Raw genomic sequence first — 57,671 nt, forward strand, 5'->3', positions numbered from 1 at the left:
AGGCGATTTCTTAATTAAAGAACCCACATGGCTGGGAGTAACATTATCTGTAGTCAGGGCCTTAGGTGATATATCACCTGCAATGGATTTCCCAATCAGTTGAGCGGCTTTTAGAACTTCAGGATTCAATGTTTTTAAGTTACCTAAAGATCTGTCTACCTGCTTCTCTCTTCCAAGCTGCGAAGTTCTACCTAACATTCCATCAATAGGAGCTTTAAAATAATCAGCAATAGCTATAACCGCTTCGGTACTTAGCATTTTTTGGTTATTATCATCTTCTCTTAAAAAAGGACGAACGCTGTCTTCACTACGACCAATTTTTGATCCTAATTCGTATTGCGTCATTTGGTTTTTGTTCATCTTCTCGGTGATAAAGCTCTTCAAATTAGCACTTAATGCTTCTGGAGATAGTTGCATATATTCTTGTTTTTCTTGAGGCTCAAACTCCTTTCTACCTAGCACTTCATCAATAGAGCAGTCAAAATAATTTGCAAGTTTGATTATGTTTTTTATTTCAGGACGTCGATTACCCAACATCCCCCTCATAGTAGTCGTAGGAATGCCTGCAAGTTCAGCAAGATCACTTGCCTTTAGTTGTTTTTCTTCCATTTTATTCCCAAGGAATTCTTGTATATTTTCAATCCAGCCCATTGTAAATATTTTTTTATAAAATTGATCCGTGAAAAACGGTTTTTTCTTGACAACAAAAAATTGTCACAGTAAAGTTGTTTATCTTACTAAATGAACCAAGGAATTATTTAGTAAGATAAACTTTAAAAACTAAAACTATTCAGTACATAAATTCAACTACTACAAATATAGGTAAGTTGAACAAAAACGAAATAATACTAAATAGTTAGTTAAGCACAAAACCTCAATCATAAAAGGAAATGCCTTATGAATATATACAATATTTGCTCAGTAATCAAATTTATTCTTGCTTATTTAGCAACTTTCTTTTTAAAAATGCAACCTCAACTACCCTATCTAATAATGAATAGGAATATTTTACCTACAATCATAGTAAGAGGGTTTTATGCAAAATGATTTTAATGATAAAGATATAAAACAACTATATAGCAAGATTATGACTATATCAGGTTACATAGTTGCCATGAGATCAGAGTGTATAAGAGAAGCTAAAAAAACTGAAGATGCTCTAAAAATCCTAATCAAGCGTACATATGACATTAGAGGTGGGCTTTGGATATGTTTGATTACTATATGGTTTTTAGCCATACTTTTTTTGCAAAAAAACTTTTAGCCAGTACTTATTAAATTTATAAACTTAAAATTGGAAGAAGGAAAGCTAGACTTTATGTTACATTCACCGTTTGACACGTCTTATCTTCGAGATAAATATGAGAAAAAATTATGCTATAGAACTGGATTATCATACGGCGTGTTGGATGAAAATTTACATTTTCGTTACTGGCTACATGTTATTATTTGCAGATTTTGTCATTTGGGGCATAGTTATTCTTCTTCCATCTATTATGAAACCAAAACCATTGACCTGGATTTTCTTTAACCCAATTACCTAAAATTTGATTAATGGTAAACATTATATTATAACAATCTGTTTTACTATTATTAGTTTTTTGTAATTGTATTGGTGGATGGATAATAGCTTTAAAATAACTATTATTACTAGTGCGAACCACTTGTAATGGTATAATCGGGTAGCCGAATTGTAAGGCAATTTTAGCAATTGCATGAGCAGTCATGGCCGGTTGGTCTAAAAATGGTACTTCAATGCCATTATTCATTTTTTGATCTACAAGCATGCCAATTGCATATCCTGATTTGATTGCAGATATGAGATCTCTTGCACCCTTTTCTCCTTTTGGAATTAGCTTTATATCACTAGTTTTACGCGTATCATTAATTAGCTTATCAATATAAGGATTATTTAATTTACGATAGATAATAGCAAATTTAGGATAAAATTTATTTATAATTTTAAGTGCAAAATCCCAATTAGCAAAATGCCCCGTAAATAATAAGAAAGGTTGGTGTGATTTCTGAAATTCTATTATATTATCAAGTCCGATTATTTCTACCCTTCTAGATAATTCTTCCTCTGACATATTATTAACATATGGAAATTCTCCTATAAAACTACCAAAATTATCCCATACTTGATTAATGGTTGCTTGAGTCTCCATGCTTAGACCATTTGTCTGATTCTTGCCAAAAATATTTTGAATATTTTCTTTTGCAATTTTATTGACTGGCAATAGATGACCTATTTTCCTTGCTATATACCGACAAATTTGTACAGATTTGTCGATACCAAATGTTCCTAATATCTTTAGTACTATTAAAACGAAAAAATACTCAAGCAAATACTTAATATTTTTAAAGAATTTTTTCATATATTAAATCTGCTAATAATTTTTGATTATTTAGTAATAAATGTACATCACAACATATTACTGACAAGTCGGTATCACATATTTTTACGTAATCTTTTCTAGTTGTTATTAGAAGAGAATTAGATTTTTCTGATTGTTCTTTTAAATAGTCTAAATCTTCTTTACGATATTGATGATGGTCCGGAAAAATTTTATTACCTACTAACTGCAATCCATAATTTTCTAATGTAGAAAAAAACCGTTCAGGATTACCTATACCACTAAAGGCAAAATAGCTCTTTGTTTTATCTATGTCTATAGTTGGAACTATTTGGGCTTGAAAAAAGGGAAGCTCCTTATGTAAGAAAAAAGGAGCAACATTACTCGAACCAACGAGAATAACTATATCAGCTTTTTCAATAGCTTGTTTAGGATACTCACGCAAAGGACCGGCTGGAATTAACAATTCGTTGCCAAATAACCTGTCAGCATCAACTGACAAAATAACAATATCCTTATAAAAATTAGGATTCTGCATTGCATCATCTACTATAATCACCTTTGGTTTAATCCTTTTTATAAAAGGTAGTATATATTGAATTTTCTTGCTAGCTATGACTTTACCATATTTTAATAGCATTACTGCTTCATCCCCGACATCTAGTACTGTATGATGTGGTTCAACTAACAACGCCGTTTGCAGTTTACTGCCATAACCTTTAGTAATAATTATAAAATCAATATTAATAGCCTTCAACACTTTCGCAAGGAAGATCACTATTTGAGTTTTACCAGTACCTCCAATGCTTATATTACCAACACAAATTACTTTACAAGGAAATATTATAGGGCGTGCAATTATTTTTCTTAAATAACTAAAAAAAAGATATAACCAACTTAGTGGTAACAATAAATATGATATAATAGTTTTGGTGTGCCAAAATTTAGGATAAATAAGCCTGATCATAAATTTAAGACAACTTAAGCCCTATCATAGAAATTATCATAGTCGTAATAAAGAAAACTCGCATGGCAGAGTATGGCTCGTTAAAACACACCATCCCTACTATTACTGTTCCTACAGCTCCGATACCAGTCCATATAAGATAAGCAGTACCAAGAGGAAGTTTATCTAGAGTTTTACTTAGACAAACAAAACTCAATATAGAAAAAATAATAAAAGCTATAATGGGTTTTACTTTGGTAAAACCCTCTGACAATTTCAGCGATATAGAGAAACCTACCTCAAATAATCCTGCAAATATAAGGAGAACCCAAGTTACTAGCATATTGTTACCTTTGTTTAATTTGTCCCGAAGATTTGCTATTTTTATTATTTTGTAAAGACTTTTTACTAGGTAAGTTAACCGATAGCTGATCTTTTATTATATCTAATTTGTTAGATTTTAGATTGACTACCGACTTTATTTGACTATCTAATTTTTGCATGGATACATTATGCTCTACTGCTCGCTGTTGAGACAAGAATTCCTTATTATTTTTCCATAAATTACTTTTTAGAGCGGTAATTTTTTCTTCTTGCATACTCATGGATTTATCCTGACTCAGAATTACCCCGCCAATTTTCTCGCCGATTTTGGGAGCATATTCTATTGCTAGAATAGAAGCTGGTACTACCATAAAAGCAAATGTAGCACCAGCTGTTGCAACACTGATAGCCCCAACTGCTAGAACAGAAATAGCAGTTATAATTTTACTAGTTGCTTGTTTAAATATTTCAATTTTCTTATTATGTTTTACTGCAACATTTACTATTCTATTAATTTCTAATCTAGCATTAGTGCTGACTTCCTTTGGGTTTTGATATTTTTTTACCGCATGCATTACCGTTGTACAAAATACTTCTGGTTCAAGCTGTATAAAATTTGTTAATTCATAACTATTCCTTGCTGCCAATAAATCTTTTAACACTTGTTTTATTACTTTTCTCTCTTCAGAATTTGCCTTACCAAAATTTGTACTTATTAGTGTATCAATTATTATATCTTCTGATTTGTTTAGAATATTATCTCTATCTTGATATTCTACTGCATCAGGAGAGATTGCTACCGAAAATAACATTAAAACTGTTGAAAAACTATCATCCGTAATAACTTTCTGACCGAGAAAAACTCTTAATTTACCAATACAATTACTTATATGGACATCAATCTCAGGTGTTGATTTAAGTCTAATTTCGTAATCAATAGCTATTATATTAGCAAGTGTTAAACACGCATGTTTTGTTATATTATTAAATAACTCTTCACTTATTCTTTTTTTACATATAGAAATGTTTATACTGCTAAAGATGTTCATTAGTCTTTGGCTCTTTATTTTTTAACATGAGAGTGTTTTTTTACAAATGAAGCTATCGTATCCTCAAAAGAAATAAATTTTTTATTTAGTAAGTCAATTTGCTTAGTTTTTTCATCTTCTGTTAAGAAAGAATATTTAATACTATTAGACACTATTTCTTTTAGCTTATCATAAGATGGTTTATAGCGAGTGACAAATTTTAAATATTCATCAGTTAAATTATTACGTGACACCCCTGGATCATCAGTAGAAATTGCAATTGGTACTCCATACTGCATATAAAGTCTCACTGGATGATCGTTACCTTGTACTCCTAGTAACGCTTCATTACTAGTCAAATTAATTTCTACAAGTATATTTTTGTTTAATAATGTATTTATTAATTGGTAGGGGTTAGATTCGTGCATAATATCAACACCATGTCCTATACGGTTTGCCTCTGCCACATTAACCGCATCATTAATATGATAACTCAATTCTTCAGGAGTAACTTGACCTAAAGTAAGCTCTCCCGCGTGCAGCGACAATTTTACATTAGGAAATCTTTGTTTTAAGAAACGAAACATTTTCATATGCAACTTATAATCACGTAAAGCAATAGGATGAGCCTCATTACCAACAATGTTAACTCCAACAAATTTGGTATTATTTTTTACCATTAAAAACGCTGAATATAATCCAGAAAATATCAGCGATGGTTTGTTAAAACGTACTACATATGGTTGAAATCTCATACTAAAATCATCATCATCAATATCTTTGGAGTTAGATACGATTTCACGTAAATTTTGAGCGATTTCATTTTGTATAATGCTATCTTTATCTAAAACATCAACAGCCTGACTTAAAACACTATTGATAGTGGCATCATCTGTATTACTTGTTAGTTGATTAACCTTATCCAGTGCAGGATTGTCACTAATTGGGGCTAGGAACAATATAGTTTCAATATATTGGATATTTTCTGATTTAGCTCTTACCTTTAATAAGGTCAAACTACTTTTGACATCAACTGCTTCTATTGGACCTACATATCCAAAAACATTAAAAAAATGTTTTAACCCATCTTCTTGAACACAGTTATGATCGTAAAAGAATTTACCATATGACCAGCGACTTAAAAGAGTGGTATATAGATCATAATTATCTTGGAGAGCAGTAACACTAAGGCATGTTTTATTTAGTTTATTTGGTTTATTTTTTTGCGCGTGATAGCTATTTTTATCTATACAAAAACCAGCCTTATTAATAAGATCTAAATAATTTTCAGCATATATAGCTCCACTAAAATGATGATGAAGCTCCCCTCCTTTGGGTAACAAACTTAAAAACATATTAAGCTCTGCCATATCGTTACTGGATATTAAATTATGGTAATATTTACTGGTAGCGATATAATCTTTTGTTTCTTTTGATGAGGAGTTACTAGCCATCGTCACTTCTGCAATAAAAATAATATTTAAAATAATGATAACTCTTACTAACTTTTTTACAACAATATTCATATATTCCTCTAAGACTTATTAATAATTTTGTTATAAAAATATACTAACTACTTAAGATTACAATTACTTATTTGCCGTTATTTCTCTTATACGCATGTTAAGTTTTGTAAATATCATATCAGGTATTCTTTCTGTTGATAGTTTATAAACAACCTTAGGTTCTAATACATCTTCTTTCTTTACGTCTATAGATAGTACAATAGTATTCTCCGGCATACAAGAGTAGATTTCTTTTATAATTGTCAAGAAAGTTGCAAAATCTTTAGTGGCAAATCTTATGTAAACATCATAATTCTTTATCCTTATAGTATCCTGCTTTGTTCCCACCATTGGGTTAATTCCACTTAAGAATTCTTGTTTAATTGATATAGTAATAGGCTCATTTAAGTTGTATTTTTTTGAAAAACTATCAATTGTTGTTATTAACCTTGCTCGTTCTAAACAACTTTGTCTAGCAGAAATAGATAATAATTTCGAATATCTTGCATAAGTTTCTAGTATTTTATATTTGGAATTTATTATAGAATACAACTTTAACGTTTCTTGAGCTAGAGATTCTTCTATATTTTGATTCTTGGCAATTGATTCCATATAATCTTTATTAATACTTTGCAGCAACCATAAAATAGTAGAAATACACAAACAACACATAATAAACTTAAAGAATATAACATTTTTTAGATGAACAATAAAATTTTTAAGCATCTCTTATCCTTTTTTCTTAGTAATAATGACCTCAGTAGGTATTACTACTCTATTAGGTAACTCTAATATTTGATCAGTAAATATTGTAAAATTAATATCCATATTGCTAAATATTTTACTAAAATTTGCAATTTTTTGTTTTAAGAGATGAGTAGCATCTTCAACTAGCATATCACTAACGATAAATTTTAATAATATCTCGATTTTTATATACTGATTAGATGATAATAACGTATTATCTATATCCGACCTTTGCCATTTAATCTCCTCTAGGTGCAGATTAGGTGGTAAATTTGTTAAAAACTTTTCTAACGAGTCAAATGGCGTTGGTACGGGGATTTGCAATAATGCTTCAAATACGTATAAATCAGCTAAATTAGTGGTATTTTGAATATATGGATAGGTTTGCTTAACATTATAATAATCTTGTTCAGCACTAAAATAGTGTGAATTTAAAAGATCTAATTTTCTGTAATTTGCTACGGTTTTAATTTTGATAGCACATGCAGCAAATATCAATACTATTATTATAGTGATAAATGGTTTGAAAATTAAAGCACTGATAATATTGAGTTTAGCTATGGATTCTAAATATTTGTTAGAGGCTAGAAAGCTTTTTTGTTCATTAAATAACTCGACAACCATTGCATCTGAAAATTTGCTATTATCACCTAATACACTGCTAGACTTACATATTACTGGATGTTCACCAAAACTGGATTGTTCTAATAACAACTTTAGACTTTGGTCTACTATAAAAATTATACAAACTTTAAGGGTTAAACTATCAATATAGCTTTTACAAGATATCAAACAATCTTCCACTTCTTGTTCAATTATACCTTGAATATATAAGTCTGACTTATCAGCTGGATAATCAAATGTTTGAATTGAGATTATATTACCTTGATGTTTAACAACAAGTTTAATACCGTTTGTACTTAAAATACATACAAAAATTTGTAAATATTCACTATACTTATTATTTTCAACATTTTTTACAATTTTATCTATAATTGTTTTCCATTCCAAAGCTAAAAAATAAATCCCACCAAACTTTTGTCTCTTACTTGCCAAAAGATTCTCAAGTAACTTACTTAAAGGTGGGGTATAAGGAGTAGATACCAGCAAGGTATTCCACACCTCACTATATTTGGTATTGATGTTATAGACATTGTAAGCAACTATATCATCTATAGAAAAATACTCCTCTATAAACTTTTCTACAGGATTGGTTTTTACTATTGAATGTAGTACAGGTACTATATCATGGCGTACTTCACATGCAGAACCGTTTAATAAGAAGAAAACGTAATAGTTTTTGAATTTACCAAAAAATTCTTTATAGGAGTCTAAATTATCTTGGTTTTCAGCAGGAACAAATAAAGTATCCACAACTTTATCGTGTATTAAAGCACAAAGAAATGTACCTTTATCGCCTATTAAAATAATAATATTTCTTTTATATAAAAAATATACCACCAATTTATGTAGTTTTTTTAGTAAAACTTGTAGTTTGGGTAGTTTGGATATGTTAATCATGTAACTAATACTTAGACTTAAATATTTAAACATAGACTATTATAACAGCAATTATCTTTCCACTAAGTGATTTAGTATTTTTTTATGATTTATCTATAAAAAAATACTAAACATTATTGAATAATTATAATATTATCCGTTCCAAACGGATAATATCTATGTGAATGATATTAGGTGCAAAATCTTAAATTACTATTATTTTAAAATAAATTTTTATTTTTGTAATATTTTGTTGAACATCCTTAAATAATAAATATACTCTCCATTAGTTAGGTTATTACAACAAATTATAAAGGACGATAACCTAATAAAATTTTAATGGTTTTAATAATTGAAAAGTGAGCATACAAAATATAGATACACCTTAATTAGGTAAGAATAGTATATTTTGTAGTATTACAAAATCAATTATTAGTAATATGTTGAACTAATTGAGGATTATATTATTATGTCTAAACAACAAAATTATTTGTTTAAAAAACAGGATGTAGTGAAAGCTCAGGAAATACTTACAGCTGTGCAAGAAAAAAATATTAAAGCTATATACACAATAATAGGTTTACCTAGGGCAATACAAGAGAAACTTACTGATAAAACTAGTATAGACGCTGAAAAGATATTGACTAAACAACTCTCAGACTTAAAAAATAGTCATGATAAAGACGAAAAAAAATTCGCTAGTATTAACAAAAACAAGCTCAAAGAACTAGATGCATTATGCAAAAAATTAGCTACGGAAAAACAAGAGTTAGAACAAGTACAAAAATGTCTAAATTTGACTCATGCCATTAATGATACAAGTGTACCTATTAAACAAATACTTACTATGAGTGACATATCTTATCGTATAATAGAGAAACTGAATTTAGACAGAAAGTATACAACTATACCTGAAGTTGTACAACAATTGGAAAACTTATTGCCTACATTTTCATCATCAGGAAGTGATTCTGATTATGGATCTGATCTTAGTAGATCAACTAGCGAAACACAACACACAGTGAAGTTACTAAGTAATATATCAAATAATTCACAACAGCATGAACTATTGTCAAAGCTCAAGAAAATATCAAATGAATTCGCTCTAAAGAGAGGACTCGACAACACTGCCCCTACAAATAATCATATTGATGACGACGTTAGCGTAGCAGGAGAATATCCTGATATGCATTAAACTATAGCTAGCACGGACAGGTTAGTTGCAGTAATGGGATAGAATCAATGTCATTCTTAATTAAAAGCGGTAATCCAAAAAATAACCTGCAAAGGCTTTAGATATTATGGATTCCCGCTTACGTGAGAATGACATACTAGTGATCCACGCGGGTAATGCTGTAGCTAGGATGACATCTTTTCGAATTATCTTCATAATTTTTAAACTACCATGGCGGTTATATACTAAAGTAAGTTGTTATTTGCAGTAGACACCACACCCCCAATTCTCTATAATACTGCTATCTTCAAGAATGTTACGCTATCAGGATTTACTAATGACTAAACTTACCACTGAAGAAATTAGAAGTAAATTTATAAGTTATTTTGTTGCAAATAATCATATGCACGTTCCAGCTAGCTCCCTAATTCCTCATAATGATCCTAGTTTAATGTTTGTTAATTCCGGGATGGTACAATTTAAAAATGTTTTTACCGGTCAGGAAACTAGAAACTATCAAAGAGCCACTACTAGTCAGAAATCACTACGTGCTGGTGGTAAGCATAATGATCTTGAGAATGTTGGTTATACTGCAAGACATCATACCTTCTTTGAAATGTTAGGGAATTTTTCTTTTGGTGATTATTTTAAAGAACAAGCAATATATTATGCTTGGAATCTTTTAACCAAGGAATTTGCTATCGCCAAAGAAAAATTATATGTAACTGTTTATCATACTGATGAAGAAGCAGCAAGCTATTGGAAAAAGATTGCTAATTTAAGTGATGACCGAATTATTAAAATAGCAACCAATGATAATTTTTGGTCAATGGGAGATACCGGACCTTGTGGACCATGTTCAGAAATTTTCTATGATCATGGAGATAAGATACTAGGAGGCTTACCTGGTACAAAAGATCAAGATGGCGATCGCTATATTGAGATTTGGAATATGGTCTTTATGCAATTTGAACAATTGGATAGCAATACTAGGATTGCCTTACCTAAACAATCCGTTGATACCGGCATGGGACTAGAACGTATTAGTGCTGTATTGCAAAATGTATATGATAATTATGACATAGATTTATTTAAGGAAATAATTGCTTATACGGAAAGTATAGTAAAAGTTAAAGTAAAAGGGGAAGCAAAATTTTCTTACCGGGTTATTGCTGATCATTTACGAGCTTGTGCCTTTCTAATTAGTGATGGTGTCATGCCGTCAAATGAAGGCAGAGGATATGTACTTAGGCGTATTATGCGTCGAAGTATGAGGCATGCACATATACTTGGTAGCAGTGAACCTTTAATGCACCGATTGCTACCAAAACTAGTAGATCTTATGGGTGCAACTTATCCTGAACTGAAGAGGGCTGAGGCTTTTACCCGTAGTATCTTGGAACAAGAAGAATTAAGATTTAAAGCAACTCTTGAACGAGGTCTTAAGCTGCTTGACGATGAAACACAGCATCTTAATAAAAATTCAGAACTTTCAGGAGAGATAGCCTTTAAATTATATGATACATATGGTTTTCCTCTCGATTTAACTGAAGACATATTAAAAAGTAAACAGATATCAGTTGATCTTGATAGCTTTAATAATAAGATGCAAGAGCAAAAAGAAAGGGCAAGAAAAGCTTGGTTAGGTTCAAATGAGTCACAAATTGATCAAATATGGTTTGATATTAAAGGCGAATTTGGTAGTACTGAATTTTTGGGTTACTCTTTGGATAAGGCAGAAGGTAAGATATTAGCTCTAATTCAAGATAATAAATTAGTCAACAATATAAAAACTAGCGAAGAGCAATTTATTCTAATTAGTAATCAAACTCCTTTTTATGGAGAATCTGGTGGACAGATGGGAGATATAGGCTTTATCAAATCAGCAGGTAATAAAATTAAGGTAGTAAATACTTTAAAATATCTTGGTTCAATAATTGCTCATATATGTGTTTTACAGGAAGGAACAGCTATCCAAGTAGGAGATAATGCTGATTTTGCTATTGATGTCAAGTACCGTAAAAATTTAAGAATTCATCATTCTGCAACTCATATACTACATACAGTATTACATCAAGTGCTGGGGAAACATGTAACACAGAAAGGATCGCTGGTAGCACATGATCGTCTGCGTTTTGATATTAGCCATATGACACCACTAACAAAACAAGAAGTTATATTGATAGAAGATAAGGTAAATCAAATTATCACTGATAATTTTAAGGTTACTACAACATTAATGTCAACAGATGAAGCTATTAAGGCAGGTGCTATGGCTTTATTTGGAGAGAAATACGATTCTGAAGTAAGAGTGGTAGCAATGGGCAACTCGCTTGAGTTATGTGGTGGCACGCATGTTAATAGAACTGGGGATATTGGAATATTTAAAATTATTAGCGAAAGTAGCGTTGCAGCTGGCGTTCGAAGGATAGAAGCTGTTTGTGGTGAATTTGCCATAAAATTAATTAGACAAAACGATACTATAATTGATGACTTGTCTTCAACCTTAAAAATAGGTAAGAATGAAATTACTGATAAAGTAAATAACCTGATTGCCAGTAAAAAACAATTAGAAGATAAGTTAGTAGCTACTCAGGTCTCTATGCTTGATTTGAATATTGAACAAATTGCCAAAGAATCAATCCGTGTATCAGGTATAAATTTTGTCTATAAACTAGTACAAAACTTGGATACTAAAATATTACGCTTATCTGCCCAGCAAATAGCTGATAAGTCGGATAATCTAGTGATTATATATATAGGTATGCCTGATTTGCAGGGTAAATTATCTATTACTATTGCGGTTAGTAAAGAAATTAGCAATAAGGTACATGCAGGTAACTTAGCTAAAGAAGTGTCTGTATTCCTTGGCGGTAGCGGCGGTGGTGGTCAGGCGAATATAGCCCAAGCTGGTGGCACGGATGTAAGTAAAGTAGGAAAGTTACAAGATATGATAAGGGAGTTGTTATCTAAGTTCTGAATTATTAAACGTCGGCTATATACACTTCAGTTATGGATTAAAATTTTTAATTTTAATCCATAACTGGCTAGAATATCAGAAAAATGCATTCTTGAAACGGTTCTACGAATGCATTTTAATCTATTATCGCTAATAATCTTATTTTTATTGGTATAAAAATAAGATTATTAGCAAATGAAATATTTAACAATCAGGCATCAAACCGCTTTAAGCCTGATTGTTTACACTCTCATTCCAATTTCGGATTAATTTCATTAATCCGAAATTGAGGTTATACGATATTTTTACCACATCCATCCAAGAGTTTAATGCTAAAACTATTTTAGGCTTTTAAGTGACAGTATGATAATATATAATACACAGATAAGATGTTTAACAATTCTTTCTGTTAAGCAAATATAATCAATAGCTTTATTTAAATTAAGGAGTTTGTTATGCTAATACAAAAAACTGCAATAGCTTTTTTAGCACTATTTGTGCTTTCTGGATGTGGTAGTAAAAAGAAACCTAAAGAAGCGGAGGTAACTCCTGCTGTTGAAGAATGTTCTTTAGCTGCTGATTTCGAAAGAAATGTTGGTGATAGGGTGTTTTTTGCTTTCAATAAATCAGATATTTCAAGTAAATCAAAAGAACAGCTAAATAAACAAGCCGTTTGGTTAAAAAAACATTGTCATACTAAAGCTACTATTGAAGGACATTGTGATGAAAGAGGCACAAGAGAGTATAACTTAGCACTTGGTGAAAGAAGAGCAGAAGCTGTACGAAAATGCCTAGTTGGTCTAGGAATCGATAATAACAGACTTGATACTATCTCTTACGGTAAAGAGAAACCAGCTGTTATGGGTTGTGACGAAGCAGCTTGGGCACAGAACCGTAGAGCTGTAACTGTTATAAAATAAAGTAGTTAGCGTAAATTGTCGTAAGTAACCTGAATTCGACATAAAAATAATTATTATTCCCCTTCGATGTCACCCCTGCGTAGGCAGGGGTGACATCGTCACGACTGTCGAAAGTTCAACAAACGTCATTGCGAGAAGCCGCTGCAAGCGGCGACGCGGCAATCTAAGATACGCGAAGCGTTACTCTAAAAAACAGCTTCGCTGTTTATTTGGATCGCCACGGCATCTAACGATGCCTCGCGATGACGGCTGTGTTTAATTTGTTTATACATATTCAATCATTACGCTCTTAAGTTGACGCCTATGTACTTTCGCAGGGGTGACATCGTCACAACTGTCGAAAGTTCAACAAACGTCTATTAGCGAGGAGACCGTAGGTCGACGAAGCAATCCATATGACAAGCTTCATGGATTGCGCGCTCACGTACGTTCGCTCGCAATGACGGTTTAGGGCTGACAACGCTCATCGCAATGACGTTTGTTGAACTTTCGACAGTTGTGGTGACATCGTAGGATCGTATCTACCCTCAATTAGCCTTTTTTAGGGTGTTTTTTGGATTCCCGCCATTGCTAAGAATGACATCGTTTTTGTCATATAACTACCTCCCACATCTTATCTAAAAGCAGAATTTTAAACCACCTGACAAACAGCAGTCATTTCTTCTATATCACTACTACAATGTAGCACTAAGTCGCAACCAGCTACAATAGTTTGCCTAGCAACTTCAGCTATACTTGCAACAAATTCTGCCTTCAGTTTTGGGAATTCTTCTACTAAATATTTTTTTAGTCCGGTCTGGTCGGATTTGTCTTTAATAATTCCGTATTCAATAAGTTTTTCTAAATCTTGATCACTTATCGTAGTCGTAGAATCCTGCTTTTCAAAAATCGTCAGAGGTTTTTTAACTATTGAGTATTTAGCTCCAATTTCACCATGCAGGGCAAGCATACAAATATCATCTGAAACTAACATACCTTTAAAACCAACGTCATTTCTAATGAACTTTATAGCAGTGGGCGATAAAGTTACTGGTAGTTTGGTATCTAAAGCCTCAAATACAATGTGAGCTGTCATAGCCCATCCTGCCTTAGCATTTTTAGATAGTTGTCTAAACACTTCAAAATCTGTATTATTTAATTCAGCAAGTGAACTGGTAACACGCGGCAACTTATAATGACTATCACACGTAGCTCTGCCATGCCCTGGTATATGCTTAATAATGGCAATGCCTCCCTGCCCTTCTATCGCCTCTATTGTTTTTGTACATAAATCAACTACTTTTACTACAGAATCTCCAAAGCTACGATCTCCAATAGCATTATCAGTATAAGGGTAACGCAAATCAGCAACTGGACAACATGGTGAGTCTATTCCATATTCTTTTAAACTCTTCATCAGGCTTGAATAATTTTCAAAAACTTTTAAGTACGCATTCTCTGCACCTTCTTGATCATATATTTTACCGAAATCACCAACAGGGGGATATTCTATATCTATGATAGGTGGCTTCAACCTTGCAACCCTGCCACCCTCCTGATCGACAAAAATCAATATATTATAGTCATATAAGCCTCTTAAATCTTGTACTAACTTTAGTAACTGTTCTCGATCCACAATATTTCTCTTAAAGAGAATAAAGCCATATATTGGATTTTTTAAAAATAATTCCCTTTCTTGTGCAGTCAAACTAGTACCAGCAATACCAAATATTAAAGGTTTCTTGAGCATTTATTATCCCTATAGTGTTTTCTGTAAATTACTAAATTTTGAATATTGACCATCATAATGAAGTTTTATGCTACCAACACGACCATTACGATGTTTTGCTATTATAATATCGGCAATATTATATACTTGATTTAAATTACTCAACCATTCTGCGTGTTTTTCTGCGTATTTTGCATCACTCGAAGGAGGCTCTTTACGAGTTAGATAATATTCTTCTCGATAAATAAACATCACTATATCCGCATCTTGTTCAATAGCCCCAGATTCTCGCAAGTCAGATAACATTGGTCTCCTATCTTCTCTAAGTTCTACAGCTCTAGATAATTGTGATAAAGCAATTACTGGGATATTTAATTCTTTTGCTATAGCTTTTAATCCTTGAGTAATTTCTGAAATTTCATTTACTCTATTATCAGATTTATTTATTCCTCTAATCAACTGCAGATAATCTATAAATAATATACCAAGATTATGTTTACGCTTCATTTTTCTTGCCCTAGTACGAATAGCCGCAATGGATAAAGATGGCGTATCATCAATAAAAAATGGTATGTCAAGAGCTATAATTTCTCTACGTAATCGATTATAATTCTCTTCTGTCACATGACCAGACCGTAAGGCTGAAGAGTCAATGTTAGTATGCATGGAAAGAATACGAGTAGCAAGCTGCTCAGATGACATTTCAAGAGAGAAAAAACCTACTGACTGATCTTTTTCTTGTTCCTTATTTTTTAACTTCATAGAATTACAAGCATTTATCGCAAGATTTATGGCAAAAGCTGTTTTCCCCATTGATGGGCGTGCAGCAATGACAACTAAATCTGAATTATGAAAACCTGATAACTCCCTATCTAAATCAATTAATCCTGTAGAAATACCTATTACGTGATTAGAATTCTTCATAGCTCTGTCAATATTGGCAAGGGACTCTGAGAGAGACACAGCAATTTTAACAAAACTCTTGTCATTAATTCCTTCACTAGCAAGGTTATAGAGTTTACCCTCTGCATGCTCTATTTGTTGACTTGCATCATATTCTAAAGAGGAGTCATAAGCATTATTAACTACCTCCTCCCCTATCTGAATTAAATTACGCCTTATTGCCAAATCATAGATTATTCTTCCATAATCAAGGGGATTAATTACCATCATCGATAAAGTAACCAGCTTATTTAGGTATTCGCTGCCACCTAATTGCTGAAATAATTCATCTCGTTCTAACATACTTCTAAGCGTTACCGGAGTAGCAATTAAGCCTTTTTCGGTAATAACCTCAATAGCATTATAGATCTTTTGATGTATCGGCTCAAAAAAATGATCTGATCTTAGGAATTCTGAGACAGTATTTAAGTAATCATGGTTGACTAAAATTGCTCCTATCAACATTTGCTCGGCCTGAACATTTGCTGGTAAAGTTCGAGCAACAGGTAAAACTATACTTGTCTCATTTGATCCACTTAACTTATCTGCTTTATCACTCACTTTTTTACTACGAGGCATAATTTTTTATTTAATGGTTTAAAAACTTTTCTACTTCTAAAGCTGCCATGCATCCTGTACCAGCAGCGGTAACTGCTTGTCTAAAAATTTTATCCTGTACATCTCCAGCAGCGAAAACACCTTTAACACTGGTTTCCGTTGAATTTGGTTTAGTAATAATATAATTATCACTATCTATATCTAGTTGTCCTTTGAACAAAGCAGTATTCGGCATATGACCAATTGCTACGAATATACCAGTACAATTAATTAAACTAAGCTCGCCTGTTTGAGTGTTTTCAAGCTTGGCTGAATTAACCGATTTAGGATTATCAGTACCAATGACCTCAATCAGTCTATGATTCCACATGACCGATATTTTGGGATTTCTAAATAATCTCTCTTGTAAAATCTTTTCGGCTCTAAAACTATCCCGGCGATGAACAATAGTCACCTGACGTGCATGATTAGTTAAATATAATGCCTCTTCAACAGCACTATTCCCCCCACCAATAACTAATACATCCTGATTCTTGAAAAAAAAACCATCACAAGTAGCACAAGCTGAAACACCATACCCTTTGAATTGTGCTTCGGAAGGAATATTAAGCCACCTTGCTTCTGCACCGGTACATATTATAACGCCGTCCGCCCTAATTATACCAGACGAGGTGGTCACCACTAAGGGTTTTTTTGAAAAATCAACTTTTTCTACATAATCACAGATAATTTCTGCACCAACATTTTTTGCCTGTTGCATCATTTGTTCCATTAACCATGGACCTTGAACAGGTTCTGCAAAACCTGGATAATTTTCAACATCTGTAGTAATAGTTAGCTGCCCACCTGGCTGCATACCATGCAATAATATCGGTTTTAGTGCTGCCCTAGCTGTATAGATTGCTGCACTCAGTCCAGCAGGACCTGAACCTATAATAAGTACTTTAGTAGAACGATTCATAGCAACCTAAATTTTTATATTTTCAAAGCATTTACCCAAGATTTTATATAACTAATCTGATCATCAGTCATTAATGAAGGTACATGACCAGCATAATCGACAACGAAAAGATCAAAATCTTTGGTTTCTTTCATTTTCTCAATAGTAGATTGTTGTAAAATTTCTGATTTAGCCCCGTGAATAACCAACAATTTACAAACAATCTTATTCCATATAGTCCATATATCAACATTTTTGGGCTTATTTGCATTAGCATTCATACCTTGTACTATGGCAGGATCATAATTCATTTTATATTTTCCGTCTTGGGTTTTTATAAAACTATATTTGGTAAGATGATCCCAATCTTCCTCACTACTAATACCGAATTGGCTATATATTAGCTTTAAATGTTGCTTGGCACTAACTAAATCAACAAATGAGGGAGTTTGACCTGCATATTGACCGATTTTAACTAGAGAAGATGCTGGAATAAAAGGTCCTACATCATTTATAATCATTGCTGTGATAAGTTCCTTATATTTGCTAGCTAGCACATAACCAATTATTCCACCCATGGAAGTACCAAGCCAAATACAGTTGTTAATACCTAATTTTTTTAAAAAAAGCACCGTATCTTTTACATATACTTGATAATTATAATGCTTTTTCGTTTTAAAAACATCACTATTCCCACGTCCTGGATAATCTATAGCAATTACTCGAAAATTATCACTTAATGCCATAGCGATTTTATCAAAATCATGAGCATTCCTAGTTAAACCATGGGTACAAATTATTACATTTTCATTATTAGGGTCACCAAACTCAAGATAAGCTATTTTATGAGCTGGAATATATTGTGAGCCTAACCAATTAATATAAGATCCAACTTGGATAAATTTTTGTATCATTTTTTTCTACTAATTAATTTTAAGTCGGGGATGCCCTCCACAACTGTTGAAAGTTAAAAAACCGTCTATTAGCGAGGAGGCACAAAGTGCCGACGTGGCAATCTTGTGAAGTAGTACTCAAATCACCTCGAGGTCGCCTAACAAAAGCAGATATTACTTCATGAGATTGCCACGTCGGCGATTTCATCGCCTCCTCGCTAATAGACGGTTTTTTGGCTAAAACCTTTCCTGTTTAGCTATATGTCTTACATCAATAGCTGAGGTTAGTTAATTCAAATCGCTTAAAAATATAGTTACCATAACTGGTATATATACTACACCAAAAAGCAGGGAAAGAAATACTGTGGTAGCAACTTTTTCTGGATAAAATTTTTGTAAACTGGCTATGACAATTACGTTTGCTGCCATAGGAGCAGTTGAAAGAAGCCTTAAAGCATTGTAATAATTCTCATCATACCATCCTAAAACAAACTTATCCAAAAGAATAAATATGTTAACCCCTAGTGGATAGAATAAAAATTTTGCCATGAAAGTAGCTAAAGTAAACTTTATGTCTATTTCAAACTTTTGCAAAGCTGAAAGAGCTAAACCAACCATAACCATACCAAGTATAGAAAATGCCCCCCGCATGTTATATATAAAATCATCTAGGAAATCAGGTAAAGTAAAACCAGCAAAACTAAATAAACAACCAAGTAAAAAACCGTTTAAAATTGGTAACTTCACAACCTTTAATATACTTTCACTACTATTAGCAAAGCTCCTAGCACAAATATAAAAGCCTACTGATGATTCGAAAATATTTATTCCTATAACTGCCATCATATAGATGCTTAAAACATAATCATCAAAGAGAGTAGCGGCTATTGGCAGCATAAAATAACCACCATTAGCGGTACCTGCAGATAATGCTATAATGTTTCGTGTATGATCAAGCCAATATCGCCCAAAAAAATAGTAGGAAAATATTGATAACGAAGTGGCAATGAAAAAAACAACTACAGTAACGCTTAATGCCGATAAAGTCAAAGTAGTACTGGCAGGAATAGCAAAAAAAACAATAGGAGATATAAAATAGAATAACAAAGAAGCTATACTATCTCTCTCAACTTTAGAATATCTTCCTGCTAAAAAACCAATTACTACACTCAGTAATACAGAAATGGTTTTAAAAAAAACTATAGTAAAAATTGCCATGTAATAAAAGCCAAAAGATATCAGATGCTGTTTTACTTAACCTTTTAGACAATAGCAAATTTATTCCACAATTAACATAAATAAAGTACCTTTATTCACCTAATTCTTGTATAGCAAGACACAAATCTGCTAATTGAGTTCTATATTTTTGTTTACTAAGATAGCGACTATTTAATTTAAGATTTTCAAAATCTTTATTACTGGTAGGTAAATATTGACAAATCTGTACTAATTCCTCATCAGAAATAAAATGTCTCCTTGGTAAATCTATTGTACTGGCTTGTTCCTCCCGATAAGCTGCCATAATTTTCATTTTATGAATAAAAGACTCTGAATGATTATTGAATCTAACTTTTTGCCAAGCTTTTTGTACATTAATAATATAATTTTCAACATTAAGCAAAGATTTTATTTGCTCGTCATATTCGTTTTGTAAGTTATTATCTTGAATTATTTGTCGCAATACCTTGTAAATCGGTTCTAAATATTCAACATCTTTAATAGCATAATTTAACATATTAGCATTAATTGGACGCTTTAACCAATTAGACCTTTGGTAAGTTTTATCAATGTGAACTAAGCAAATTTTGCTACATATATCCGAATAACTCAAATATTTACCAAAATCACAAATACCAGCTGCAATTTGTATGTCAAAAACATTTTTAGGCAGTTTCTTAAATAAACGATAAAATATCTCAAAATCCTCTCTAGGGGCGTGAACTATTTTAAGAATTTTATCGTTCAGAAATATTTCGTTAATAGGAGAAAGATCCAAATTGCTCAAAGTGTCAATTATCACTTTATAACTACTGGCCATAATTTGAATCATGCTAAGCTGAGCAAAATAGGTATTTTTACGCAAGAACTCAGTATCAACACTTATAGTCTTACAATCTAATAACTGTCGACAGAATTCATTTAATGCTTTCTGATTATCAATAATAAGTATTTTTGAAGTATTAGTAATTAAATTGCTCCTATATAATAAATTTGGTATTTTTCTATACGCGAATTTGGGATTCTATGCTTTTTTGTGGTTAAAAGTAGCGTAACACTTTTACGCTACTTTGTCAAAGATGGAATCCTTAATTTATAACACTTATCTTAAAATAAGTGTTTCATAAGTGCTACAATTAAAAAAACAATTAAGACATTTCAAGAAACAGATAATCGGAACTATTAAACTGATGTCTCCCATCGAACTAAGGTAAAATAGTCAAATAAGATTCTAATAATACTATTAGAATTTCATAAGTGTGAATTTTAACTATATCAACTCTTTCAATTCTTTTATATTACTAATTGGACAAATTAGGTTATTACTTAACTTTTCAAGTTTGGAGCAAATTAATTTATTGAATCCTAATTTCGTTGCTTCTTTTATTCTCATTTCTGCTGCATTGACTTTTCTTATTTCACCAGATAAACCAATTTCTCCAAAAAAAACACTATGTTCTGGCACAGCTTTATTATTTGCTGCAGAAATTAAAGCAGCTGCAACAGCTAAGTCTGAAGCTGGTTCTGAAATTTTAAGCCCACCAGCAACAGTTAAATATACTTCCTTAGAAGTTAAGTTAAGACCAAACCGTACATTAAGTACAGCTATTATCATTGATAATCTATTTAAATCCCATCCTACAACCGAACGTCTTGGCATTGGCATATTGGAAGGAGCAATTAATGCCTGAATCTCAATTAGTAATGGTCTAGATCATTCAATTCCAGCAAATACCGTTGTCCCGCTAACATTTTTATCCCTTTTCATCAAAAATAGCTCGGAAGGGCTAGAGACTTCCATAAGACCACTAGCAGTCATCTCAAAAACACCGATTTCTCCTATTCCACCAAATCTATTTTTAATAGAACGCAAAATACGAAAATGACTATTAGGATCACCTTCAAAATATAGTACGGTATCAACAAGATGTTCGAGTAACTTAGGACCAGCTAATTGCCCATCTTTTGTCACATGACAGCTAAGTAAAATAATAATATTATTTTGCTTAGCATAGCTAACCAATTCATTAGCACAGGCTCGAATCTGCGAAATAGTGCCAGGTGGTGATGATAGTGTGCGAGTTACCATTGTTTGAATTGAATCGATTACTACCAAATCAATATTATTTTTATCAGCATCAATAGTTGAGATAATATCTTCGATATTAGTGGCAGCTAAGATAGATGTTGTTCATTATTAAGACCTAATCTTAAGGCTCTTAGCTTTATTTGGTCAATGGATTCCTCACCAGTTATATATAAGCAATTCATTCTAATTTTATCACAAAAAGAACTTGCCACTAAGTGTAATAATAAAGTTGATTTACCAATGCCAGGATCACCACCAATTAAAATTGCCGAAGAGGAAACCAACCCGCCACCCAACACCCTATTTAATTCATTTATAGGTGTAGGAGTACGTAATGATTCCACAACAACACCATCAAGCTTTTGTATTTGTTGTTTATTGCCTAACCTAACTTGTACTTGACTAATTACCTCTTCCTCAATTGCTCCCCATAAGCCACAATCAAAACATTGTCCTGCCCATTTTGATGTACTATTACCACAATTTGTACATATATATTGCTTTTTAATTTTACTCACTTTCCTAATTTTAATTCCTAGTTAACCTAGATTTAGCCTGACATCCAAACGCCTTAGGATGTCATCCCACAACTGTTGAAAGTTTACAAATACCTATACCACAGCGTCATTGCGAGCGTAAGCGAAGCAATCTAGGAAACAATCTATAGATAAATGATGTTACTGGATTGCTTCGTCGGCTTTACAGCCTCCTCGCAATGACGTATAGGGAAGCTGTATTTACTAACTTTCAACAGTTGTGGATGTCATCCTATATGGTATTATGCCGCCAATAATTGCTCCAACAGACTATTCGCTTCCTCTATAATATCTTTTCCTACCAATGTTTTGGTAAATACTAACTTAGTATCCGGTTTTATTTTGGTTTGCTGAGGATATTTTATAACAAAATTTCTAATCTTATCAGCTATATCTGATTCTTTATAAAATTTTAAAACAAATCCTCGATCACCAGAGTCTAAATTTTCAATATTAAGCTTACTGCATTTATGCTTTATTTTTACTATATTAAGTAGATTATTAAACTCTGATGGGATAGGACCAAAACGGTCAACCATTTCGTCCTTAAAATTTTCAATATCTATATCATCAATTAAATTTCCAACTCTTCTGTACAAACTTAGTTTAAGAGCAGAATCTGCAATATAATTATCGGAAATGAAAACAGGTAATCCCAAATTAATTATTGGAACAAAAGCTTTTGGCTGCTCAATAACTTCATCCTTAAGAATTGCTATTTGTTCATCTAACATCTCCTGATAAAGCTCCACTCCTACTTCTTTAATCTGTCCAGACTGCTCTTCTCCTACCAAGTTACCAAAACCACGTAAATCCATATCATGGCTGGCAATGGTAAAACCAGAACCAAGAGTACAACTACTCTGCATTATTTCTAGACGTTTTATTGAATGTGCGGTCATTTTCTTATAATTAGCTAAGGTTAAATAGGCATAACCTCTGACTTTACTTCGTCCTATCCTACCTCTGAGCTGATATAACTGACTCAAACCAAGCATATCAGATTTATGAATAATCATTGTATTAGCTTCGGCAATATCTATACCTGACTCAATTATTGTGGTAGAAACGAGTATGTCAAACTTACCATCACAAAATTCACTCATAATCTCATCTACTTTGGCAGCTGGCATTTGGCCATGAGCAACTTTGTACTTTAGTTCAGGTACACCTTCCTGTAAGTATCTCTCTATATCCGGGATGTCCTTAATTCTAGGCACTACATAGAAACTTCTACCACCACGGAAACGTTCTCTAAGTAAAGCATCTCTAATAATCACCGGATCAAACGGCATAACTGTTGTCCGAACTTCTAGCCTATCAATCGGTGGTGTGGCAATGATACTAAGGTCTTTCAGCCCTACCATAGACATCTGCATTGTACGAGGAATTGGGGTCGCCGAAAGAGATAGAACATGCATTGTAGTTCTTAGTTTCTTTAAATGTTCCTTTTGAGCAACACCAAAATGTTGTTCTTCATCAATTATTAATAATCTTAGGTTACTAAATTCTATATTCTTACTCAGCAAGACATGTGTACCAATTATTATATTAGCTGTACCATTTTTGATTTGTTCTTTAACCATTTTAGCCTCGCTATTGGTAACTAGACTAGATAATTGTACTATATTCAGCCCTAAATCCTTAAATCTTTTGCGAAATCTTAAATAATGCTGCTTACCTAGAATAGTAGTTGGTACGACAATGGCTACTTGAGGGGGGACGTCACAGTTTGATTTAGCTACCATAAAAGTTGCCCTTATGGCCACTTCAGTTTTTCCAAAACCAACATCACCACAAATTAATCTATCCATTAAAAGACCTGAGTCAAAATCTTTTCTAATATCATTTATGGCATTTAATTGATCTTCAGTTTCGGTATATTTAAATCTCTGACAGAATTTGTCATATTCTTCATGATCAAACTCTATTGGATTAGTTACAGTTAATTTCCTCTTAGCAGCTATTGCTAATAATTGTTCGGCAATTTCTGTAATACGATTCTTGAGCTTAGCCTTACTTCTTTGCCAGCTACTGCTACCTAACTTGGCCAGCTGTGCTTCACTACTACCATATTTCTTAATTAACTCTATATTCTCAACAGGAATATATAATTTATCATTATTCTCATATAAAATTTTTAGGAAATCATGAGCTTTGCCTTTAACATCTAGTGTTTCAACATTAAGAAATTGACCAATACCATGATCCTTATGAACAACTAACTCTCCTTCACCTAAATTATCTAATTCCATTAGAATGTTTTTAAGCTTACGTTTAGCACCTTGCTGGCGAACGTTTGCCGCACTTTTCCCTAAAATATCGTGAGCTGCAATAAACAAATATCTATCACTATAAAATCCTTGACTCAGTTGGACATATGCAAGATTTATCACACCAATTTTTGCCTGTTGTAGATTGTCTATCTCGATATATTCTCGTGAGTAGCTATTTATCAAGCTCTTCAGTCTTTCCAAATTACTTTTAGACTGACAAAAAATAATTGGTATTTTAGTATTATTGTTCTCTATAATCTCAAATAGCTTATCAAAAACTGTCTTATCCTCAATAAAACTAGTGGCAATAATTTTTTCTAATGAATATGCATAAGATGAATCTTCAGGAGTAATTAAAATATTCTTATCCTGTTCTAGTAAAGTTTGTATTTCCTGACTGGTAAAGTAAATCTGCTCAGGAGGCAACGCAGGATAGAATGTGTTTAATTTTATTTTATTAGACTCAATGCGGGATTTGTAAAGATCTGTATAATTATTCTCCTGCTCAAGAATTGATTGTAACGACAAATTATCATAAATAATAATAGGATCATCTAAATAATTAATTAAACTACTGAAAGAATTATAGAATAAAGGAGATAAATGTTCATATCCTTGAAATTTTTTTCCTTCAGTTATTGATTCATATAAAGGGCTATTCACGTAATTAACACCAAAAGCTTTTAGATAATTATCTCTAAAATTCTTTATTGTTTCTAGATTTAATATTACCTCACTGGCAGAATTAATTATTAGCTCCGTGCAGCTATTAGTAGAAATTTGACTATCAATATCAAATTCTCTTATTGACTCTATGTGATCCCAACTAAAATTAATACGATAGCCCTTATACCCTGGTAAAATTATATCTACTATCTCTCCTCTTACTGAAAATTCGCCACTATCAATGCTACTACTACTCCTTGTAAAACCATTATGTACTAGGAACTCAGCGAGCTTACCCGCTGAAAACTTCATTTTATTATGTAATTTCAGAAAAGACTTAACTAGGAATTCCGAAGGCGGTAATTTGCTCAGTAAATTCACCGCATTAGTAACTACCAATTTTTTTTCATTATTAGTTGCTAAATAACTTAGTGTATTAGCTCTTTCTGATAAAATGTTAGACTGGGGTGAAATGCGATCATATGGTATAGTATCAAAACTAGGAAAATATAATATATTACTAGTCTTAATGCTTTGTGCAAAAAATAATAACTGTTTATGGCTATTAATTGCATCATCTTCACTAGCAAAAATAAGTAAAATATTCTTGGTTGGTTTATTTGAGAAATACTCATTAGCAAAAAAACTTTTTGCACTGAGTGGTAGAGGTTGTTGTATCATTGTTTATTAAGCTTATAGGCGGTTAATATCAAAATTAAGTATTTGTAACATCACTTTTGACTTTAAGTGAACAGGAGGAGTTGTTTTATTGGTAATCCAATCATAAATATCTATATCATTTTGATTAAGTATTAAAGCAAAATCTGTTAAACTATCTATGTCCATATTAGCAAGAAATTGTTCAGCAAATTTACCTAATATTAACCCGGTTTCTTTGCAACCACGATTTTTGCTTTGGTATAGTAATTTTTTAGTTAGGAATGCCTTTTTTAAATAGTCCATATTGATAATCTTACAAAAAAATATCATAATATGATTCAGATAGTTTGACAATTACCAAATATAAAATATAAATTGTATATGTAGTATATACTCAAATTTAATTAGTCTAAATCTTGTTCTTATTCAATAAATTTTAATATATTCAAAAAAATGCAGATGCCTATAAGTATCAAAAATATATCTTCCTTAGAAGCTTATAAGTTGCTAGGAATGGATAAGTGTACCATTGTTGTTGATGTTAGAACTACTGAAGAATGGCAAAAAATAGGTATTCCAAAGCTTGATAAAGATCAAGTACTTTTTCTTAGCTGGCGTTTATTGCCTGATATGTCCTTAAATCATGAATTTAACAACCAGTTCATATCGAAAGTCAGGAATAAAAATAATGTATTATTCCTTTGCCGTTCAGGTGTACGATCTCATGAAGCGGCATCGTGTGCTGGTGGTTTAGGTTATCCAAACTGCTACAACATCATTGATGGTTTTGAAGGAGGAGATAATGGAGCTGGTTGGAAACAAAATAATTTACCATGGCAAGTTCTGTGAATACTAACCAAAATCAATTGACTGTAGAAAAGGAAGTAGCTCATTATAGAGATATTTGGCAGCATGTTTGTTCTGATCTTAATAAACATTATGGTGAGTCTTTGTATAAAAGTTGGTTCAGTAAGATTAACTTTCTAGAAGCTTCTACTACTACTGTTATACTTTCTACACCAACAAATTTTATTCGAGATTGGATAAAATCAAGATATGCACGTGATATATTGCAATCTTGGCAGTCCTATGACAAAGATATTAAATCAATTGAGATAGTTACTAAAGAATTACTAGAACAAAATCCAAATATACCTGAATATTTAGCAAAAATTCCATCAATAAAAGAAGGAATGGATATCAATTCCGAAGGCATTTTTTCAGCATTAGACTTACGATTTACTTTTGAAAATTTTGTAGTTGGTGGACCAAATGAGTTAGCATATGCAGCCTCTAGAGCAGTTGCTGAATCAGAGAGTGCCGTAGCTGAATCTAACCCCTTATTTTTGTATGGGGGTGTTGGCCTTGGTAAGACACACTTAATGCATGCTATTGCTTGGTATATAAGACATAATAACCCGACTCGCAAAGTAATTTACATGTCGGCAGAAAAGTTTATGTATCAATTCATCAAAGCACTTCGTAATAAAGATGTTATGTCCTTTAAAGAAGAATTTCGTTCAGTTGACGTGCTAATGATCGATGATATTCAATTTATATCTGGTAAAGATAGTACTCAAGAAGAGTTTTTTCATACTTTCAATGCTTTGATTGATAATAATCGTCAAATGGTTATATCATGTGACCGTTCACCGTCTGATTTAGATAATATTGAAGAGCGGATTAAGTCTAGGCTTGGTTGGGGATTGGTTGCAGATGTTCACAGTACTACTTATGAACTAAGATTGGGAATATTAGAATCTAAGCTTGAACAGATGAATATTCACATACCTAAAAATGTTGTAGAATTCTTGGCATCAAAAATAACGTCAAATGTTAGAGAGTTAGAGGGGGCTCTTAATAAAGTTATTGCTCATTCAACTTTAGTTGGTAGGGAGATAACTTTAGAAAATACCCAAAATATTTTACGTGACTTACTACGTTCCAATGAAAGAATTATAACGATTGAAGATATTCAAAGAAAAGTAGCTGATCGTTATAATATTAAATTTTCTGATATGTCTTCTCCTAGACGTATTCGCTCAATAGCTAGACCAAGGCAAGTAGCTATGTATTTAAGTAAAACATTAACCCCAAAAAGCCTTACTGATATTGGTAAGAAATTTGGTAAGAAAGATCATACTACAATAATGCATGCCATCAAAAAAGTAGAAGAATTATGTGAAATTGATGCAGAATTTCGAGAGGAACTTAGTCTGTTAATGAAGATACTGCAAAACTAGATTACTATGAATTTAAAGAAAAGCACGTTTCCCATAATAGAAATATTGTCTTATCCCAAATTCGCGTATCTTGAAAATATATTAGACTTACCTAAATAACTTATCTATATTAGAGGTATATAAGCTATATTAAACTCATAAATTAAAAAAGCGGAATCATGTCAGGGGAAGTTGGAAAAAAAGAATTAAACTGTTCTTTTTGTGGTAAAAATCAATATGAAGTAATAAAATTAATTGCTGGACCAACAGTATTTATTTGTAATGAATGTATTGAACTTTGCCGTGATATTATAAAAGAAGAGACTAAAGTAACTCTTAAACAAGTTGCCTCTTTAATTCCAACACCACAAAGAATTTTTTCTACTCTTAATGATTACGTAATTGGTCAAGATCAAGCAAAAAAAGTCTTATCAGTTGCGGTATATAATCACTATAAACGATTAGAATATATCGAGTCAGGTAATAATGATGTCGAATTAAATAAATCAAATATCCTAATTATTGGCTCTACTGGCTCTGGTAAAACCCTTTTGGCACAAACCTTAGCAAAAATTCTTGATGTACCTTTCACTATGGCAGATGCCACTTCTTTAACCGAAGCTGGCTATGTTGGTGAAGATGTTGAAAATATCTTGCTAAGATTATTACAAGCAGCAGACTTTAATATAGCCAAAGCCCAACGAGGCATTGTTTATATAGATGAAGTAGATAAAATCGCTAGAAAATCTGAAAACCCTTCCATAACAAGAGATGTATCGGGAGAAGGAGTCCAACAAGCATTACTTAAAATCATGGAAGGAACTATTGCTTCTGTTCCCCCCCAAGGTGGCAGAAAACACCCACAGCAAGATTTTGTTCAAGTAGATACTTCCAATATTTTGTTCATATGCGGTGGAGCTTTCATGGGGATAGATAATATCATTAATGCCCGTACTGCTCAAAGTTCGATTGGTTTTGCGGCAAATGTCCAATCAAAACAAGAAAAAAAACACAGTGAAATACTCAAATCATTAGAAATTGAAGATCTAGTAAAGTTTGGGTTAATTCCAGAATTCATCGGTAGGCTTCCAGTAGTAGCAACTTTAGATGACCTAGACAAAGCATCTTTGGTGGCAATTTTAACTCAACCCAAAAATGCTGTTATCAAGCAATATCATAAATTATTTGAGTTAGACGATGTTGAACTATCAATTGATAATGATGCTTTAGAAGGAATAGCCGAGAAAGCACTGGCACGAAAAACCGGAGCTAGAGGCCTTAGATCGATAATTGAGACACTGCTACTTGACAGCATGTATAATGTTACCAATCTGAAAAAAATGCATGTACATATTTCAAAAGATGTTATAGATGGCAAAGCTACCCCCATAGTTACACCAAAAAACTACGGAAAAGCTACTAAAAAACGTATAGCGGTTTAGAATAAATAATTTATTAATTAATAATTGATATTCTTTCTACAAATAATTATAATTTCCTTTATATTTTAAAATTAATAGAGGATTATATATGATAAATAATGATGCAACAATAAATAATGATAATGATGCAATAATTATTCAAAGAATAATAAACCAGAATTGTTTGCATCCCCAATATGCAGCAGCTTTAAAAAAAGCCCTTATGGATTATTTCAGAAATAACGGTGATAATAATTTTAATGCTAACAACAGGGTAGAGGATAATGATTTAAATGTTAACAACCAAAATGTTGGCAACTTTACTACTACAGAGGTAGCTAGTCTTAATACATCTGATGCCACACTACCACTAGCAGGAGAAGCCGCACATCCTACAGAATAACTACAAATACTACCGCTTCAAGAGCTGTAAAAACAGCTCTTGAAGTTAGTTGCAATGTAATTAAAAAGGTTTTACTAATTTGTCATAAAGTAACATGATTCCCGTAGAAAAAAAATGGGGCAAATATACTCTTTACTTCCAATAATGAGGATTCATTACTAATTTCTTGTTGTAAATCTCCTCTGATTAAATCAAAGATTTCCTGTAAACTTTTACCACCATCTATCATTTGTTTAAAAACATATTTGGTATAATTAGAAATTGGTATAGTAATATTGATATCCTTTAATAATGAATTATTTAATAGACTTCTTTCGAAACTCGCTTATGCTGAGGGATTTGAAGGAGACGCGGAACCTCGACCCGCAGCGTACTCTAATGTACGTGAGGATTCGAGTACAGACGTCGCGTACAAATCACCAGCAGAAGTAGAGTTTCGAAAGAAGTCTAATGTAAAGTTAACCTCAAATATTGATGTAATAAGTTAATAGTAGGCTCAAGTAGTCATCGCCATTAGGGGTAACATCCATAACTGTCGAAAGTTAGTAAATATAGCTTCCCTAACCTGAATTCAATGTAACAAGTTACATCGAATTCAGTATTATATATAGAAACAATCAGGTTTGAAGCGCCTGCCCACCTGATTGTTAAAATATAATACTCCATTCAATATGTGATTTTAATAATTAAAATCACATATTGAATGATGAAAAAAGTTAAAATGCACCCGCGTCAGCCGCTTCAAGAGTGCATTTTTCCTTATAACAAAGCAAGTATCGATATAAGAATTATTAATTCTTATATCGAACTGAGGTTCCCTATACGTCTATTAGCGAGGAGGCAATGGAATCGCCAACGCGGCAATCTTGTTGTGAAGTAGGGACAAGTATTACTTCAAAAGATTGCTACAACGACGCTTTTCGCGGCTTCTCGCTAATAGACAGTTAAGGAAAAACTTGATTATCGAGTATAATGAGATATGCATAAACTAATACAGCTAATAAAATGGGAATACTTAATTCAAAATCGTATTAATAATCTTAGCAAATATCTATTTATATTTTTTTTATTTTGTATTTTCAGCACTGCTTTAATCAATGACCAAGTAGATATTAAGAAATTTGGGGTTATTTTTTCAGTAATTTTTTTACCAATAGCCCTAATTGGCTTCTCTAGTCTAATATTAAAGCAAGATGTGGAGGATGGAAGTTTAGAGTTACTATTATCCAGTTTCAGTGAGAGTGAAATTGTTACATCTAAATTATTTGCTATATTTTTTAGTTCACTTACTAGCTCTTTATTAAATATCCCAATAATTTATATTATTTTCGATCTTGATCTAATAACAGTAACCTATCTTTTTATCACTCTAACTTTGCTATTAACTTTGTCCAGTAGCCTACTAGTTTTAATTGGATCTATTCAAAGCTATTTTAGGTCAAATACTAACCTACTAGCAATATTAATCATGCCACTATTAATACCCAACATAATACTTACCGGTCTTGTTTTACAAAATCTTGAGAATATAAGTCTAATTTTTGTTATGATTGGTATCAATATGCTTCTTTTACCAACCATATTTTATCTCTCATCATATCTAATTAAGAATATTTACAACATTTAATTTATATTATACACCATACTGACCCCTGCACTAATAAAAAAATTGTTATTTTTTTATTATTCATGTAATTTAATCGTAGTTTTTTAACCATTTTTTGGTAGTTATATATGTGGCAAGCTTTAAGAAGACTAATAGCAGCTAACCCTATGGGGATGTTTTTATGGAGTATCATAGCTAAATGGTACTTTATGATAGCAGTTGCCTCTTTGATAGTATTATTTTGGGTAGCCAAGGGTCTTGAACAAATTGGATTTATAAAATATATGACCGATGCTACAATTGAAATTCTTGATACATCTAAATCAATTGCTCAAAATTGTACTACAAAATTAGGTCCCAACTTTGAGAGCTTAACCAATTTTTGGAAATGTTTAGGAGACCCACCAAAATACGAAATTAGAGAAGAAGAAACAGGGGAAAAAGTTTTAGAGGATGGATTAAATAAGTTATTGCCTAAAGATAAGACAGTACCGGAAATGCTTCCATATCGCAATCCTTATGATTCTCCTAACGACTCTACAGATAGTGATGGTAAATAAACCGATGGTAATTAACCTGAATTCGATGTAACTTGTTACATCGAATTCAGTATTATATATAGAAACAATCAGATTTGAGACGGCTCTGCATCTGATTCTCGATAATCAAGTTTTTCCTTAACTGTCTATTAGCGAGAAGCCAAGCCGCGAAAAGCAGCGTCGTAGCAATCTTTTGAAGTAATACTTGTCCCTACTTCACAAGATTGCCGCGTCGCCGCTTCCATCGCCTCTTCGCTAATAGACGTATCTTTTAATAATTCTAAAAAACTTGATTATCGAGTTAAACCTTTTCGAGTTAGCTATACTATAGTCAATTCAGGAGGATTTGGTGCTAGGAGCGATGGAGCGACGCCTATATGTAATAGGCGAGCGACGAGTGACGACGTCACCAACTTCTCATCAATTGACTATAAAACTAAATCAAACAATAATAAACCACATACAGCCAAGAAAACACGCCATGTACGACTGCCCATAATACAGAGTGGTTTATATTAAATGAAATAGCCATAGCAAGTGCCGCACCAAATGACACGCCATGCTGCATAACAATGTTTATTCTCCTCCTTGGTGGATAAATTCCATAATCTTCACGGTTCATTTTACTCATTTTTTTCCTCATATAATTCTAGAACAATTTATAACATAATTTATGCTTACCACTAAGTAGCAAAAAGAAATTTTTTTATATATGAATAGCCTTACCATAAGCCTGTAATACCGCTTCTCCCATCATTTCAGATAAAGTTGGATGTGGAAAAATGCTATTCATTAAATCAAGTTCCGTACCCTCCATAGTTCTAGTGATTACATAACCTTGAATTAGTTCGGTAACCTCTTCACCTATCAAATGAGCTCCTAACAATTCTCCAGTCTTTATATCAAAAATCGTTTTTATCATCCCTTCATTATAACCATCAACCAAGGCTTTACCGTTAGCGATAGATGGGAATCTGCCAATTTTTACTTGGTAACCAGCTTTTTTCGCTTGTTCTTCAGTAAGTCCTACACTAGCAATCTGTGGTGAGGAATAAGTACAGCCTGGAATATTACGTTTCTCTATAGGATGAGCCTTAAGACCCGCTATAGTTTCCGCAGCAATAATACCTTCATGACTTGCCTTGTGGGCAAGCCATGGTGCTGATGTTACATCACCTATTGCATAAATGCCTTCTTCCGAAGTTTGCATAAACTGATTGGTAATAATATGACCTCTATCTATTTTGATATTAGTTTCTTCTAAATTAAGGTTTTCCGTGTTACCAACTATACCAACGGCTATAAGCAAGATTTCAGCTTGTATCTTGTAATTTTTTCCATCTATCTCAACTTCAACTACAACATGGTCTTGGGTTTTGCTATGATTTAACAATTTGCTATTAGTATGAATTTTTATACCTTTCTTTTCAAAGATTTTTCGTGCCATTAAAGAAATTTCCTCATCTTCACTAGGTAAAATCCTATTTTGTGCTTCAATTACAGTGACATTTGTTCCTAAATCATTATAAAATGAAGCAAATTCTATACCAATCGCTCCTGATCCAACAATAATCATAGATTTTGGTAATTTATCAAGAACCATAGCCTCTTTGGAGGTAATAACTTGCTTACCATCCGGCTCAAATCCATCTAAGATTCTAGATCTTGCACCTGTTGCAATTATTATATCCTTGGCTTTAATCGAAATCTTTTGACCATTATTATTGATATCTACTACCTTGCCTGTTCCTAGCCTAGCCGTGCCATCAATTATCGTAACCTTATTTTTTTTTAGCAGAGATTTAATACCCGATGTTAACTGTGTCGATATATCTCTAGAACGCTGTACTATTTTTTTTAGGTCAAAACTTGCTTCACCTACTATAATACCATAATCTTTAGCATGTCTAATTTTTTGAAATAATTCAGCTGATTTAAGCAGTGCTTTTGTTGGGATACAACCCCAATTTAAGCAAACTCCTCCTAAATGCTCCTTCTCAATCAACACAACTTTTTTATTTAGTTGTGCGGCCCTAATCGCAGCCACGTAACCACCTGGTCCACCACCAATAATCGCTAGATCGTAATTTTCCATTAATATATCCACTCATTCTTTCTAGATTTCTTTTATAACTTAATTTAACGGAAGAGTCTATTATTGAAATTTATAACAAGTTTGATTTTTTATATACTCAAATGATTTGAAGAATTGGATTTGAAAATGAATGGTGAGCAAGCGGAACGTACATATAGTACGTGAGCATGCGAATCCATGATATTTTCAAAAAACAATTCTTCAAAGCAGAAGAGTATACCTTTATGAGTTAGGATACCTTCCTTATAACTCCAAAGATTAGATCACGACTGGCCGACGCAGAAGAAATATCCTTATGTAATAGAATATAATCTTTCCTTGAAAACCAACTATTTGGTAATTTTATTTTAGCAAATTCTAACCTAGACTTAGGATTTTTGACTTGAGATACTACATATATTAACATGATAGTATCATATGATACTATCATTGGCTATAAAATAATATTAGATTTTAAATACAGAGTAATTTGAACTTTGCAGCTATATAGGCTTAATAACGGCGTTGGGATGATAAGCGAGAGTCCTCTAGCCTCCGTAATTTCTAGTATTTAGATGTGCTAATATCGGTTTTAATCATATATTTCACGTCTATGTCCTACATTAATAACCAAAATCAGCGATTCGTTATTACTAATATTGCAAATAATTCTATAATCATCAACTCTGTAACGCCAAAGACCTTTCTTCTCTCCAACAAGACTTTTGCCAAAATCATGAGGATTAATAGAGATTCTGCTTTCCAAATAGTGAATTATACGTTGTTGTATATCTTTATTTAATTTTGAAAATTGTTTTCTACTACGATCCGTAAACAGAATACTATAAGCCATTTTCCTTTTTAATTTGATTTAATGAATAAGTTTTAAAACCATCGTTATAAAACTCATCTAAAGCTTGCCTGCCAATTGTAAGATCCTTTTGATCGACTAAATATAACTCTACAGCTTTTCTTAGTATATAGGCTTTACTACGGTCATGTACTTTAGCAAAAGCTTCAATTTGTTCATTTAACTGATCATCTACGTTAAAAGATAAAGTATGCATAATTAAGTTACTCTTAATAAATTTAATTAACTATTATTATCAATATACTATATTAATAATAATTTTTAAATTAGATTTTAAACATGAAACATCAGCAGATTACTTTAGATAAACTAGGGGCTGATATTGACATTCCAGTAAGATATAGTAATAAAGCCAAACGAATTAGCATTAGAATAAACCACAAAGGAGCTGAATTAGTTTTACCTAATAAAAATTTTAATACAGGATATAAGTTTTTATTAGAAAAAGAATCTTGGGTTAGGCAAAAACTGCAAAAATTTTTAAACAAGCCCCCCTTTGATTATAACACAATAACAGTCTTTGACGAAGTATATTCGTTATTAAATATTGATGCAGATTATGAAAAAGTACAAATCACAGATGATGTTATTCAAATATATTCTTTACCCTCACAACACAAAAGTACTTTAGTAAGGTTTTTGAAAGATATGTTGTTACTAGAAACCGCAAAACTTGCTACTCTTCTAGCGAAAGAACATAATATAAACTTTACTAAAATTAAAATTATGAATAATAAGAGCAAATGGGGAAGTTGCTCTAGTAAGGCTGTACTTGCTTTTAATTGGCGTCTTATTTTTGCTCCAAAAAAAATATTAAAATACTTAGTGGTCCATGAAATATGTCATATAATTGAAATGAATCACAGTCCTCATTTTTGGAATTTAGTAGCAAAACTTTATCCAGACTATAAGTTGGCTAAATTATGGCTTAAGGAAAATGGCAATAATCTCCATCAATATTTGCAATAATCCGTAACTTACGGCTTTTTAATTAGAATTTTCATTATTTACTTATTAATTGATCAAAATATTTAATAATTTGTGCTAAATCCTGTACACCATTATAGTTAAGATTTTTAAAATTGTTAGGATCAGGTAGGTGATCGATATATTCCTCACTTAACCTTAGAAAAAACACCTGTCTATTGGAGTCGCCAGTAAAATGAAAATTTGCTATACCTATGCCTTCTAAAGTTGGCATATCACGATCATCACCTACTGTTATCACTTGTTCTTTTGTTTTATCAATTACAATAGTTGTATGCCCACTTACTCCCACGCTAGTTGCTGGTAAGTGATCTGAATTAAACTCTCTAAAAAAATAAATATCACCTATTTGTACATCTGCAGGTTGTACTGGTCTATATAACGGTATCAAACTAGCCTGCTTAGAATCTTTCCAAGGTTGAGGAATAAACCCACCCATATAGGATCTATATATACATAGCTCATCAGAGGTATCTAATGCTACAGGTACGGATGTCACTAAATCAACGAAAGACGAACAATCTTGCGGCTCAAATGTTTTGCCTTTAGGATACAAACTCTCTTCATCTAGTGAGCCACCAAATGAATAACCACTATGCACAAAACCAAAACCATTAATACCGTTTTTAATATAATGCCAGCTATAGTTTGGTGGTATAACAACGCTAGATGGTATAGCAATTACATGAGTGATCGCGGAATTAAATATATCAATTGCATTAATATTAGTTCTCTTTCGAAACTCTACTTCTGCTGGTAATTTATTCGTCGCTCCGGTACTCGAATCCTCACGTACATCATCGTCCGCTGCGGTTCTGCGTTCCGTGGCTTCTTTAAATTCCTCAGCATAAGCGAGTTTCGAAAGAGAACTATTATTTAAAGCAAAATATATATACCATATTGCACAAGAGCTAAAAGTAGTTTTAGAAGTACCATAATACCCTTGGCTTCTTAAAATAGGTAAATTATCTCCAATATTATTATTATAATCATTTGGCAATACACCATTTGCTATTTTTATGATATTGGCTTCATCATTGATAAATAACTGATTAACCCCACTTAGCACTTCTTGCATTTTGTTATATTGAATTCCCGGTGGTAAATTATCATTGTTTACAACAAGACTATTAATACTTACAATATTCTCTAAATCATTTGCTAATTTATCCTTTACACTCTTAATTAAAGTACTGTCAGTAATAGTCTGTTTTTGTTTGTCCCATAATATTTTATTTTCAGCTAGAATCTTATTTTGCTCATTACATAATGCATGTTGATAAGCTCTAGCTTTATATATTGCAATTAACGCAATTAATTTATTATTTTCCATTATATTATCTCCTAGAACTGTTTGTAGATATCAAGAGTTGATTATAAAACATAACTATATTATTGATCAATATATTTAATATGTTAATACATATTAATAAATGACCTTGTGGTATAAATAGCTTAATGTTTTAGTAAGTCTATTTGTTTTTGATAATCTTTTGACTGGAAAATAAAATTACCTGATACTAAAATATCAGCTCCAGCTTTTATACAGTTCTTACTGGTAACATCATTTATTCCTCCATCTACAGAAAGCATTATAGGTTTACCAAAATTTTTGATTTTTTCTGAAATAATTTTGACTTTCTCTAACTGATTCTCTATAAACTTTTGGCTAGAAAAACCGGGGTTTACGGTCATTGCTAGAATTAGATCTACTTTATCAATAATATAATCTATAGAATTTGGACTTGTAGAGGGAAGTAGTGCCACCCCAGCTTTTAGCCCCAAATTTTGAATAATACTTAAAGTTCTGTCAAGATGAATAGTGGTTTCAGGATGGATAGTGATAATATCTGCTCCGCTATTAGCATAGTCTTTAATCGAATATTCTGGGTTATTAATCATTAAATGTACGTCAAATGGTAATGTAGTGTGAGCTCTTAAAGCTTTTATTATAGGAGGCCCAAATGTTAAGTTAGGTACAAAATGTCCATCCATAACGTCTATATGGATCATATCAGCACCAGCTTCTTCCAAAGAACTGATTTCTTTTTGCAAATTAGCAAAATCTGCTGATAGTAACGAAGGTGCGATCTTAATTATTTTCACTTTTGTTTTTATCCTCAATATGAACTTTTTGGCTATTTTTTCTTCTTGCTATATTCTGTTTTAAAGCACTAGACAGTTTTTGAAATTTACTCTCACTAAATTTACTCCCATTATTTTGCAATTTCTGCTGCTTTTCCTTTGTTATAAAAACCTTCCTATAAACTTTTTTAAGTTTTTCACTGCATTCTATAAAATACATATCACTTATGTTATACCACCCAAAAACTATAGATATATATACTCGGTGAACTTCAAGAATTGGCGTCGTCGTGTCTAAAGATCTCCGCTGCTCACGTACTAATGTACGCTCCGCTGCTCGATTTTGACACTCCTAGCTCTTCTTGAAGTTGACCTTCGTCTACCAACTCTTTATTTACGAGCAGTATACCCACAGTTAAAGTGTTTTTAAGCTTATAGCTATTCTATTTAAGGCATTCATAATTGAAATACAAATAGTAATATCTACAATTTCTCTCTCAGAAAAATACTGTAATATTTCATCTTTCATTGCGTCAATTTCCTTGAAGAAACCCCGCGTTATTAATTCACACCATCTTAGAGCTATAACTTCTTTTTCACTAAATACTTCTTTACTAGAAGACCAAATTGGTAATAAATCTAACTTCTTTTGAGGCACATTATTCTTTCTAGCATCTGTAAGATGTAAATTGCAACAATAAAAGCAGCTATTTATTTGTGATACCCTCAGTTCAATTAAGGATCTTAGTCCCTTATCAAGAGGAGATTCATTAAGACTTTCATAAGATTTATATATACATGACATTGTGTTCTTAGAGATTTCGGCATAGTTCATTTTTTTCCTTTGAATTTAGTTATTTAGTAAATATTATTCCTGAACAATGTCTATATCTAAACCATTTCATCTGTCAAGTAAAGAACTGACAAATTCAGTAGTAAGTTAAATTCTATAACTATTCAAATAAATTTCTACTATCTTTTCGACATTTTATTATTATACTACAGGTTATGATTTTATAATGAACTAGTATAGCCATAATGAATCAACATATTGTAAATTCTCCTGAATCACTTGATGAAAAGCGTAATAATGCCCGTCAAGGTGGAGGGGGAGAGAGAATCGCCTTACAACATAAAAAAGGTAAACTTACTGCAAGAGAAAGGATAGAAGTATTACTAGATCCTGAAAGTTTTGAAGAAACAGGAATGTTTGTTGAACATAGATGCAGTAATTTTGGCATGAACGACAAAAAATTCCTAGGGGACGGTATAATAACTGGACATGGCACCATAAATGGTAGGTTGGTTTTTGTGTATAGCCAAGATTTTACGGTGTTAGGTGGATCTCTTGGAGAATATCACGCTAAAAAAATTTGCACTATACTCGATTCTGCTTTAGCAGTAGGAGCACCAGTTATTGGCATAAATGATTCGGGGGGTGCAAGAATTCAGGAAGGGGTTGACGCCCTTGGTGGTTATGGAGAATTATTTCAACGCAATGTAATTGCTTCCGGTATTATTCCACAAATCACCTTAATTATGGGACCTTGTGCTGGTGGTGCTGTTTATTCTCCTGCCTTAACAGATTTCATATTCATGGTTAAAAATACTTCTTATATGTTTGTAACAGGACCAGACGTAGTTAAAACTGTTACAGGTGAAGAAGTAAGCCAAGAACAACTTGGCGGAGCAAAAATGCATACTACAAAGAGTGGTGTTGCTGACCTTGCTTTTAAAAATGATATAGAGCTACTTCTAGAAACTAGAAGGTTTTTTAATTTTTTACCTCTATCAAATAGTAGTCCTCTACCACATCGTCGTACCGAAGACCCAGCTGATCGGGTTGATATGTCCCTAAACACCTTAGTCCCAAGCATTCCGAACAAAGCTTATGACATGAAAGAATTAATTGAGCGTATTGTTGATGAAGGAGAATTTTTTGAGCTGCAACCAGATTTTGCTAGAAATATTATAATCGGCTTTGGTTATATGGAAGGAAGACCTATAGGATTTGTTGCGAATCAACCATTACATTTAGCTGGCTGTTTAGATATTAACGCATCAAGAAAGGCAGCAAGGTTTGTTCGTTTTTGTGATGCGTTTAATATCCCAATAGTAACTCTAGTTGATGTACCAGGTTTTTTACCTGGCACTGATCAAGAGCATAACGGAATTATTAAACATGGAGCAAAATTGTTATATGCGTATGCTGAAGCGACTGTACCAAAAATTACCATAATTACTAGGAAAGCTTATGGTGGAGCTTATATAGTGATGAACTCAAAACATCTTCGTGGGGATGTAAATTACGCGTGGTTCAACTCAGAAATTGCAGTACTTGGAGCTGAAGGAGCTGCTGAAATAATATTTAAAGAAGAATGCAAAGATCTAGAATCAAAAAAACAAAAAATCCAAGAGTATAAAGATACTGTTACTTCTCCTTTCGCTGCAGCATCTAGAGGATACCTAGACGATATTATAAAGCCTCAAAATACTAGATGGCGCATATGTAAAGCACTAAACTTTCTTCAAAACAAAAAAATACAATTACCATGGAAGAAGCATGATAACTTACCACTTTAGTATATTTAAGCACGAGATTTTATGACTAAACCATTATTTGATAAAATTTTAATCGCCAATCGTGGTGAAATAGCTTTGAGAATAATGCGAACCCTAAAGAAGATGGGTATTACATCAGTTGCCGTATATTCTGAAGCAGATACACATTCAATGCATGTACAATATGCTGATGAAGCTTATTATATCGGCAATTCTCCTGCCACTGAGAGCTATTTGTCAATTAAAAATATTGTAAATGCTATTAGAGCAAGTGGTGCTTCGGCGGTGCATCCAGGATATGGATTTTTATCAGAAAATTCAAATTTTGCAAATATCTTAAAAAGGGAAGGAGTTGCCTTAATAGGTCCCAATGCTTCTGCTATTAAGAAAATGGGCGATAAAATTGAAGCAAAAAAAATCGCTATGGAAGCAGGAATCAGCCTAGTCCCTGGCTATATTGGTACTATCAGCAATATAAATCAGGCCATAGAAATTGCAGAAAAAATAGGTTTCCCTGTTATAGTTAAGGCAACAGCTGGTGGTGGTGGTCGTGGAATGAGAGTGGTAAAAAACTCTGAAGAAATGGCTAATGCCTTTGAATCAGCTAAGCTTGAGGCAGTAAATAATTTTAGCGATGGTAGATTATTCATTGAAAAATTAATTCAGTCCCCAAGGCATATTGAAATACAATTATTAGCTGATCAGTATGGTAACAGTGTTTGTCTTGGTGAGCGAGAATGTTCAATTCAACGTTATCATCAAAAAGTGATTGAAGAAGCCCCAAGCTCCTTTATTACCGAGGAAATACGGCAAAAAATGTATAAAGAGACCTTAGCTTTATCTAGCAAGGTCGGTTATTACTCAGCCGGTACAGTTGAATTTATAGTTGATTTAGATAAGAACTTTTATTTCCTTGAGATGAATACTAGGCTACAAGTTGAGCATCCAGTAACTGAACTGATCACTGGTATTGACATAGTAGAAGAGATGATAAAAATTGCTGCTGGTGAAAAATTATCATTTTCTCAAGAAGATATAAAATTAAAGGGGCATGCGTTTGAATCTAGAATTTGTGCAGAAAATCCAATGCGTGGATTTCTGTCGTCTAGTGGCAGAATTACTGAATATGCAGAACCACCAAAAAATGCTAACATACGTGTGGATACAGGTCTTGGACTTGGTGGAGAAGTCAGTATGTTTTATGATTCAATGATTGCAAAACTTTGTACTTACGGAGAGACTAGAGAACAAGCTATTGAGGTTATGCGTTCTGCTTTAAGTGCTTACATAATACAAGGTATTTCTCATAATATTAGTTTCTTAGAAGCAGTAATATCACATCCTCGTTTTATAGCAGGTGATATAAATACTGCATTTATAGAAGAAGAATATCCAGATGGTTTTTCTGGAGCAAGCTTAACTTCTGAAATCACTAAAATATTCCTAGCTACAGCCATTTTTGTTTATATTGCCGAGCAAAAACGTGCTTCGTTAATCTCTGGTCAAATAGTCGATCAAACTCACAAAATCGGTACTAGATGGGTTGTATCAATTGATGACAAACTATTTCCAGTTTTAATTAAATCAGTAGATTATGGTTATAATATAAGACAAGAAAATGATAGAATTTATATACGTAGTAACTGGAACTTAGGTAGTAGACTCTTTTCCTGTATTGTAAATGGTAGAAAAGCCAATGTAAAAATTGGCAATATCTTAACAGGTTATATGTTATCACATTCAGGCATTAGTGTTAAAGCTTACGTCCGTTCCCCACGGATGTCTGAACTAGAAGCGTTGATGATTACAAAAAATATCCAAGAAGAGCAAACAGAACTGCACGCCCCGCTTGCAGGACAAATTATTGCAATTAAGGTTCAAGAAGGTAGTAAGGTAGTTATTGGTCAAGAGATTATGGTTTTAACTGCCATGAAAATGGAGAATATACTTGTTGCTGAGCGTAATGGGAAAATTGCTAAAATCCTAGTTAATGAGAAAGATCAGGTGATTAGTGGACAGGTGTTACTTGAATTTGCTTAGGTTTAAATTAGGTAGGGGTAGAACTTCAAATATACTCAAATGATTTTGAATAATAAAAATGTTGAATTACTTTTATCGATATCTTAAAAAATATTGTAGTAGCAGTAAATTAATATTTGTTCTAATAATTGTAGCCATTATATTGGCTTGCTCGACTTATTATGTGATTTCAATTGAATCGAAATCTCTTGGACCAGACCCAAGTAGAGTTATAGGGCTTATATTAGTAGATCTTGCTGTATTCTTACTTTTAGGCATTTTATTAGCTCGTAAATTTTTACGAGATTTTATTGATAAAGGTGAAAGGGAGACGTCTTCGAAATTACAAAATCGTATCATTATTGCCTTTAGTTTAATTGCTACAATTCCAACCATTATTGTTTCAGTCTTTTCAGCATACTTCTTTAACTTTGGTATTCAATCTTGGTTCGATAAAAAGATTTCTGCTGTGCTTGATCAGTCGATAATAGTAGCAGAATCTTATATAGACGAACATAAACTACAGTTACGCGAAACAGCATTATCCGTCGCTGATGATTTAACGGAGATGTATTATAATTTAATACATAATCCCCTTTCATTTAATGAAGCATTAAATACTGAAGTTGAGATGCGCTCTCTTGACGAAGCTATGGTTTTACATAGACCTACTAATACTGTTATTGCTAATACATTCTTAAGTTTCGCAATTTCATTTGCTACTATTCCAGCTCATTTAATGAAAAGAGCTGAGCTAGGAGAAATTGTTGAGATAAAATCTGATCCTAAAAAGATTCGAATGCTTACAAAACTTAAAGATCATAATGATATATATTTGTTGGTAGGTAGATTGATTGATGCTAAAATTATTGATCATATTGATAAAACTAACGGTGCAGCTGAAGAATATTATCGTCTTAAAAAACATATATCCAGTATGCAGATCAAATTTTCTATAGTATTTATTTTTATTGCTTTATTACTGCTATTAGCTGCAATAAGCTGGGGGATGATTTTTGCTACAAAGATAGTAAAGCCTATTCGGAAATTAGTGATTGCTACTGAAAAGGTTAAAAATGGTGACTTAACTATTCAAGTACCAGAAGACCTTGTTAATAAAGATGAAATAAGCGTTTTATCCTCAGCTTTTAATAGGATGATTAAACAAATTGACCATCAACAAAGAGATCTAGTTATAGCTCAACGTGCACTTGCTTGGTCTGACGTAGCAAGGAAAGTAGCTCACGAGATTAAGAATCCTTTGACACCTATTCACCTTGCCTCCGAAAGATTGCTTAGGAAATTTAGTAATCAAGTTGAAGATAAGGCAGAGTTCAACAAATACATACAGATGATTGTACGTCATACTGACGATATTAAGAAAATTGTCTCTGAATTTGTTAATTTTGCAAGACTACCAGCCCCAATATTTATGGATTGTGATCTAGTAATTCTTATAAAGAATATGGTTGAATCACGAAAATTAATTAATGATAAAATATTATATAAATTCATCACAACTGATAAACACATAGATTTTATCTGTGATACAACTCAAATTAATCAGATTATGGTTAATTTATTAAAAAATGCCGAAGAATCTATAGGACTTACTAGATTTCAACAAGGTGTTATTGCTGTTTCTATAACCAAGTCTAACCACCAGATTACTATTACAGTAAATGACAATGGAGTAGGATTCCAAGCAAATTTAATTGATAGGGCTACAGAAGCCTATATAACAACTAGATCTAAAGGAACTGGTTTAGGGCTAGCCATTATCAAAAAAATAGCACAGGATCATTGTGCAACACTAGAGTTAGCAAACAAGTACGAGGGGGGAGCGATTGTCAACATAACATTCAACCTTGATGAATTAAAATTAAAGATCAATAATTCGAAGTCGATAAATCACATTTTCACTTAATATTCTTTTCTTACTTTACTTTTTTCTTGGTAACTCTCTCATATTTAAAGTCATGCTTTATAACAATACACTTAATCTGCAATCGTGATTTTTATTACATATTAGTAAATCTTTCTTTAAAAATAAAATTATAAATACAGTTTCTACTTTCCCTCTCTATGACAATTGCATTAACATTAATTAATCTTTAATAAATAAATTAACTGATAGGTAATAAAATGGTTTTATTTAACAAGTTACAAAATAATTTTCTTATTAATAGATCTAATAGATATATATTTAATAGATATTTAGTAACAAGGTGCATAATTTTTCTTTTTTTGTTTATTCTATTTCTTTTATTACAAGGGTTTGGTACATCTAATGTTTTGGCAGCAGAACTAAGAAATGAGCAAATAAATCTACCTCATTTAGATCCAACTACTAATAGAGAATACTTTGAAAATGAAATAGAGGCAACTCGGCAACTTATTGATGAAGCTCGTGGTGAGTTGAAAACACTAGAACAAGAATACAATTCACATAGAGTAACAAAAGCATTGGGTAAAAAAAACAATTATTATTCAGAAGCAGTTGATTTACTAGAAAAGGAGTCTTTAAAGTCTCTTGAGTTAATGAAAGAATATACTTTTGAGAAAGAAAAAATCTTAAACGAGATATTAGATAACAAAACGCTGAAAGGCATAAAGGAGAAAGGTTTAACCGAAATAGAGAAGCTAATAGATAGAAATTATGAAGAATATAATAAAGCTCTATTAGAAGCTAAACAAAAGATTTTTGAGGAAAAGAAAGAATATAATAAAGCTCAATCAGAAGCTAAACTAAAAGCTTTGGTGGAAAAGGACAATTTTTTATTAACAATAAAAAAAGAATTAGAGGAAACCTCACATCAAGATGCTGTATACTTGAAGAATGAGAACAACAAACAAGGAGGGAGCGAATACAACGTAGTAAACACAGACCCCGAAATTTACGAAGACAATTTTTCAGATCATTCAAGTATAATTGAAATTCTAAAAAAAATAAAAATATCTCCACAAGACCTAGGGTACGATGATAACAAAAAAGAAACTCTCTATACTAATCTTAAGGAAGTAAATCAAAAGTTAGGAGATTTAGCACAGAAGATACGTGAGACAGAAAAGCAAGACTCAATACTCAACCAAGAAAAAGATAATTACGACCAACTATCAAGTTCTATTGATATAAAAAAAGATAAAATCTGCAAGTTAGAAGAAACAAAAAAATACTTTGAATCTAAGTTAGATTGTAAAGAGGCTAATTTACCTGCTTTACCAAAGAAGAAACTACAGTTTAGGAATGTGGCAGCACACATTATTTCTATTATCAAAGCACAACCTCAAACTTCTAATAGTTTGGTATCAGTAAAATCACCTTATATATCTCTTGACGACCAACCTCCAGCTCCAAGCTTAAATATGCAAACAGAGATATTACCATACCAAATAGATCCTTCTGTTGTTACGCCTCTAATATTAGATACCACTCAACCTAATAATGAAACGCTAACCGATAAAGCTATACCACAAGTAAACACTAAAAGTTTACACGATGAATTGCAAGAGTTTTCAACAGAAAATGACGGTAATAATCAACGTAAGGAGATTATTACTCGCAGGCATAGCATCGAAACAGAACAACCTAAACATTATCAAGATAATAAAACTATTACTCGTACGTTTAGCCTCGAACTCCCCCGACCCCAATCACTAGACGAAGGATTTTTCTCTTATCACAGCAGCACACCAGAATCTGAAGAGGAAGAGTGGAGCGACTCTGAAGATGAACCACTCATAGATACTCCCAAAAGGTTTTCACGGTCATCTTCATTAGCACCACTCGATCCACAATATTATTCAAGAAGATCATCAGATGCTTCAAATCTTGATTCTAGTGATGAAGTAGCAGTAGTAATGTTTCCCCCCCTACCAATAACTCAAGAACAATCTTCAACAACGCACACAGTAGTTGACCAAGTTGTAGTATACAATGTGGACAATAAACAAGGGGTAAGCGAAAACAACATAGAACTACATGAATATGAGAATCCATCGAAACTTTACAAAACTAAAAGGCAGAAAAGGAGTATAGCTGTACAGGATATATTTGATGAAGATAATCTTGGATTAGAAGAATTGTTTAAAGAAAAGGCTGTGCCAATAGTAGCTAATGTTCAACTTCCTGAACCTGAATATCACACAGTTGAACAGCTTGTAGATAAGCCTGAATATCACGCAGTTGAACAACTTGTAGCTAATGTTCTACCTCAGCAGGCTGAATATCATGCACATGAACAACATCATACAGTTGAATATCATGTAGCTAATGTTCTGCCTCTAGTAGCTGTTCATCAAGCCCCTACTAAAAGGCAAAAAAGGAGTATAGCTGTACATGATAATGTAGTTGTTGTTCAAAATGAAGTATTTGATGAAGATAATCTTGGGTTAGAAGAATTGTTTAAAGAAAAAGCTGTGCCAATAGTAGCTAATGAGCAACTTCCCGAGGAAGAACATCATGCAATTCAACCTCTTGAGGCTGTACCTCAACCTCCTGCAGATGTAGTCCACGTAGAAAATAATCCTCCTGCAGTTCAACCTCTTGAGGCTGAACATGATATATTTGATGAAGATAATCTTGGGTTAGAAGAATTGTTTAAAGAAGATGCTGTACCTATAGTAGCTAATGATCAACCTCCTGAGGCTGAACATCATGCAGATGGACAACATGTAGATGAACATCAGAAGGATGAACATTTTGTAACTAATGAGCAGCCTCTTGCAGCTGCACCTCAAACTCCTCTAGAAACTATAGCATTAGTTGAAAAAAAATCTTATATCCCACCTATTAATTTTGATATCGAACAAAATATAGCAAAATATACTACATATATAGAATTTGATTACTTGGATTTAATTTCAAATGCTTTAAGTACTCGAAATCAAAATAATCTATTAACAGATAATCCTACGGTAAAAGCGGCAGGGGATAATGATTATTATATTAAAAAAGGAGGGTGGATTCAAGTTATGAGGTCTACTAGCAAACAAAAAGGAAATACTTTACCCTTTAAAAATAATCAGCAAGGCTTCGTTCTAGGTTTTGATGCACAGCCTCTTGATGAACTTATTATAGGAATCGCATATGCTAATGCAAATTCATATACTAAATTTCAAAACATCTTTAATGACAAGCAAAATATTATTTTACATGTAGCTGCAGTTTACAGCAAATATACATTATCACCAAATATGTATCTGAGTTCTTATCTTAAATATGGTAAAGCCTTTATTAAAAATCTAGGGAAAAGAGATACTATATCCATTAATAGCAAGACTAACGGTTATGTAGGACGTGCGAAGCTTGAAACTCACTATAAAGTTGATTTAGATAAATTTTTGTTCAAACCAATGGTAGGAATAATATTTGATCGTTTTCTAATCAAAAATTTTACAGAATATAGGAAAGATTTTAATATTAATGTACCAACTAGGAAAGGAAAAAGAGTATCATTTGAAACTGGAATTGATTTCAGTAAACGCATTTTGGTAAAAAATATTTCAATTATTCCTAAGGTATACTTTAAACTAGATCAGACTATTCTACTAAATAATTCAACCGACATTATTAATTTTACTAGCATAGAACACCATACTCAAACAGTAGCTATCACAAAATCTCTAAGACCATCTCCAAAAAATGTTATGTACACTTTAGGAGGTTGTATAAACATGCAATCTGTATCAGCACTTGAATTAGGTGCTGGTTATGATTATAGTTTAAAGAAAAGTTTTACTACCCACTCTTTCTATGTTAATGGATCAGTGAAATTTTAATATAAGTTGCTAATTATTACATAATTAGCAACTCTCGTTAACAATCTCTACCACCACCTACATTTCGGTTAGGTTGTTTATTAGCAAGTCCTTTCTTATCTAGAGAACCATCTAGAGCAGGGGTAGCATTAGCATCATGTAATAGCTGAGACGCATCCTTAAAAAGAGGGTCAGCTGTTACACGATCAGGTTGCAACCCGGGAACAGCAGCTGAATTTACCCTAATATTACCCTGGGCATTTTTAACTATTCCTACATATTCTCCTTTGTTTTTAAGAACTTCTTGCTCAAGTTTCTCAAGAGTGCTTTTATCTACTGGTAAAGTATAAGTTTTACCCTTACGTTTCAAATATAAAGGTGACTTATTGTCCTCAGAACAAGAAAATATTTCTGTAGGTTTGGTCAGATGCACCAACTTGCCATTCTTATAGTGAGCAGTCAAATACACAGCATCTTCTTTACTAATATTACGTCCATTTGTATCTTGTACTGCAAAAGACATATGGCACGCCCCCTGCATATCTATAGATAACGGTATATTTACCATACGAGCATTTTTAATTTCTTCTCCCTCACTAGTTTTATATTTAGCATTTTTGTCATCATGACTCAATATTGTTTCATTTATTGTCACAACATCCTTACCGTTTTGCTGCAAACTAAAGCTCTTATCTGCTCCTTTATCTTGCCATTCAATATCTTTATACTCAGCTGCAAATTTTTTATGAATATCTGTATAGCCTCTTTGTTCAATATTTTCTATCTCTCGTAGTACTTCTGAGTCCCGCAATACTTCGGATAATCCGCCAACATTTTTTTGGGCAAATTGAGCAAAACTGCTTGTAGATTGCAAAGAAAATTTATTAACAATTGGTCGGACTTGCTCTCTTGACAATTCCTTAAAAGCTTGCAATATTTTATCATCGTCATAAACATTACCCTTAGTCTTATCCTGAACTAATACTTTATCTACAGACATGCCACTATACATCCTAGGGCTATACTCTGTACCTACTGATTGATACAACTTTTGCCTATTATCTGTTTGGCTATCAACTGCTCTAAACTCTTTAGTAATAGTCTCTGTTTCCGTACCTATTGACTTACTAGCTATCTCATCCGTTTGCATCCCAGCTTCTTGTACTTCCGGCTTAATTTGTAATTTTTCCAACTGACTTAGAAGTTTAGCGTTTTTAGCTTCAAGTTCCGCTATTCTAGCCTGTTGATCTTTTTGGATTCTTTGGGCATGTTCCTGAGCAACCTCCAACCTCCCCCAAAGTTCATCTATATCCCCTTTTTGTTTTTCTTTTAAGGCATTATACTCTAAATCTTTTCTTGCACTAAGTGTTTCTAGCTGATTTTTTGTATCTTCTTTTATTTTTTCTAACTGAGATTTTAAACCCGCATTCTCGTCGGTTACTTTATTTAGCTGAGTTTTAAAGTTTTTATTTTGGTCATATTGCTCATCAGAAATAAGTTTTTCCAACGTTAGTTTTTCTTGGGCTTCGGTTAATTCTTGTTGAATTTTCTTTAGCTCTGCCTGTTGTTTTTCGTATTCTGCCTCTAAATAATTATACTTTAAATCTTTCTTCCCACTAAGTACCTCTAACTGTTTTCTTTCATTTTCTATTTCTTCTAACTGAGTTTTTAAACTATTATTCTCATTGGTTAATCCACCTAGCTGAGCTTGTAATTCTTTAGCTTGCTTACTTTCTACACCATATTCTTGCTCAGCTGCCTTTAGGCTTTCTTGAACGATTATTAATTCTTGTTGCTTCTTTTCTAGCTCACTCCAACTTTTTTGCTGTTCTAATTTTAGTTGTGATAATTCCTCATCTACCTCTTGCAATTTCGCTGCATAATTTTCTTTTGCTTTACTATACTCTAAATTTTTTGCTTCACTAAGTTCTACTAGCTCTTTTTTTTCATTTTTTTCTGCTTGTAACTGAGTATTTAAATTAGCATTCTCATTGGTTAACCCATCTAGCTTAGCTTGTAATTTGTCAGCTTGATCACTTTTTGCTTCTAGCTGAATTTGCAGCTCTTTATACCTATTACTTTCTTCTCCAAATTTTTTTTGTTCTACTGATAATTTTTCATTTAGCTCTCGCACTACTGCTACTTGTTCTACTTTGGCTCTCTCCAATTGTTCCTCAAACCCTTCTGCCTTTTTTTGTATTGCTTGAGCTTCATTCTTCTCTAATCCTATTTCTTTAGTAAGCTTATCTATCTGACCTTTCTGATTTTCTGTATTTTGTTCTGCCACTGCTAACTTAGTCATTAACTCATTTTCCTTATTAGTGAGTTCTGTTACTTGAGTTTGTAGTTTTTTAGCCTGCTCACTTTCTGTTGCTAGCTGATCTTGTAATTTTTTAGTTAGCTCACTTTTTTCTTTGGATTGATTCTGTGCTAATAATAACTCCTCTTGAGATTTTTCTAATAATTGTTGTTTCGCATCTAACTCATTCCGACTTTTTTGTAATTCTTCTTTAGCTAGTTCCGATTGTCTATTAAATTCCTTTGCATGACTTTCCTGTGCTGCATTTAATTCATTTTGCAACTCACCATAAACCTTGTTTAAATCAGCTAGCTTAGCTTCTAATTTTGTATTTTGCCCATCTTTCTCTCTAAAAGTAAGTTTTTCTAAATTTAACTCTTCTTGTTTTTTCTCTAACTCATTCCTTGTTTGTTGCAATTCTAATTGTAGTTGAGATTGTAGTTCCGATAATTTCTCAGTTGCCTCTTGCAATTTTGCTGCATAATTTTCTTTTGCTTTATACTCTAATTCTTTTTCCCCACTAAGTACCTCTAGCTGTTCTTTTGCATTTTTCTCTGTAGCTTCTAACTTAGCTCTTAATTTATCATTTTCACTGGTTAACTTATCTATCTGATCTGACAAAGATCCATCTGATTCACCTAGCTCCTGTAGTTCATCTGCCCAACTACGTCCGTGAGATATCGTAGATTGTTGTTGCTCTTCCTTTTCTCCCTCCAGTTCCCTAATCCGTTCTTGGAGTTCACTTATTCGTTCTAGATTTTTTTTGCTTTCTTGTTCTGCAGATAATTTTTCCGTATCTATCAATGATTTTAATTGCTGTAATTGATGATCTTGATCATCTATTTTACCCTGTGCAATCTTAAGCTGTTCATTCAACTTATTAATCTCAATTTGACGTTTCACTGACGCCTCAGCATCATTAGCTCTTTCTTGTAATATAGAATACTGGCTAACTGAACCTTCTTGTTGTTTTGCACTGGATAGAGGGGGGTAAGATTTTTGTTCCAATTGCTTTAATTCTTCAAACAACTGCTCTTCTTTTTGCTTGCTTTGCTTAATGATTTTAGTCTTTGCATCTATTTCGTCTTGGATTGTCTTTATTTCTTTTTCCTGGAGTATTATATTTTCATATTGTTTTGCTAGTATAGGCTCTTGTTCTGAAATAGCTTTTATATCTTTTTCTATCTCCGCTTGACGTTCCTTAAACAATTCTTGTAGTATTGGCTGAGCATCAACTGTCAAATTATCAGCTAAATCTTTCTTTTGTAACTCCTTTTTTAGCTCTATTAAATTTCTATCTCTTTCTTCTAAATTCTGCATACTGGCATTAAGCTCGACCATAAGCTGCAAATTTTTCTCAAGTAATTGTTCTTTGTTATCTTCGCTAAGTAATTCATTTCCTGCAAGAAATTTATCAAATGCCTCTTTGTGTTCAATGCTCCTATGAGAAGTATCTTTTCCATCTCCATGTAAAAACTGCTCAAACTCTCGACATAGCTCAAGATTTAATACAATGTTTTCATATTGCTGCTTGATCAATTCTAACTCTAAATCTATAAATTCATTTTGTTCTTGAACTGCTTTTTTTATTTCGTCTGCTGATTGAGCAGCTAGGTGTCCTTTTATTTTTTCCTGCTGTTTCCAAAGTTCTCCCAACAATTCTGATGCATCCTTATCTTGTTCCTGCAAATTCTCTCTTAGAGTATCTAATGCTGTTTGCTTCTCTCGGATATCTCTTTGTAGCACTTTGAGGTCTTTATTAGCTTCTTCAAATATACCCTGCTCAGTTTTCATCTTTTCTTGAAGTTGTTTTATTGCGGATAAAGCTTCTTCTGATTCTGGTAATGACATTTTATTTACCCATAGTTTAAATTATCTAAATTAATATTATAAAAATTAGAGTATAACTATAACTTCAAAAGTTGTTAAAAACAACTTTTAGAAGTAAAATCTCTAGATTATTGGAAATTCTTTATGTTAATTTCGTGGATTTATAAGAATTATTGCTAAAGCAAGAACCCCTCAACTGTTGAAAGTTTACAAATACCTATACCACAACGTCATTGCGAGCGTAAATGAAGCAATCTAGGAAACAATCTATAGATAAATGATGTTACTGGATTGCTTCGTCGACCTACGGTCTCCTCGCTAATAGACGTATAAAGAAGCTGTATTTACTAACTTTCAACAGTTGTAGGGGTAACATCAGGGCAGTTTAATAACCTTTGGTATACTAACTGTACGAGTATGCCACAAAGTATATATGCCCTTAGCTATATTCTCACTAGCAGAATAATACTTAACTCGCATATTATTAGGTATATTAGGTAAATGAAGATGCATATTCTCATCAATAATTGACACTCTTCCTTCATTAAACTCGTTTTTTATATGTCTTTTATGGGTTTCGTTCATTGTGGAGTTATAATACACCGTAACAGTTTTAGCAGGTAACATATCTACGGTTTCCGAGACCATAGAAGTAGACTCACCTGGTACTATAATCAAACTATGCTTGTTATATAAAACAGCTCCAAGAATAGCCTTATACATACTTGGTTGTCCTTTCTTAAAGTCAAATAATTTAAAGGGTACTCGATTTTCTTGTAAAACCCTTTGGAAACTTGAGGTCACCGTATCCATTATACTATCTTTTTCATGTACACTAAGTTCTTTATTGTTTTGGCAATCATATTTTCCTGTACGTGGACCATTGGATACTAATACGAAATAATTATTTTTTAATGCAAGATTACTAACATAATTGGCTAACTTCTCTGCTTCTTTATTTGTGTAGCAATGATATGTACCATTTTCCAGTACATCCCCTGCTAAAATCACTGCTAAATATTTATCAAAGGAAGAAAACATTGATTTAAATGCAGCATATTCTGATTCAATATCAGAGACCTGCATATTATGAGCCACCCCATTAGTAGTAAGTAGTATAGTGTTCACGCCAGTAAGCTTACCAGTAAGTTTAGTATTCTGCTTATCTAATGCATGACTAGGCAATGCTATTATGTCTGCACCCAAAAAATTATCACGTTTTTCTTGGACAAGTTGCTTGTGTGATAAAGTGCCATTATCTAATAGTTGGTGAGAAAGATGTACTGCGATAATATTTTTTGCCAGTTCAGGATCTGACTTTAATTTAGTTATTGATTCTATGCCGTAATAACCAACTGAAACTATAATGGCAAGATTTTTGTTACTGCTAATTTGACCCTTAATTTGATCCTTAACGGTTTCTAATTGAGATTTATCGTATTCCTCAACATTCAGCGTAACAGACTTGCTTTTAAAATATTTCTCGCTTTCTCTTGCTACTCCTAGCAATTGACTACGATCCCCAACAAAAGCTTTATCGCTTATGATATACAAATTAGCACTCTTTGTTTCAGCTGCGTGAGTGTGCATCATAAAAGATGATATTATTAAAACTATAAAAAAAATGTAGCAAAAATATGGTCTAATAATCATAATATCTCAAATTTAGAATTGTGTCATCACCCAAATGTTATTGCTGAGGAGTTGATCAACCATTATCTATTAACAAGGAGCTACTTTAGTAGCAACGAAACAATCCAAGAGATTAGGCATAGGTAAGCCAATATATTGGATTGCTTCGTCGACCTTAGGTCTCCTCGCAATGACGGTTAAGGAGAAACTTGATTATCGAGTTAAACTGCCCTACTTCGCAGATATAATAGTTTTAAGCTCGATTAACCTTCCATTAGTTGTTTACGAGCAACTTTTCTTTTTCTTCTTTCTGTTTCTTGATCTTTACGAACACGTTTTACTGAAGGAGGTTCATAGAAACGCGACATTTTCATTGAACGGAACACAAGCTCTCTTTGCATTTTTCTTTTCAAATTTTTAATTGCTTGCTCACCATTCCCAGCATGAACGTTTACTAGTATCACTTTTAATTACCCCCTATTTAGCATAAATTAGACTATTGAATGATAGTAACATTATCTATATACTAAGCTTATATGTCAAGATTAAAAGATGCATTTAACGACTATTTTTTATGACTACTTACGAAAAATATCATAGTTTGAAAGTACAATTTGTACAAGTTCTAGCAAAACTGCTAATCTTTGATGAGTGGAATAATAAATTATTGGCAGATGCGGAAAAGGAATGTGGTTTTGTTAAGGGGTATTGTCATATAATTTTTCCAAATGGTCTAAGGGAAATAGTTGATTTTTTTGAAAGCTGGCAAGACCAAAAAATGCTTGAGTTATTATCTCAGCAAGAAACCCCAGCTAAAATAAGGGATAAAATTGATTTAGCCTTAAAAGTTAGAATAAAAAATTGTACACCTAAACTTGTATACTCAAATGATTTGGAGAATGGGGACAATAAACAAGGGGTGAACGGACTAGGCGTACATGAAGTACGTGAGTACGCGAATACCCCGCAAGTATTTGCAAAAACCAATTCTTCAAAGCAGAAGAGTATACATTTGAAGAATCGTACTTATTTTACCACACCATCAAACACTCTATTTGCTACAAAAATAGCCTTTCGTACCTGCGATTTAATTTGGCGTTATGCAGGAGATACATCTATAGATCATAATTATTATACTAAGAGAAGTTTGTTATTTAGCGTTTATATAAGTTCGATACTCTATTACATTCAAGACGAGTCAGAAAATAATATAGATACCGATAAATATATTACCAAGTCTTTATCTAGTATCATAACTATGTTCTCTAAATGTAAGAATATTTTTAAATTACCAAATCCCGTCGATATACCAATTATTCGACTATTTTTATAATAATCAAGATTACAACATGACTAATAAATACTACCCAGATATCCAATCTAATGCCGATTTTCCAACGATTGAAAAAAAGATTTTAGCTTATTGGCAGAAGAATAATATTTTCCAAAAAACGATAGATGCTAGACCATCAATAAATAATGGACAAAATAACGAATTCATCTTTTATGATGGTCCACCCTTTGCTAATGGTCTACCACATTATGGTCATCTGCTAACTGGCTTTATCAAAGATGTTTATGCACGCTATCAAACTAGTAAAGGCAAAAGAGTCGAGCGACGCTTTGGGTGGGATTGTCATGGACTCCCTGCTGAAATGCAAGCAGAGAAGGAATTAAGTATTTCTGGTAGAACGGCCATTATCAATTTTGGTATTGATAAATTTAACGAGCATTGTAGATCATCGGTCATGAAATATGCTAATCAGTGGCAGGAATATGTTAATCGACAAGCACGATGGGTGGATTTTACCAATTCCTATAAAACCATGGATAAAGCTTTTATGGAATCTGTGCTGTGGGCTTTCAAAGAATTATATAACAAAGGACTTCTATATGAATCAATGAGAGTAATGCCTTATTCTTGGGCATGTGAAACGCCTTTATCTAATTTTGAAACAAGGCTAGATAATGCATATAGAGAACGAACTGATAAGGCAGTTACGGTAAGTTTTGTACTTGAGGATAAATTACCAAATTCTGTACAATATAACGAGTACAGAATGCTGGCATGGACTACGACACCATGGACTTTGCCAGCTAATTTAGCATTAGCTATTGGACCTGATATTGAATATGCTTTAGTACCAAATGGTCAGGTTTGTTATATTTTGGCTAAATTTGCTTTGGCTAAATATAAAAAAGAGTTAGGACTTAGTGATGAAAAAAATTATGATATAATTGAAGGTAAGTACCTATTAAATCTCACTTACAAGCCATTATTCAATTATTTTGCCAATCATCCAAGTAGCTTTAAAGTACTTTCCGGAGATTTTGTTGTTGAGGGAGACGGTACTGGTATCGTTCATATGGCTCCAGGTTTCGGTGAGGAAGACCAAATTCTTTGTGCAGCCCATGGTATAGAACTAGTTTGTCCGGTAGATAGTAGCGGAAAATACACCAAAGAAATTTTTGACTTGGCTGGTATGCAAGTATTTGATGCTAATGACCAAATTATTATTAAGCTAAAAAATCAGGGTAATTGGCTTAAAACCGAGCAATATATTCATAATTATCCCCATTGTTGGCGTACTGACACCCCTCTTATATACAAAGCCGTTCCTTCTTGGTATGTAAAAGTTACCGAATTTAAAGACAGAATGGTCCTATTAAATCAACAAATTAATTGGATACCCTTGCATGTCAAGGATAATTTATTTGGCAAATGGCTAGAAAATGCTAGGGATTGGTCAATTAGCCGCAATAGATTTTGGGGTACACCGCTACCTGTATGGAAATCAGATAATCCGGCTTATCCTAGGATTGATGTGTATGGATCAATAGAGGAGTTAGAAAAAGATTTTGGGATTACAGTTACCGATTTACATAGGCCTTTTATTGATCAACTAACTAGAAAAAATCCGGATGATCCAACCGGTAAATCAATGATGGTTAGAGTAGAAGATGTCTTTGATTGCTGGTTTGAAAGCGGCTCTATGCCTTATGGGCAAGTACATTATCCATTTGAAAATAAAGAGTGGTTTGAAAAGCATTTTCCTGCCGATTTTATAGTAGAATATTCAGCACAAACACGCGGTTGGTTCTATACTTTAATGGTACTGTCAACAGCCCTTTTTGACCAAACACCTTTTTTAAATTGTATTTGCCATGGGGTTATATTAGACAGCACCGGGCAAAAATTATCAAAGCGTCTTAATAATTATGCTGATCCGCTAGAATTATTTGATAAATATGGTTCTGATGCTCTAAGAGTTACCATGCTCTCTTCCAATGTAGTCAAAGGTCAGGAACTGCTGATCGACAAAGACGGTAAAATGGTTTATGAGAGCTTACGTTTATTTATCAAGCCCATTTGGAATGCTTACCATTTCTTTACTCTGTATGCTAATAGCGATCA

The 57,671-nt window shown here is 32.6% G+C and carries 46 protein-coding genes and 2 pseudogenes (2 of these 48 cut by a window edge); 18 read left to right on the forward strand and 30 right to left on the reverse strand.

What is annotated here, in order from left to right; all coding sequences use genetic code 11:
* On the reverse strand, positions 1–651 hold the 5' portion of the coding sequence (locus tag AAGD53_RS04745) for a helix-turn-helix domain-containing protein (protein ID WP_341762387.1). Its footprint begins 21 nt before the window's first position; 651 of the gene's 672 nt are visible here — the first part of the coding sequence; it begins with the start codon at positions 649–651; the stop codon falls past the left edge of the window.
* Between the two features lie 385 nt (positions 652–1,036).
* On the opposite strand from AAGD53_RS04745, the gene AAGD53_RS04750 reads away from it, so the two are divergent.
* Complete coding sequence (locus tag AAGD53_RS04750) at positions 1,037–1,264, forward strand: hypothetical protein (RefSeq protein WP_341761095.1); 228 nt, start codon at positions 1,037–1,039, stop codon at positions 1,262–1,264.
* Between the two features lie 181 nt (positions 1,265–1,445).
* On the opposite strand, the gene AAGD53_RS04755 is transcribed toward AAGD53_RS04750, so the two are convergent.
* From AAGD53_RS04755 to AAGD53_RS04785, 7 genes are all read right to left on the reverse strand, one after another.
* Positions 1,446–2,378: a lipid A biosynthesis lauroyl acyltransferase gene (locus tag AAGD53_RS04755; RefSeq protein ID WP_341762388.1), complete on the reverse strand. Its 933-nt coding sequence runs from the start codon at positions 2,376–2,378 to the stop codon at positions 1,446–1,448.
* Positions 2,362–3,324, reverse strand: coding sequence for a tetraacyldisaccharide 4'-kinase (lpxK, locus tag AAGD53_RS04760; protein WP_341762389.1), 963 nt, complete (start codon positions 3,322–3,324; stop codon positions 2,362–2,364). Before lpxK ends, AAGD53_RS04755 begins: the two co-directional genes overlap by 17 nt.
* Positions 3,325–3,328: 4 nt before the next feature.
* Positions 3,329–3,646, reverse strand: coding sequence for a DMT family transporter (locus AAGD53_RS04765; RefSeq protein ID WP_341747281.1), 318 nt, complete (start codon positions 3,644–3,646; stop codon positions 3,329–3,331).
* Positions 3,647–3,650: 4 nt separating this feature from the next.
* Complete coding sequence (locus tag AAGD53_RS04770; protein ID WP_341762390.1) at positions 3,651–4,676, reverse strand: RP853 family protein; 1,026 nt, start codon at positions 4,674–4,676, stop codon at positions 3,651–3,653.
* 14 nt (positions 4,677–4,690) lie between these two features.
* Positions 4,691–6,181, reverse strand: coding sequence for a hypothetical protein (locus AAGD53_RS04775; protein ID WP_341762391.1), 1,491 nt, complete (start codon positions 6,179–6,181; stop codon positions 4,691–4,693).
* 63 nt (positions 6,182–6,244) lie between these two features.
* Positions 6,245–6,886: a hypothetical protein gene (locus AAGD53_RS04780; RefSeq protein ID WP_341762392.1), complete on the reverse strand. Its 642-nt coding sequence runs from the start codon at positions 6,884–6,886 to the stop codon at positions 6,245–6,247.
* A 3-nt stretch (positions 6,887–6,889) separates the two neighbouring features.
* Positions 6,890–8,461, reverse strand: a complete 1,572-nt coding sequence (locus AAGD53_RS04785) for a hypothetical protein (protein WP_341762393.1) — start codon at positions 8,459–8,461, stop codon at positions 6,890–6,892.
* Between the two features lie 415 nt (positions 8,462–8,876).
* Here AAGD53_RS04785 and AAGD53_RS04790 point away from each other — a divergent pair, with 415 nt between their 5' ends.
* From AAGD53_RS04790 to pal, 3 genes are all read left to right on the forward strand, one after another.
* Positions 8,877–9,602 (forward strand): hypothetical protein, encoded by a 726-nt coding sequence (locus AAGD53_RS04790; RefSeq protein ID WP_341762394.1) that lies wholly within the window; start codon positions 8,877–8,879, stop codon positions 9,600–9,602.
* A gap of 316 nt (positions 9,603–9,918) precedes the next feature.
* Entirely contained in the window at positions 9,919–12,561 is a 2,643-nt protein-coding gene (alaS, locus tag AAGD53_RS04795) for an alanine--tRNA ligase (protein ID WP_341762395.1), read from the forward strand.
* Between the two features lie 434 nt (positions 12,562–12,995).
* Positions 12,996–13,460 (forward strand): peptidoglycan-associated lipoprotein Pal, encoded by a 465-nt coding sequence (gene pal, locus AAGD53_RS04800; RefSeq protein ID WP_341762396.1) that lies wholly within the window; start codon positions 12,996–12,998, stop codon positions 13,458–13,460.
* A gap of 631 nt (positions 13,461–14,091) precedes the next feature.
* Here pal and AAGD53_RS04805 read toward each other — a convergent pair.
* The 9 genes and pseudogenes from AAGD53_RS04805 to AAGD53_RS04845 form a co-directional block, all read right to left on the reverse strand.
* Positions 14,092–15,189, reverse strand: a complete 1,098-nt coding sequence (locus tag AAGD53_RS04805; RefSeq protein ID WP_341762397.1) for a glycoside hydrolase family 3 N-terminal domain-containing protein — start codon at positions 15,187–15,189, stop codon at positions 14,092–14,094.
* A gap of 9 nt (positions 15,190–15,198) precedes the next feature.
* A complete protein-coding gene (locus AAGD53_RS04810) occupies positions 15,199–16,689 on the reverse strand; it encodes a replicative DNA helicase (RefSeq protein WP_341762398.1) in 1,491 nt (496 codons plus the stop codon).
* A gap of 10 nt (positions 16,690–16,699) precedes the next feature.
* Entirely contained in the window at positions 16,700–17,629 is a 930-nt protein-coding gene (gene trxB, locus AAGD53_RS04815; RefSeq protein WP_341762399.1) for a thioredoxin-disulfide reductase, read from the reverse strand.
* A gap of 14 nt (positions 17,630–17,643) precedes the next feature.
* A complete protein-coding gene (locus tag AAGD53_RS04820; protein WP_341762400.1) occupies positions 17,644–18,522 on the reverse strand; it encodes an alpha/beta fold hydrolase in 879 nt (292 codons plus the stop codon).
* A 267-nt stretch (positions 18,523–18,789) separates the two neighbouring features.
* Positions 18,790–19,719: an AEC family transporter gene (locus AAGD53_RS04825; protein ID WP_341747269.1), complete on the reverse strand. Its 930-nt coding sequence runs from the start codon at positions 19,717–19,719 to the stop codon at positions 18,790–18,792.
* 91 nt (positions 19,720–19,810) lie between these two features.
* A complete protein-coding gene (locus AAGD53_RS04830) occupies positions 19,811–20,671 on the reverse strand; it encodes a ribonuclease D (RefSeq protein ID WP_341763423.1) in 861 nt (286 codons plus the stop codon).
* 318 nt (positions 20,672–20,989) lie between these two features.
* Positions 20,990–22,326, reverse strand: a pseudogene (gene radA / locus AAGD53_RS04835) (DNA repair protein RadA).
* 260 nt (positions 22,327–22,586) lie between these two features.
* Positions 22,587–25,967, reverse strand: a complete 3,381-nt coding sequence (mfd, locus tag AAGD53_RS04840) for a transcription-repair coupling factor (protein WP_341762401.1) — start codon at positions 25,965–25,967, stop codon at positions 22,587–22,589.
* Positions 25,968–25,979: 12 nt separating this feature from the next.
* Positions 25,980–26,276, reverse strand: coding sequence for a succinate dehydrogenase assembly factor 2 (locus AAGD53_RS04845; protein WP_341762402.1), 297 nt, complete (start codon positions 26,274–26,276; stop codon positions 25,980–25,982).
* A 135-nt stretch (positions 26,277–26,411) separates the two neighbouring features.
* On the opposite strand from AAGD53_RS04845, the gene AAGD53_RS04850 reads away from it, so the two are divergent.
* From AAGD53_RS04850 to AAGD53_RS04865, 4 genes are all read left to right on the forward strand, one after another.
* A complete protein-coding gene (locus AAGD53_RS04850) occupies positions 26,412–26,795 on the forward strand; it encodes a rhodanese-like domain-containing protein (RefSeq protein WP_341763424.1) in 384 nt (127 codons plus the stop codon).
* Positions 26,780–28,189, forward strand: a complete 1,410-nt coding sequence (gene dnaA, locus AAGD53_RS04855; protein ID WP_375331319.1) for a chromosomal replication initiator protein DnaA — start codon at positions 26,780–26,782, stop codon at positions 28,187–28,189. The genes AAGD53_RS04850 and dnaA overlap by 16 nt, the downstream gene beginning before the upstream one ends.
* Positions 28,190–28,347: 158 nt before the next feature.
* Positions 28,348–29,610: an ATP-dependent Clp protease ATP-binding subunit ClpX gene (gene clpX, locus AAGD53_RS04860; RefSeq protein ID WP_341762403.1), complete on the forward strand. Its 1,263-nt coding sequence runs from the start codon at positions 28,348–28,350 to the stop codon at positions 29,608–29,610.
* An 88-nt stretch (positions 29,611–29,698) separates the two neighbouring features.
* Positions 29,699–29,992: a hypothetical protein gene (locus AAGD53_RS04865; RefSeq protein WP_341762404.1), complete on the forward strand. Its 294-nt coding sequence runs from the start codon at positions 29,699–29,701 to the stop codon at positions 29,990–29,992.
* A gap of 82 nt (positions 29,993–30,074) precedes the next feature.
* On the opposite strand, the gene AAGD53_RS04870 is transcribed toward AAGD53_RS04865, so the two are convergent.
* Entirely contained in the window at positions 30,075–30,221 is a 147-nt protein-coding gene (locus tag AAGD53_RS04870; RefSeq protein ID WP_341760835.1) for a hypothetical protein, read from the reverse strand.
* 46 nt (positions 30,222–30,267) lie between these two features.
* On the opposite strand from AAGD53_RS04870, the gene AAGD53_RS04875 reads away from it, so the two are divergent.
* From AAGD53_RS04875 to AAGD53_RS04885, 3 genes are all read left to right on the forward strand, one after another.
* On the forward strand, positions 30,268–30,480 hold the full coding sequence (locus AAGD53_RS04875) for a palindromic element RPE1 domain-containing protein (RefSeq protein WP_341762405.1): 213 nt from the start codon (positions 30,268–30,270) through the stop codon (positions 30,478–30,480).
* A gap of 491 nt (positions 30,481–30,971) precedes the next feature.
* The gene (locus AAGD53_RS04880; protein ID WP_341762406.1) at positions 30,972–31,619 is read left to right on the forward strand and encodes a heme exporter protein CcmB; all 648 of its coding nucleotides are present in this window, start codon (positions 30,972–30,974) and stop codon (positions 31,617–31,619) included.
* 107 nt (positions 31,620–31,726) lie between these two features.
* The gene (locus tag AAGD53_RS04885) at positions 31,727–32,158 is read left to right on the forward strand and encodes a DUF2670 domain-containing protein (protein WP_341762407.1); all 432 of its coding nucleotides are present in this window, start codon (positions 31,727–31,729) and stop codon (positions 32,156–32,158) included.
* A gap of 415 nt (positions 32,159–32,573) precedes the next feature.
* On the opposite strand, the gene AAGD53_RS04895 is transcribed toward AAGD53_RS04885, so the two are convergent.
* The 5 genes and pseudogenes from AAGD53_RS04895 to AAGD53_RS04915 form a co-directional block, all read right to left on the reverse strand.
* Complete coding sequence (locus tag AAGD53_RS04895; protein WP_341762408.1) at positions 32,574–32,768, reverse strand: hypothetical protein; 195 nt, start codon at positions 32,766–32,768, stop codon at positions 32,574–32,576.
* Between the two features lie 75 nt (positions 32,769–32,843).
* Positions 32,844–34,232 (reverse strand): dihydrolipoyl dehydrogenase, encoded by a 1,389-nt coding sequence (lpdA, locus tag AAGD53_RS04900; RefSeq protein ID WP_341762409.1) that lies wholly within the window; start codon positions 34,230–34,232, stop codon positions 32,844–32,846.
* Positions 34,233–34,461: 229 nt separating this feature from the next.
* Positions 34,462–34,605 (reverse strand): annotated as a pseudogene (locus AAGD53_RS04905) (Fic family protein); the annotation flags it as partial.
* A 198-nt stretch (positions 34,606–34,803) separates the two neighbouring features.
* Complete coding sequence (locus AAGD53_RS04910; protein WP_341762410.1) at positions 34,804–35,064, reverse strand: type II toxin-antitoxin system RelE family toxin; 261 nt, start codon at positions 35,062–35,064, stop codon at positions 34,804–34,806.
* Positions 35,054–35,278 carry a DUF6290 family protein gene (locus AAGD53_RS04915; RefSeq protein WP_341762411.1) on the reverse strand — a complete coding sequence of 75 codons (225 nt, stop codon included), beginning with the start codon at positions 35,276–35,278 and terminating at the stop codon, positions 35,054–35,056. The genes AAGD53_RS04910 and AAGD53_RS04915 overlap by 11 nt, the downstream gene beginning before the upstream one ends.
* A gap of 83 nt (positions 35,279–35,361) precedes the next feature.
* Here AAGD53_RS04915 and AAGD53_RS04920 point away from each other — a divergent pair, with 83 nt between their 5' ends.
* The gene (locus tag AAGD53_RS04920) at positions 35,362–36,051 is read left to right on the forward strand and encodes a M48 family metallopeptidase (protein ID WP_341762412.1); all 690 of its coding nucleotides are present in this window, start codon (positions 35,362–35,364) and stop codon (positions 36,049–36,051) included.
* A gap of 34 nt (positions 36,052–36,085) precedes the next feature.
* Here AAGD53_RS04920 and AAGD53_RS04925 read toward each other — a convergent pair whose 3' ends face one another.
* The 4 genes from AAGD53_RS04925 to AAGD53_RS04940 all read right to left on the reverse strand — a co-directional run bounded on the left by AAGD53_RS04925 (position 36,086) and on the right by AAGD53_RS04940 (position 38,989).
* Positions 36,086–37,402, reverse strand: coding sequence for a palindromic element RPE1 domain-containing protein (locus tag AAGD53_RS04925; RefSeq protein ID WP_341762413.1), 1,317 nt, complete (start codon positions 37,400–37,402; stop codon positions 36,086–36,088).
* A gap of 122 nt (positions 37,403–37,524) precedes the next feature.
* Positions 37,525–38,175 carry a ribulose-phosphate 3-epimerase gene (rpe, locus tag AAGD53_RS04930; protein WP_341762414.1) on the reverse strand — a complete coding sequence of 217 codons (651 nt, stop codon included), beginning with the start codon at positions 38,173–38,175 and terminating at the stop codon, positions 37,525–37,527.
* Positions 38,162–38,374, reverse strand: a complete 213-nt coding sequence (locus AAGD53_RS04935; RefSeq protein WP_341762415.1) for a hypothetical protein — start codon at positions 38,372–38,374, stop codon at positions 38,162–38,164. The genes rpe and AAGD53_RS04935 overlap by 14 nt, the downstream gene beginning before the upstream one ends.
* Before the next feature lie 195 nt (positions 38,375–38,569).
* Positions 38,570–38,989: a carboxymuconolactone decarboxylase family protein gene (locus AAGD53_RS04940; RefSeq protein ID WP_341762416.1), complete on the reverse strand. Its 420-nt coding sequence runs from the start codon at positions 38,987–38,989 to the stop codon at positions 38,570–38,572.
* Between the two features lie 203 nt (positions 38,990–39,192).
* On the opposite strand from AAGD53_RS04940, the gene AAGD53_RS04945 reads away from it, so the two are divergent.
* The 4 genes from AAGD53_RS04945 to AAGD53_RS04960 all read left to right on the forward strand — a co-directional run bounded on the left by AAGD53_RS04945 (position 39,193) and on the right by AAGD53_RS04960 (position 48,516).
* Positions 39,193–40,737 carry an acyl-CoA carboxylase subunit beta gene (locus AAGD53_RS04945; RefSeq protein ID WP_341762417.1) on the forward strand — a complete coding sequence of 515 codons (1,545 nt, stop codon included), beginning with the start codon at positions 39,193–39,195 and terminating at the stop codon, positions 40,735–40,737.
* Positions 40,738–40,758: 21 nt separating this feature from the next.
* Entirely contained in the window at positions 40,759–42,756 is a 1,998-nt protein-coding gene (locus AAGD53_RS04950) for an acetyl/propionyl/methylcrotonyl-CoA carboxylase subunit alpha (protein ID WP_341762418.1), read from the forward strand.
* Between the two features lie 58 nt (positions 42,757–42,814).
* The gene (locus tag AAGD53_RS04955) at positions 42,815–44,662 is read left to right on the forward strand and encodes a sensor histidine kinase NtrY-like (protein ID WP_341762419.1); all 1,848 of its coding nucleotides are present in this window, start codon (positions 42,815–42,817) and stop codon (positions 44,660–44,662) included.
* 218 nt (positions 44,663–44,880) lie between these two features.
* Positions 44,881–48,516 carry an autotransporter domain-containing protein gene (locus tag AAGD53_RS04960; RefSeq protein ID WP_341762420.1) on the forward strand — a complete coding sequence of 1,212 codons (3,636 nt, stop codon included), beginning with the start codon at positions 44,881–44,883 and terminating at the stop codon, positions 48,514–48,516.
* Between the two features lie 37 nt (positions 48,517–48,553).
* On the opposite strand, the gene AAGD53_RS04965 is transcribed toward AAGD53_RS04960, so the two are convergent.
* From AAGD53_RS04965 to rpsU, 3 genes are all read right to left on the reverse strand, one after another.
* The gene (locus tag AAGD53_RS04965) at positions 48,554–52,645 is read right to left on the reverse strand and encodes a hypothetical protein (RefSeq protein ID WP_341762421.1); all 4,092 of its coding nucleotides are present in this window, start codon (positions 52,643–52,645) and stop codon (positions 48,554–48,556) included.
* 354 nt (positions 52,646–52,999) lie between these two features.
* Complete coding sequence (locus AAGD53_RS04970; protein WP_341762422.1) at positions 53,000–54,217, reverse strand: hypothetical protein; 1,218 nt, start codon at positions 54,215–54,217, stop codon at positions 53,000–53,002.
* Between the two features lie 302 nt (positions 54,218–54,519).
* The gene (rpsU, locus tag AAGD53_RS04975) at positions 54,520–54,720 is read right to left on the reverse strand and encodes a 30S ribosomal protein S21 (protein ID WP_341748434.1); all 201 of its coding nucleotides are present in this window, start codon (positions 54,718–54,720) and stop codon (positions 54,520–54,522) included.
* 110 nt (positions 54,721–54,830) lie between these two features.
* Between rpsU and AAGD53_RS04980 the strand changes: the two genes are divergently transcribed.
* Together AAGD53_RS04980 and ileS are read left to right on the forward strand one after the other, a co-directional pair.
* A complete protein-coding gene (locus tag AAGD53_RS04980; protein WP_341762423.1) occupies positions 54,831–55,589 on the forward strand; it encodes a COQ9 family protein in 759 nt (252 codons plus the stop codon).
* 16 nt (positions 55,590–55,605) lie between these two features.
* Positions 55,606–57,671, forward strand: partial view of an isoleucine--tRNA ligase gene (ileS, locus tag AAGD53_RS04985; protein WP_341762424.1) — the 5' portion only. The gene runs 1,105 nt beyond the window's last position; the window shows 2,066 of its 3,171 coding nt (coding positions 1–2,066); the start codon lies at positions 55,606–55,608; its stop codon lies beyond the right edge, outside the window.

The sequence above is a fragment of the Candidatus Tisiphia endosymbiont of Melanophora roralis genome, assembly GCF_964026575.1.
GTDB lineage: Bacteria > Pseudomonadota > Alphaproteobacteria > Rickettsiales > Rickettsiaceae > Tisiphia.

What these genes read in the sequence shown, in the direction of transcription:
- clpX (WP_341762403.1), top strand. Translation starts at nt 28,348, where the DNA reads ATGTCAGGGGAAGTTGGAAAAAAAGAATTAAACTGTTCTTTTTGTGGT.
- AAGD53_RS04780 (WP_341762392.1), bottom strand. Translation starts at nt 6,886, where the DNA reads ATGCTTAAAAATTTTATTGTTCATCTAAAAAATGTTATATTCTTTAAG.
- AAGD53_RS04790 (WP_341762394.1), top strand. Translation starts at nt 8,877, where the DNA reads ATGTCTAAACAACAAAATTATTTGTTTAAAAAACAGGATGTAGTGAAA.
- lpxK (WP_341762389.1), bottom strand. Translation starts at nt 3,324, where the DNA reads ATGATCAGGCTTATTTATCCTAAATTTTGGCACACCAAAACTATTATA.
- AAGD53_RS04965 (WP_341762421.1), bottom strand. Translation starts at nt 52,645, where the DNA reads ATGTCATTACCAGAATCAGAAGAAGCTTTATCCGCAATAAAACAACTT.
- AAGD53_RS04750 (WP_341761095.1), top strand. Translation starts at nt 1,037, where the DNA reads ATGCAAAATGATTTTAATGATAAAGATATAAAACAACTATATAGCAAG.
- AAGD53_RS04885 (WP_341762407.1), top strand. Translation starts at nt 31,727, where the DNA reads ATGTGGCAAGCTTTAAGAAGACTAATAGCAGCTAACCCTATGGGGATG.
- AAGD53_RS04820 (WP_341762400.1), bottom strand. Translation starts at nt 18,522, where the DNA reads ATGATACAAAAATTTATCCAAGTTGGATCTTATATTAATTGGTTAGGC.
- AAGD53_RS04980 (WP_341762423.1), top strand. Translation starts at nt 54,831, where the DNA reads ATGACTACTTACGAAAAATATCATAGTTTGAAAGTACAATTTGTACAA.
- trxB (WP_341762399.1), bottom strand. Translation starts at nt 17,629, where the DNA reads ATGAATCGTTCTACTAAAGTACTTATTATAGGTTCAGGTCCTGCTGGA.
- AAGD53_RS04810 (WP_341762398.1), bottom strand. Translation starts at nt 16,689, where the DNA reads ATGCCTCGTAGTAAAAAAGTGAGTGATAAAGCAGATAAGTTAAGTGGA.
- AAGD53_RS04920 (WP_341762412.1), top strand. Translation starts at nt 35,362, where the DNA reads ATGAAACATCAGCAGATTACTTTAGATAAACTAGGGGCTGATATTGAC.
- AAGD53_RS04825 (WP_341747269.1), bottom strand. Translation starts at nt 19,719, where the DNA reads ATGGCAATTTTTACTATAGTTTTTTTTAAAACCATTTCTGTATTACTG.
- AAGD53_RS04785 (WP_341762393.1), bottom strand. Translation starts at nt 8,461, where the DNA reads ATGTTTAAATATTTAAGTCTAAGTATTAGTTACATGATTAACATATCC.
- AAGD53_RS04895 (WP_341762408.1), bottom strand. Translation starts at nt 32,768, where the DNA reads ATGAGTAAAATGAACCGTGAAGATTATGGAATTTATCCACCAAGGAGG.
- AAGD53_RS04770 (WP_341762390.1), bottom strand. Translation starts at nt 4,676, where the DNA reads ATGAACATCTTTAGCAGTATAAACATTTCTATATGTAAAAAAAGAATA.
- pal (WP_341762396.1), top strand. Translation starts at nt 12,996, where the DNA reads ATGCTAATACAAAAAACTGCAATAGCTTTTTTAGCACTATTTGTGCTT.
- AAGD53_RS04765 (WP_341747281.1), bottom strand. Translation starts at nt 3,646, where the DNA reads ATGCTAGTAACTTGGGTTCTCCTTATATTTGCAGGATTATTTGAGGTA.
- AAGD53_RS04925 (WP_341762413.1), bottom strand. Translation starts at nt 37,402, where the DNA reads ATGGAAAATAATAAATTAATTGCGTTAATTGCAATATATAAAGCTAGA.
- AAGD53_RS04845 (WP_341762402.1), bottom strand. Translation starts at nt 26,276, where the DNA reads ATGATATTTTTTTGTAAGATTATCAATATGGACTATTTAAAAAAGGCA.
- lpdA (WP_341762409.1), bottom strand. Translation starts at nt 34,232, where the DNA reads ATGGAAAATTACGATCTAGCGATTATTGGTGGTGGACCAGGTGGTTAC.
- alaS (WP_341762395.1), top strand. Translation starts at nt 9,919, where the DNA reads ATGACTAAACTTACCACTGAAGAAATTAGAAGTAAATTTATAAGTTAT.
- AAGD53_RS04950 (WP_341762418.1), top strand. Translation starts at nt 40,759, where the DNA reads ATGACTAAACCATTATTTGATAAAATTTTAATCGCCAATCGTGGTGAA.
- AAGD53_RS04910 (WP_341762410.1), bottom strand. Translation starts at nt 35,064, where the DNA reads ATGGCTTATAGTATTCTGTTTACGGATCGTAGTAGAAAACAATTTTCA.
- AAGD53_RS04915 (WP_341762411.1), bottom strand. Translation starts at nt 35,278, where the DNA reads ATGCATACTTTATCTTTTAACGTAGATGATCAGTTAAATGAACAAATT.
- AAGD53_RS04755 (WP_341762388.1), bottom strand. Translation starts at nt 2,378, where the DNA reads ATGAAAAAATTCTTTAAAAATATTAAGTATTTGCTTGAGTATTTTTTC.
- AAGD53_RS04960 (WP_341762420.1), top strand. Translation starts at nt 44,881, where the DNA reads ATGGTTTTATTTAACAAGTTACAAAATAATTTTCTTATTAATAGATCT.
- AAGD53_RS04865 (WP_341762404.1), top strand. Translation starts at nt 29,699, where the DNA reads ATGATAAATAATGATGCAACAATAAATAATGATAATGATGCAATAATT.
- mfd (WP_341762401.1), bottom strand. Translation starts at nt 25,967, where the DNA reads ATGATACAACAACCTCTACCACTCAGTGCAAAAAGTTTTTTTGCTAAT.
- AAGD53_RS04970 (WP_341762422.1), bottom strand. Translation starts at nt 54,217, where the DNA reads ATGATGCACACTCACGCAGCTGAAACAAAGAGTGCTAATTTGTATATC.
- dnaA (WP_375331319.1), top strand. Translation starts at nt 26,780, where the DNA reads ATGGCAAGTTCTGTGAATACTAACCAAAATCAATTGACTGTAGAAAAG.
- AAGD53_RS04945 (WP_341762417.1), top strand. Translation starts at nt 39,193, where the DNA reads ATGAATCAACATATTGTAAATTCTCCTGAATCACTTGATGAAAAGCGT.
- AAGD53_RS04880 (WP_341762406.1), top strand. Translation starts at nt 30,972, where the DNA reads ATGCATAAACTAATACAGCTAATAAAATGGGAATACTTAATTCAAAAT.
- AAGD53_RS04870 (WP_341760835.1), bottom strand. Translation starts at nt 30,221, where the DNA reads ATGATAGATGGTGGTAAAAGTTTACAGGAAATCTTTGATTTAATCAGA.
- AAGD53_RS04940 (WP_341762416.1), bottom strand. Translation starts at nt 38,989, where the DNA reads ATGAACTATGCCGAAATCTCTAAGAACACAATGTCATGTATATATAAA.
- AAGD53_RS04805 (WP_341762397.1), bottom strand. Translation starts at nt 15,189, where the DNA reads ATGCTCAAGAAACCTTTAATATTTGGTATTGCTGGTACTAGTTTGACT.
- AAGD53_RS04935 (WP_341762415.1), bottom strand. Translation starts at nt 38,374, where the DNA reads ATGTATTTTATAGAATGCAGTGAAAAACTTAAAAAAGTTTATAGGAAG.
- AAGD53_RS04955 (WP_341762419.1), top strand. Translation starts at nt 42,815, where the DNA reads ATGTTGAATTACTTTTATCGATATCTTAAAAAATATTGTAGTAGCAGT.
- AAGD53_RS04775 (WP_341762391.1), bottom strand. Translation starts at nt 6,181, where the DNA reads ATGAATATTGTTGTAAAAAAGTTAGTAAGAGTTATCATTATTTTAAAT.